The 55,926-nt window shown below is 68.7% G+C and carries 51 protein-coding genes (2 of these 51 cut by a window edge); 22 read left to right on the top strand and 29 right to left on the bottom strand.

Features of this window, described 5'->3' with window-relative positions; translation table 11 throughout:
• The 6 genes from ABNQ39_RS29875 to cyoA form a co-directional block, all read right to left on the bottom strand.
• Positions 1-195, bottom strand: partial view of an ATP-binding protein gene (locus ABNQ39_RS29875; RefSeq protein ID WP_376965078.1) — the 5' end (the start) only. The gene continues 1,113 nt to the left of window position 1, outside the view; 195 of the gene's 1,308 nt are visible here — the first part of the coding sequence; it begins with the start codon at positions 193-195; the stop codon falls past the left edge of the window.
• Between the two features lie 85 nt (positions 196-280).
• Entirely contained in the window at positions 281-1,012 is a 732-nt protein-coding gene (locus ABNQ39_RS29870) for an SURF1 family protein (RefSeq protein WP_376965076.1), read from the bottom strand.
• A 38-nt stretch (positions 1,013-1,050) separates the two neighbouring features.
• Positions 1,051-1,467: a cytochrome o ubiquinol oxidase subunit IV gene (cyoD, locus tag ABNQ39_RS29865; protein ID WP_376965074.1), complete on the bottom strand. Its 417-nt coding sequence runs from the start codon at positions 1,465-1,467 to the stop codon at positions 1,051-1,053.
• Positions 1,464-2,123, bottom strand: coding sequence for a cytochrome o ubiquinol oxidase subunit III (gene cyoC, locus ABNQ39_RS29860; protein WP_376965072.1), 660 nt, complete (start codon positions 2,121-2,123; stop codon positions 1,464-1,466). Before cyoC ends, cyoD begins: the two co-directional genes overlap by 4 nt.
• Positions 2,124-2,126: 3 nt before the next feature.
• Positions 2,127-4,124, bottom strand: a complete 1,998-nt coding sequence (gene cyoB, locus ABNQ39_RS29855; protein ID WP_376965718.1) for a cytochrome o ubiquinol oxidase subunit I — start codon at positions 4,122-4,124, stop codon at positions 2,127-2,129.
• A 14-nt stretch (positions 4,125-4,138) separates the two neighbouring features.
• Positions 4,139-5,248 carry a ubiquinol oxidase subunit II gene (gene cyoA / locus ABNQ39_RS29850; protein WP_376965716.1) on the bottom strand — a complete coding sequence of 370 codons (1,110 nt, stop codon included), beginning with the start codon at positions 5,246-5,248 and terminating at the stop codon, positions 4,139-4,141.
• Positions 5,249-5,428: 180 nt separating this feature from the next.
• Between cyoA and ABNQ39_RS29845 the strand changes: the two genes are divergently transcribed.
• Complete coding sequence (locus tag ABNQ39_RS29845) at positions 5,429-6,739, top strand: MFS transporter (protein ID WP_376965714.1); 1,311 nt, start codon at positions 5,429-5,431, stop codon at positions 6,737-6,739.
• Between the two features lie 88 nt (positions 6,740-6,827).
• Here ABNQ39_RS29845 and ABNQ39_RS29840 read toward each other — a convergent pair whose 3' ends face one another.
• The 4 genes from ABNQ39_RS29840 to ABNQ39_RS29825 all read right to left on the bottom strand — a co-directional run bounded on the left by ABNQ39_RS29840 (position 6,828) and on the right by ABNQ39_RS29825 (position 10,868).
• Complete coding sequence (locus ABNQ39_RS29840; protein ID WP_376965712.1) at positions 6,828-7,379, bottom strand: cyclase dehydrase; 552 nt, start codon at positions 7,377-7,379, stop codon at positions 6,828-6,830.
• Positions 7,380-7,388: 9 nt separating this feature from the next.
• Positions 7,389-8,561 (bottom strand): zinc-dependent alcohol dehydrogenase, encoded by a 1,173-nt coding sequence (locus tag ABNQ39_RS29835; protein ID WP_376965710.1) that lies wholly within the window; start codon positions 8,559-8,561, stop codon positions 7,389-7,391.
• A gap of 100 nt (positions 8,562-8,661) precedes the next feature.
• Complete coding sequence (locus ABNQ39_RS29830) at positions 8,662-9,267, bottom strand: hemerythrin domain-containing protein (RefSeq protein ID WP_376965708.1); 606 nt, start codon at positions 9,265-9,267, stop codon at positions 8,662-8,664.
• Between the two features lie 92 nt (positions 9,268-9,359).
• On the bottom strand, positions 9,360-10,868 hold the full coding sequence (locus ABNQ39_RS29825) for a glycosyltransferase family 87 protein (RefSeq protein WP_376965706.1): 1,509 nt from the start codon (positions 10,866-10,868) through the stop codon (positions 9,360-9,362).
• 420 nt (positions 10,869-11,288) lie between these two features.
• Between ABNQ39_RS29825 and ABNQ39_RS29820 the strand changes: the two genes are divergently transcribed.
• From ABNQ39_RS29820 to putA, 3 genes are all read left to right on the top strand, one after another.
• Positions 11,289-11,906 (top strand): metal-dependent hydrolase, encoded by a 618-nt coding sequence (locus ABNQ39_RS29820; protein WP_376965704.1) that lies wholly within the window; start codon positions 11,289-11,291, stop codon positions 11,904-11,906.
• A 91-nt stretch (positions 11,907-11,997) separates the two neighbouring features.
• Positions 11,998-12,183 carry a hypothetical protein gene (locus tag ABNQ39_RS29815; RefSeq protein ID WP_376965702.1) on the top strand — a complete coding sequence of 62 codons (186 nt, stop codon included), beginning with the start codon at positions 11,998-12,000 and terminating at the stop codon, positions 12,181-12,183.
• Positions 12,184-12,266: 83 nt separating this feature from the next.
• Positions 12,267-16,013, top strand: a complete 3,747-nt coding sequence (gene putA / locus ABNQ39_RS29810; RefSeq protein ID WP_376965700.1) for a trifunctional transcriptional regulator/proline dehydrogenase/L-glutamate gamma-semialdehyde dehydrogenase — start codon at positions 12,267-12,269, stop codon at positions 16,011-16,013.
• A gap of 128 nt (positions 16,014-16,141) precedes the next feature.
• On the opposite strand, the gene ABNQ39_RS29805 is transcribed toward putA, so the two are convergent.
• Together ABNQ39_RS29805 and ABNQ39_RS29800 are read right to left on the bottom strand one after the other, a co-directional pair.
• A complete protein-coding gene (locus ABNQ39_RS29805) occupies positions 16,142-17,041 on the bottom strand; it encodes a helix-turn-helix domain-containing protein (RefSeq protein WP_376965698.1) in 900 nt (299 codons plus the stop codon).
• An 8-nt stretch (positions 17,042-17,049) separates the two neighbouring features.
• Positions 17,050-17,904 carry an alpha/beta fold hydrolase gene (locus ABNQ39_RS29800; protein ID WP_376965696.1) on the bottom strand — a complete coding sequence of 285 codons (855 nt, stop codon included), beginning with the start codon at positions 17,902-17,904 and terminating at the stop codon, positions 17,050-17,052.
• 183 nt (positions 17,905-18,087) lie between these two features.
• Between ABNQ39_RS29800 and ABNQ39_RS29795 the strand changes: the two genes are divergently transcribed.
• Positions 18,088-19,233 carry an MFS transporter gene (locus ABNQ39_RS29795; protein WP_376965694.1) on the top strand — a complete coding sequence of 382 codons (1,146 nt, stop codon included), beginning with the start codon at positions 18,088-18,090 and terminating at the stop codon, positions 19,231-19,233.
• A gap of 148 nt (positions 19,234-19,381) precedes the next feature.
• Here ABNQ39_RS29795 and ABNQ39_RS29790 read toward each other — a convergent pair whose 3' ends face one another.
• Positions 19,382-20,293 carry a cell envelope integrity protein TolA gene (locus ABNQ39_RS29790; RefSeq protein WP_376965692.1) on the bottom strand — a complete coding sequence of 304 codons (912 nt, stop codon included), beginning with the start codon at positions 20,291-20,293 and terminating at the stop codon, positions 19,382-19,384.
• A gap of 209 nt (positions 20,294-20,502) precedes the next feature.
• Between ABNQ39_RS29790 and ABNQ39_RS29785 the strand changes: the two genes are divergently transcribed.
• The 3 genes from ABNQ39_RS29785 (at position 20,503) to ABNQ39_RS29775 (ending at position 24,760) form a co-directional block, all read left to right on the top strand.
• A complete protein-coding gene (locus tag ABNQ39_RS29785; protein ID WP_376965690.1) occupies positions 20,503-21,867 on the top strand; it encodes a GH1 family beta-glucosidase in 1,365 nt (454 codons plus the stop codon).
• A gap of 102 nt (positions 21,868-21,969) precedes the next feature.
• Positions 21,970-23,853 carry an ABC transporter ATP-binding protein/permease gene (locus ABNQ39_RS29780; RefSeq protein ID WP_376965688.1) on the top strand — a complete coding sequence of 628 codons (1,884 nt, stop codon included), beginning with the start codon at positions 21,970-21,972 and terminating at the stop codon, positions 23,851-23,853.
• A 199-nt stretch (positions 23,854-24,052) separates the two neighbouring features.
• Positions 24,053-24,760, top strand: coding sequence for a Crp/Fnr family transcriptional regulator (locus ABNQ39_RS29775; protein ID WP_376965686.1), 708 nt, complete (start codon positions 24,053-24,055; stop codon positions 24,758-24,760).
• Here the strand turns inward: ABNQ39_RS29775 and ABNQ39_RS29770 are convergent.
• Positions 24,757-27,402 carry a methyl-accepting chemotaxis protein gene (locus ABNQ39_RS29770; RefSeq protein WP_376965684.1) on the bottom strand — a complete coding sequence of 882 codons (2,646 nt, stop codon included), beginning with the start codon at positions 27,400-27,402 and terminating at the stop codon, positions 24,757-24,759. The genes ABNQ39_RS29775 and ABNQ39_RS29770 overlap by 4 nt on opposite strands.
• A gap of 725 nt (positions 27,403-28,127) precedes the next feature.
• On the opposite strand from ABNQ39_RS29770, the gene ABNQ39_RS29765 reads away from it, so the two are divergent.
• The 7 genes from ABNQ39_RS29765 to ABNQ39_RS29735 all read left to right on the top strand — a co-directional run bounded on the left by ABNQ39_RS29765 (position 28,128) and on the right by ABNQ39_RS29735 (position 36,416).
• A complete protein-coding gene (locus ABNQ39_RS29765) occupies positions 28,128-28,373 on the top strand; it encodes an acyl carrier protein (protein WP_109491035.1) in 246 nt (81 codons plus the stop codon).
• Positions 28,370-29,593, top strand: a complete 1,224-nt coding sequence (locus ABNQ39_RS29760) for an acyl-CoA dehydrogenase family protein (RefSeq protein ID WP_376965682.1) — start codon at positions 28,370-28,372, stop codon at positions 29,591-29,593. The genes ABNQ39_RS29765 and ABNQ39_RS29760 overlap by 4 nt, the downstream gene beginning before the upstream one ends.
• Positions 29,590-30,516, top strand: coding sequence for an amino acid--[acyl-carrier-protein] ligase (locus ABNQ39_RS29755; RefSeq protein ID WP_376965680.1), 927 nt, complete (start codon positions 29,590-29,592; stop codon positions 30,514-30,516). Before ABNQ39_RS29760 ends, ABNQ39_RS29755 begins: the two co-directional genes overlap by 4 nt.
• A gap of 8 nt (positions 30,517-30,524) precedes the next feature.
• Complete coding sequence (locus ABNQ39_RS29750) at positions 30,525-31,472, top strand: DUF1839 family protein (protein WP_376965678.1); 948 nt, start codon at positions 30,525-30,527, stop codon at positions 31,470-31,472.
• A gap of 6 nt (positions 31,473-31,478) precedes the next feature.
• A complete protein-coding gene (locus ABNQ39_RS29745) occupies positions 31,479-33,998 on the top strand; it encodes a glycoside hydrolase family 2 protein (RefSeq protein ID WP_376965676.1) in 2,520 nt (839 codons plus the stop codon).
• Positions 33,995-35,791 carry an alpha/beta hydrolase gene (locus tag ABNQ39_RS29740; RefSeq protein ID WP_376965674.1) on the top strand — a complete coding sequence of 599 codons (1,797 nt, stop codon included), beginning with the start codon at positions 33,995-33,997 and terminating at the stop codon, positions 35,789-35,791. Before ABNQ39_RS29745 ends, ABNQ39_RS29740 begins: the two co-directional genes overlap by 4 nt.
• 97 nt (positions 35,792-35,888) lie before the next feature.
• Complete coding sequence (locus ABNQ39_RS29735; protein ID WP_376965672.1) at positions 35,889-36,416, top strand: DUF2867 domain-containing protein; 528 nt, start codon at positions 35,889-35,891, stop codon at positions 36,414-36,416.
• A 44-nt stretch (positions 36,417-36,460) separates the two neighbouring features.
• Here the strand turns inward: ABNQ39_RS29735 and ABNQ39_RS29730 are convergent, their stop codons facing one another.
• Complete coding sequence (locus ABNQ39_RS29730) at positions 36,461-37,699, bottom strand: M20/M25/M40 family metallo-hydrolase (RefSeq protein ID WP_376965670.1); 1,239 nt, start codon at positions 37,697-37,699, stop codon at positions 36,461-36,463.
• 13 nt (positions 37,700-37,712) lie between these two features.
• Positions 37,713-38,975, bottom strand: coding sequence for an allantoate amidohydrolase (locus ABNQ39_RS29725; protein ID WP_376965668.1), 1,263 nt, complete (start codon positions 38,973-38,975; stop codon positions 37,713-37,715).
• A gap of 331 nt (positions 38,976-39,306) precedes the next feature.
• On the opposite strand from ABNQ39_RS29725, the gene ABNQ39_RS29720 reads away from it, so the two are divergent.
• Complete coding sequence (locus tag ABNQ39_RS29720) at positions 39,307-39,606, top strand: hypothetical protein (protein ID WP_376965666.1); 300 nt, start codon at positions 39,307-39,309, stop codon at positions 39,604-39,606.
• A gap of 43 nt (positions 39,607-39,649) precedes the next feature.
• Here the strand turns inward: ABNQ39_RS29720 and ABNQ39_RS29715 are convergent, their stop codons facing one another.
• Both ABNQ39_RS29715 and ABNQ39_RS29710 read right to left on the bottom strand, forming a co-directional pair.
• Entirely contained in the window at positions 39,650-39,859 is a 210-nt protein-coding gene (locus tag ABNQ39_RS29715; RefSeq protein ID WP_098735531.1) for a hypothetical protein, read from the bottom strand.
• Positions 39,860-40,032: 173 nt separating this feature from the next.
• Positions 40,033-40,569: a BON domain-containing protein gene (locus tag ABNQ39_RS29710; protein ID WP_376965664.1), complete on the bottom strand. Its 537-nt coding sequence runs from the start codon at positions 40,567-40,569 to the stop codon at positions 40,033-40,035.
• Between the two features lie 194 nt (positions 40,570-40,763).
• On the opposite strand from ABNQ39_RS29710, the gene ABNQ39_RS29705 reads away from it, so the two are divergent.
• Entirely contained in the window at positions 40,764-43,235 is a 2,472-nt protein-coding gene (locus tag ABNQ39_RS29705; RefSeq protein WP_376965662.1) for a membrane-bound PQQ-dependent dehydrogenase, glucose/quinate/shikimate family, read from the top strand.
• Positions 43,236-43,301: 66 nt separating this feature from the next.
• Positions 43,302-43,919, top strand: coding sequence for a glutathione S-transferase (locus ABNQ39_RS29700; protein ID WP_376965660.1), 618 nt, complete (start codon positions 43,302-43,304; stop codon positions 43,917-43,919).
• Positions 43,920-43,982: 63 nt separating this feature from the next.
• Here the strand turns inward: ABNQ39_RS29700 and ABNQ39_RS29695 are convergent, their stop codons facing one another.
• From ABNQ39_RS29695 to ABNQ39_RS29675, 5 genes are all read right to left on the bottom strand, one after another.
• On the bottom strand, positions 43,983-44,861 hold the full coding sequence (locus tag ABNQ39_RS29695; protein WP_376965658.1) for a 3-hydroxybutyryl-CoA dehydrogenase: 879 nt from the start codon (positions 44,859-44,861) through the stop codon (positions 43,983-43,985).
• An 85-nt stretch (positions 44,862-44,946) separates the two neighbouring features.
• The gene (locus ABNQ39_RS29690) at positions 44,947-45,906 is read right to left on the bottom strand and encodes an electron transfer flavoprotein subunit alpha/FixB family protein (protein ID WP_376965657.1); all 960 of its coding nucleotides are present in this window, start codon (positions 45,904-45,906) and stop codon (positions 44,947-44,949) included.
• Positions 45,907-45,922: 16 nt separating this feature from the next.
• Positions 45,923-46,672 (bottom strand): electron transfer flavoprotein subunit beta/FixA family protein, encoded by a 750-nt coding sequence (locus tag ABNQ39_RS29685; protein ID WP_376965656.1) that lies wholly within the window; start codon positions 46,670-46,672, stop codon positions 45,923-45,925.
• Between the two features lie 187 nt (positions 46,673-46,859).
• Positions 46,860-47,429 (bottom strand): cob(I)yrinic acid a,c-diamide adenosyltransferase, encoded by a 570-nt coding sequence (locus tag ABNQ39_RS29680; RefSeq protein WP_376965655.1) that lies wholly within the window; start codon positions 47,427-47,429, stop codon positions 46,860-46,862.
• Between the two features lie 9 nt (positions 47,430-47,438).
• A complete protein-coding gene (locus ABNQ39_RS29675; protein WP_098735145.1) occupies positions 47,439-47,633 on the bottom strand; it encodes a twin transmembrane helix small protein in 195 nt (64 codons plus the stop codon).
• A gap of 149 nt (positions 47,634-47,782) precedes the next feature.
• Here ABNQ39_RS29675 and ABNQ39_RS29670 point away from each other — a divergent pair, with 149 nt between their 5' ends.
• Entirely contained in the window at positions 47,783-49,282 is a 1,500-nt protein-coding gene (locus ABNQ39_RS29670; RefSeq protein WP_376965654.1) for a GH1 family beta-glucosidase, read from the top strand.
• Between the two features lie 22 nt (positions 49,283-49,304).
• Entirely contained in the window at positions 49,305-49,733 is a 429-nt protein-coding gene (locus ABNQ39_RS29665; RefSeq protein WP_376965653.1) for a hypothetical protein, read from the top strand.
• A 4-nt stretch (positions 49,734-49,737) separates the two neighbouring features.
• On the opposite strand, the gene ABNQ39_RS29660 is transcribed toward ABNQ39_RS29665, so the two are convergent.
• Entirely contained in the window at positions 49,738-50,028 is a 291-nt protein-coding gene (locus ABNQ39_RS29660; RefSeq protein ID WP_376965652.1) for a hypothetical protein, read from the bottom strand.
• A gap of 244 nt (positions 50,029-50,272) precedes the next feature.
• Between ABNQ39_RS29660 and ABNQ39_RS29655 the strand changes: the two genes are divergently transcribed.
• The gene (locus tag ABNQ39_RS29655) at positions 50,273-51,244 is read left to right on the top strand and encodes a peptidoglycan-binding domain-containing protein (RefSeq protein WP_376965651.1); all 972 of its coding nucleotides are present in this window, start codon (positions 50,273-50,275) and stop codon (positions 51,242-51,244) included.
• A gap of 28 nt (positions 51,245-51,272) precedes the next feature.
• Here the strand turns inward: ABNQ39_RS29655 and ABNQ39_RS29650 are convergent, their stop codons facing one another.
• The 4 genes from ABNQ39_RS29650 to ABNQ39_RS29635 form a co-directional block, all read right to left on the bottom strand.
• Positions 51,273-51,503 (bottom strand): DUF1178 family protein, encoded by a 231-nt coding sequence (locus ABNQ39_RS29650; RefSeq protein ID WP_098735150.1) that lies wholly within the window; start codon positions 51,501-51,503, stop codon positions 51,273-51,275.
• Positions 51,504-51,600: 97 nt separating this feature from the next.
• Positions 51,601-52,275, bottom strand: coding sequence for an endonuclease III domain-containing protein (locus ABNQ39_RS29645; protein ID WP_376965743.1), 675 nt, complete (start codon positions 52,273-52,275; stop codon positions 51,601-51,603).
• A 107-nt stretch (positions 52,276-52,382) separates the two neighbouring features.
• Positions 52,383-53,156 (bottom strand): ABC transporter ATP-binding protein, encoded by a 774-nt coding sequence (locus ABNQ39_RS29640; protein WP_376965649.1) that lies wholly within the window; start codon positions 53,154-53,156, stop codon positions 52,383-52,385.
• 10 nt (positions 53,157-53,166) lie between these two features.
• Positions 53,167-53,943: an MlaE family ABC transporter permease gene (locus ABNQ39_RS29635; protein ID WP_109049940.1), complete on the bottom strand. Its 777-nt coding sequence runs from the start codon at positions 53,941-53,943 to the stop codon at positions 53,167-53,169.
• Between the two features lie 228 nt (positions 53,944-54,171).
• On the opposite strand from ABNQ39_RS29635, the gene ABNQ39_RS29630 reads away from it, so the two are divergent.
• Entirely contained in the window at positions 54,172-55,068 is an 897-nt protein-coding gene (locus ABNQ39_RS29630) for a hypothetical protein (RefSeq protein WP_376965647.1), read from the top strand.
• A 108-nt stretch (positions 55,069-55,176) separates the two neighbouring features.
• Here ABNQ39_RS29630 and alr read toward each other — a convergent pair whose 3' ends face one another.
• Positions 55,177-55,926: the 3' portion of an alanine racemase gene (alr, locus tag ABNQ39_RS29625; protein WP_376965645.1), read on the bottom strand. 369 nt of this gene lie beyond the right edge of the window; the window shows 750 of its 1,119 coding nt (coding positions 370-1,119); its start codon lies off the right edge, out of view; the stop codon is at positions 55,177-55,179.

Raw genomic sequence — 55,926 nt, 5'->3', positions numbered from 1 at the left:
GTTCAGCGCGATCAGGACGAAGATCACCGCTGCCATCGGCAGCAGCGGCAGGCGGATGCCCATCTGCCCATGGACGATCAGGATCGTCACGATCTGCCCGACGACGGCAAGCCAACGCAGCTGGACGAGCAGGAACAGGTTTTTGCGGTCGGTGGTGTCGCGCACGAAAGACGTCCTGTTCCTCACCCGTTTCATCAGCCCATCGACTTATATAGAGAGTTACCGGCGGGCGGGGAGTTTTAGGACGCCTGTTTTCCGCTGGGCGTTTTTCCGCTTTCCTTCAGGCCCGCCGGCGCCGTATCTCGCTGCGGATCACGAACAGGACGGCGCCGATCAGCATCAGGTCCAGCGCGAACCAGGTCAGCGCATAGCCGAGATGGCTGTTGGGGAAGCTGACCACCGTCAGCCCGCCGACCGGCCAGCCGCCGGGATTGCGGGTTGAATCGGCGTCGATGAAATAGGGGGCGGCCTGCTCCACCCCGGTCGCGGCGGCGATGGCGGCAACGTCGCGGGAATACCAGCGGCCGGCGGCCGGGTCGTTGCTGCGCAGGAAGCCGCCCTTCGGCTCGGTCAGGCGCAGCAGGCCGGCGACGGTGACCTCTCCCTGCGGCTGTCCCTCGGCACGGGTCGCGGGATCGCGCCTGTCCGGCGGCACGAAGCCGCGGTTGACCAGAACTGTGAAGCCGCGGTCGGTGACCAGCGGCGTCATCACCCAGAAGCCGCCGCCCAGGTCGCTGACCGCCTGCACCAGCGTCTCGCGGTCGTTGAGGAACCGTCCGGTGACGGCGACCCGCCGGTATTCGTCCGAGGCGGCGTTGACCGAAACCCACGCCTCCGGCCCCGGAGCCGAGACGGGCGAGGCATGGATGCGGGCGTCCACCCGCTCGATCAGGTCGAGCTTCCATACCCGGCGTTCGAGCTGCCAGATGCCGAGCGCGGTCAGGCCGGCGATGCCGGCGAGCGCCAGAAGGCCGAAGAGGGCCAGCGCCCAAGCCGGGCGGGCCCTCTTCACCGAAGAACCGCCCGCAGGGGGCGCGGACGGCAGTCCGGTCACGGCATCTTGCTCATGTCGTGGCCGGGCATCATGTTGGCGTTCAGGTGGTACATCACCCAAAGCGAACCGGCGAACATGATGACCACGACGATGATCGTGAAGATCATCGCCAGCATCGACCAGCCGCCTTCGACACGACCGTTCATGTGCAGGAAATACACCATGTGGACGATGATCTGGACGACGGCCAGAGCCAGGATCACGACCGTGGTGGTCGTGTTGTCCAGCGTGCCGTTCATCACCAGCCAGAACGGGATGACCGTCAGGATCACCGACAGGACGAACCCGATCATATAGCTGCCGAAGGTGCCGTGGGCGCCCGCGGGATGGCCGTGATCGTCGTGGCCATGGCCACCATGACCGTGATCGTGTCCGTGATCGGCGTGGTGGTCGCTGTGCGCGTGGGTGCTCATCGCAGCGCTCCCATCAGATAGACGAAGGTGAACACACCGATCCAGATGACGTCCAGGAAGTGCCAGAACATGCTGAGGCACATCAGGCGCCGGCGGTTCGCCGGGATCAGGCCGCGGCGGGCGACCTGGACCATCAGCGTCACCAGCCACACGCTGCCGAAGGTGACGTGCAGGCCGTGGGTGCCGACCAGCGTGAAGAAGGACGACAGGAAGGCGCTGCGCCACGGGCCGGCGCCCTCATGGATCAGGTGGGCGAACTCGTACAGCTCGATGCCCAGGAAGGCGAGGCCGAACAGCAGCGTGATCGCCAGCCAGCCCTGGGTCTGGCCGGTGCGGCCCTTCTCCATCGCCAGCATGGCGAAGCCGTAGGTGATGGAGGACAGCAGCAGCATGGTGGTGTTCAGCGCCACCAGCGGCAGGTCGAACAGCTCCTTCGCCGTCGGACCGGCGGCGTAGCTGGTGCCCAGCACGCCGTAGGTCGCGAACAGCACCGCGAAGATGAGGCAGTCGCTCATCAGATAGATCCAGAAGCCGAGCGCGGTACTGGCGGCTTCGTGGGCGTGCTCGTCCCTCACATAGAAGACGGGCGGGGTGGCGTCGCGCGGGGTGTCGTGCCCCGCGTGGTCGCCGTGCATGGCTTCAACGGTCGTCGTCATGCTTTACACCTGTCCGGAGAGCAGACGGGTCCGCTCGCTCTCGGTCCGCACCACCTCATCCACCGGGATGTGGAAGTCGCGGTTGTAGTTGAAGGTATGGCCGATGGCGACCACCAGCAGGCCGATGAAGCTCACCGCGGCCAGCCACCAGATGTGCCAGACCATGGCGAAGCCGAGCGCCACGCTGATCCCGGCCAGGATGATGCCGGCGCCGGTGTTGCTCGGCATGTGGATCGGGCGGAAGCCCTCCAGCGGACGGGCATAGCCGCGCTTCTTCATGTCCCACCAGGCATCGTTGTCATGGATGACCGGCGTGAAGGCGAAGTTGTAGTCCGGCGGCGGCGAGGAGGTCGCCCATTCCAGGGTGCGGCCATGCCACGGGTCGCCCGACACGTCGACCAGCTGCTTGCGCTTCAGGATGCTGACGGCGATCTGGATCAGGAAGGAGCCGATGCCGAGCGCGATCAGGACGGCGCCGAAGGCGGCGATCTGGAACCAGATCTGCAGCGACGGATCCTCGAACACGCGCAGGCGGCGGGTGACGCCCATCAGGCCCAGGACGTAGAGCGGCATGAAGGCGAAGTAGAAGCCGATCACCCAGAACCAGAAGGACATCTTCCCCCAGAACGGGTCGAGGCGGAAACCGAAGGCCTTCGGCCACCAGTAGTAGATGCCGGCGAACAGGCCGAACAGCACGCCGCCGATGATGACGTTGTGGAAGTGGGCGATCAGGAACAGGCTGTTGTGCAGGACGAAGTCGGCCGGCGGAACCGCCAGCAGCACGCCGGTCATGCCGCCGAGCACGAAGGTCAGCATGAAGGCGATGGTCCACATCATCGGCAGCTCGAACCGGATGCGGCCGCGATACATGGTGAACAGCCAGTTGAAGATCTTCGCACCCGTCGGGATCGAGATGATCATCGTCGTGATGCCGAAGAACGAGTTCACGCTGGCGCCCGAACCCATGGTGAAGAAGTGGTGCAGCCACACCAGGTAGGACAGGATGGTGATGACGACGGTCGCGTAGACCATCGAGGTGTAGCCGAACAGCTTCTTGCCGGTGAAGGTGGAGGTCACTTCCGAGAAGATGCCGAAGCACGGCAGGATCAGGATGTAGACTTCCGGATGGCCCCAGATCCAGATCAGGTTCACGTACATCATGGGGTTGCCGCCCATGTCGTTCGTGAAGAAGTGCGTGCCGACATAGCGGTCCAGCGACAGCAGGACCAGAACGGCGGTCAGAATCGGGAAGGAGGCGACGATCAGGACGTTGGTGCAGAGCGAGGTCCAGGTGAAGACCGGCATCTTCATCATGGTCATGCCGGGGGCGCGCATCTTCACGATCGTGCAGATCAGGTTGATGCCCGACAGCGTCGTTCCGACGCCCGCCACCTGCAAGGCCCAGATGTAATAGTCGACGCCGACGTCCGGGCTGGCCTCCAGCCCCGACAGAGGCGGATAGGCCAGCCAGCCGGTGCGCGCGAACTCACCGATGAACAGCGAGGCCATGATCAGGACGGCGCCGCCGACGGTCATCCAGAAGCTGAAATTGTTCAGGAACGGGAAGGACACGTCGCGGGCGCCGATCTGCAGCGGCACGACATAGTTCATCAGCCCTGTCACGAAGGGCATCGCGACGAAGAAGATCATGATCACACCGTGGGCGGTGAAGACCTGATCGAAGTGGTGCGAGTTGAGGTAGCCCTCGCTGCCGTTGAAGGCCATGGCCTGCTGGGCGCGCATCATGATGGCGTCGGCGAAGCCGCGCAGCAGCATGATCAGGCCCAGGATCATATACATGATGCCGATGCGCTTGTGGTCGACGGTGGTGAACCACTCTTTCCACAGGTAGCCCCACAGCTTGAAATAGCTGAGGGCGGCGACCAGCGCGATGCCGCCCAGCATCACCGCGAAGAAGGTCGCGACGAGGATGGGCTCGTGATAGGGGAAGGACTCCAGGCTGAGGCGCCCGAAGAGGAAGGTCGTCAGTGTCTCAAGCATGCCGGTGTGCCCAATCAGGGATTGGCCAGCCGCTGCGGCCCGGCCGGGGAGGCGGACGCGCTGATCGGCGTGACGGTGGGGCGCTGCACGGCGCCCGAGTTTGCGGCGGCTTCAACGGCCTCGGCGACGGTGCACAGGCCGGTCGCCTGCGTGTCCGGGAAGCCGGCCAGCGTGTTGGCCCGCAGGATGGCGTCGGCCGCGGCCTTGCCGCCGGCGTTCAGCCCGCCCGCGCGGTCGATGGCGGCCATGTCGCTCATGCACATGGTGCCGGGACGCACGCACATGTTCACGACGGCGTTGAACAGCTTCGGATCGACGGTGCCGAAATGCTGGACCGGAACCGCCTCGCTCGGCTTTTCCAGCGCCAGATAGGCGTTGCGGTCGAGCGAGCCGCCGGCCGTCTTCACCTTGGACACCCAGCCGTCGAAATCCTGGTTCGACAGGCCGAGGAAGTTGAAGCGCATGTGCGAGAAGCCCGCACCGCTGTAGTTGGACGAGAAACCCTTGTAGGTCCCCGGCTCGTTGATCACGGCGTGGAGCTTCGTCTCCATGCCCGGCATGGTGTAGATCATGCCGGCCAGCGCCGGAACGTAGAACGAGTTCATCACCGTCGAGGCGGTGAGGCTGAAGCGGATCTGCCGGTCGACCGGGGCCGCCATCTCGTTCACGGACGCAATGCCGTATTCCGGATAGACGAACAGCCATTTCCAGTCGAGCGCCACCACCTGCACGTCCAGCGGCTTGGCGCCGGCCGGAACGGGCTTGTCCGCCGCGATGCGGTCGAGCGGACGGTAGGGGTCGAGCTTGTGGGTGGTCACCCAGGTGATGGCACCCAGGCAGATGATGATCAGCAGCGGGGCGGCCCAGATCACCAGTTCAAGCTGCGTCGAATGGTCCCAGTCCGGTTCGTAGCGGGCTGTGTTATTCGACTGACGGTAACGCCAGGCGAACAGCACGGTAAGCGCCATGACCGGGACGATGATCAGGAGCATCAGCAGGGTTGAGATGACCACAAGGTCACCCTGCTGGCTTGCAACGTCGCCGGCCGGGTTCAGCACGACCAGGTTGCAGCCACTCAACGCCGCCATCAATGGCAGCAGGGCGATTGCGCGATAACGGCTCAAGGCAGGACCTGTATCAAAGGTTTGCTTTGGGGAGAGAGCTAACGGCAATAGCCTAGCTCCGACATTGGACAATTTGTCCAATGCCTCACTCCTGCGCGCTTGACAGATCACCGACTGTTGCGGTGACATATTGTATGATCTGCGGATCATCGCAAGCGAAATTACGCAGCCGGAGCCGACATGATGACTTCATCGATTGCGGCCGTTGAACGGGACGGAAGGCTGGTGAACGCGCGGCATCACGGGATCAATCCCGGAGAGATTGCCATCGGCGTGATCATTGGCCGAACCTCCGAGTTTTTCGACTTTTTCGTTTACGCCATCGCTTCCGTGATCGTTTTTCCGAAGCTGGTGTTCCCCTATGTCGATCCGCTGACCGGGACCCTGTGGTCTTTCGCCATCTTCGCGCTGGCCTTCGTCGCGCGACCGATCGGCACCTTCATCTTCATGGCCATCGACGAGAATTACGGGCGCAGCGCCAAGCTGACCATCGCCCTGTTCCTGCTGGGCATCTCCACCGTGGCGCTGGCCTTCCTGCCGGGCTACGAGTCCATCGGCGTCGCCGCCGCATGGCTGCTGGCCCTGTCCCGCATCGGGCAGGGTGTCGCGCTGGGCGGCACCTGGGACGGTCTGGCCTCGCTTCTGGCGATGAACGCGCCGGAGAACCGGCGCGGCTGGTACGCGATGATCCCGCAGCTGGGCGCGCCCATCGGCCTGATCGTGGCGAGCGGCCTGTTCGCCTACATGGTCAACAGCCTGTCGGCGGAGGATTTCTTCGCCTGGGGCTGGCGCTATCCCTTCTTCGTCGCCTTCGCCATCAATGTGGTGGCCCTGTTCTCCCGCCTGCGGCTGGTGCAGACGCCGGAGTTCGAACGCCTGTTCGTGAACCGTGAACTGCAGCCCGCCCCCGTGGTGGAGACGCTGCAGGTGGAAGGCAAGCGCGTGGTGATCGGCGCCTTTGCCCCGCTGGCGAGCTTCGCCCTGTTCCACATGGTCACCGTCTTCCCGCTGTCCTGGATCTTCCTGAACGCCAATCAGGAGACCGGCGTCTTCCTGCTGATCGAGGTGATCGCCGCCGCCTTCGGCGTCGTGGCCATCGTCGCCTCGGGCTACATCGCCGACCGGGTCGGGCGGCGCACGCTGCTCGGCACCTGCGCCGCGGCGATTGCGGTGTTCAGCGGCTTCGCCCCGATGCTGCTCGACGGCGGCAAAATGGGCGAGCTGGTCTTCATGGTGCTGGGCTTCGTCATCCTCGGCCTGTCCTTCGGCCAATCGTCGGGGTCGGTGGCGTCGGGCTTCACCCAGCAATACCGCTACACCGGCTCGGCGATGACCTCCGATCTGGCTTGGTTGTTCGGCGCCGGCTTCGCGCCCTTCGTCGCCCTGTTCCTGTCCAGCCACTTCGGGCTGATCGCGTCCGGCCTCTATCTGCTGTCCGGTGCGGTCTGCACGCTGGTGGCTTTGAAGATCAACAAGACGCTGTCGTCCTGACCGCGACTCTGTCGTCCTGACGACATGAAGACCGCCCGCCGCAGTCCTGCGGCGGGCGGTCCTCGTTTTGAGAGTCGGAATCTGTCGGTCAGCCCTGGACGGATTGGCTTTGCGCCGGCTTGGCGGCGCTCTGGAACCGCAGGATCTTCGGCGTCCGCATGTCCTCGCCGATGGGGGCGTCGCTGGCCGCACCCCGCATGGCGGAGACCGGACGGGGGAAGCCGCTGCGGTCGCTGTAGTCCGGCACCGGCAGGCTGCGGTAATAGGCCTCCTCCCGGTGCAGCTTCTGGGCGCAGACCGCGTCGAGCGCCGTTACCGCCATCACCGCGCCGAAGGCGATGCGGGCGTTGCCGGCGCGCGGGTTGTCCTCCATCCCGGCCGCCAGCGTCGCCATGTCCACGGCGTCGCCGGCAATGCGGCTCCAGATCCAGGGCTTGGGATCGCCGAGCGCCAGCAGGCCGACACCGGCGGTGATCTCCCGCACGCCATAGGCGCGGATCAGGTTGGTCTTGTCCTCCATCCCCATCCAGCGGGCGATGGTCCGGCCCGCCATCACTTCGGCGACGCCGAGCCCGATGCTGAACCAGCCCAGCCCGCGGGCGAGGGTGTCTCCGGCCGAGGAGCGGTCGTAATAGGCCATGATGTCACCTCAAGGCTTGAGGATCACCTTGATGCAACCGTCCCGCTTGTCGCGGAAGGTCTTGTACATCTCGGGTCCCTGGTCGAGCGGAACGGTGTGGGTGATGACGAAGGACGGGTCGATCTGCCCCTCCTGAATGCGGTTCAGCAGGTCGTCGGTCCAGCGGTTGACGTGGGTCTGGCCCATGCGCCAGGTCAGTCCCTTGTTCATCGCCATGCCGAAGGGCATCTTGTCGACCAGCCCGCCATAGACGCCGGGGATCGACAGCGTGCCGGCCGGGCGGCAGACATAGATCATCTCGCGCAGCACATGGGCGCGGTCCGATTCCAGCATCAGCGCCTGCTTGGCGCGGTCCATCATGCTGTCGAGCGTCGCGGTTGCGTGCGCCTCCATGCCGACGGCGTCGATGCATTTCTCCGGACCCTTGCCGCCGGTCAGCTCGTTCAGCCGCTCGACGACGCTTTCCTCTTCGAAGTTGATCGTGATGGCGCCGCCGGCCTTGGCCATCGCCAGCCGTTCCGGCACGCAATCGATGGCGATGACCTGTTTGGCGCCGAGCAGGATGGCGCTGCGGATCGTCATCTGACCGACCGGGCCGCAGCCCCAGATCGCCACCGTGTCGGTCGGCTGGATGTCGCACTGGGCGGCGGCCTGCCAGCCGGTGGGGAAGATGTCGCCGAGGAACAGCACCTGTTCGTCGGTCAGCCCGTTGGGGATCTTGATGTGGGTGCGGTCGGCCATCGGCACCCGCACATATTCGGCCTGCCCGCCGGCATAGCCGCCGGTCAAATGGGTGTAGCCGAACAGCCCGGCGGTGGTGTGGCCGAAGACCTTGTCGGCCAGCGCCTTGTTGCGGTTGGAGCGCTCGCAGACCGAATAGTTGCCGCGCTTGCACTGGTCGCACTCGCCGCACCAGATAGTGAAGGGAACCACCACCCGCTCGCCGACCTTCAGCGCGCTTTTGGCCTCGGCACCCACCTCCATCACCTCGCCCATGAACTCATGGCCGACGATGTCGCCCTTCTCCATGCCCGGCATGAAATTGTCGTGCAGGTGGAGGTCGGAGCCGCAGATGGCGCAGGTCGTCACCTTGACGATGGCGTCGCGCGGATGCTCGATCTCCGGATCGGGGACCGTGTCGCAGCGGATGTCGTTGGCGCCGTGCCAGACCAGTGCTCTCATCGAAGTCTTCCCTTTTCGGCCACCTCGTTGGTAGCCAGGGCAACAGGGCCGGCCGACGCAGCGTTCCGCCGCCTTCCGGCCCCTTGCCTTCAGGGGAACGTCAAAGGATCAGTGCCTTTTCGCGGGCGACATTGCCGGACATGATGGCGGTCTGGCCGTCGTCCAGGCTGTTGCGCAGGGCGGGGAAGTCGATCTCCTCCTCCTGCCGGATGTGGCCGTCGACGATGCGCTTCAGGTCGAGCGCGACGGCGAGCCAGCTGGGGTCGTCCTTCGGCGTCTGTTCCAGGGTGAAGAGGTGCATCTTCATTTCGGCATGCTCGCCGTAGAGATGCTTGGCGTCCTCCTCCTTCCGGGCCTCCTCGTGCAGCAGCGGATAGACGACGTCCTCCTCCGCCATGGCGTGGGCGGCGAGCCGGCGCTTCAGCCGCAGCAGCAGCTGGGTGCGGCGGCCCGGCGCGTCGATGGGGGTCTGCACCATCTCCACCAGGAGATCCTTGATGTGGCGATGGTCGTCGATCAGCGCGTCGATGCCGTCGCGCCCGGCGGCATGGCGGGCGGTGCCGGCCAGCTGCGCCACCACCGGCGGCAGCAGCCGGCTCGCCACCAGGGCCAGCGCCGCGCCGCCGGCCATCATCGCCAGGCCGCGCGGCGACAGCCAGCCCGTGCCGTCCCGATGCGGGTAATCCGATCCTGAGTAACGTGCCATGAGGGGACTCCTTCCTGCCGGTTGGGTCATCTCGCCCACCAACAGGCACCCGAGCCCCGGCGTTCCGGCGATCCGTCAGGAGGCGATACCCCTCAGGACCGCTGGGCCGCCCCCGATACACTGCCAGACGCATCGCCCGGCGCGTCGGCGGTCGTCACCAGCAGGTGGAGAAGCATCAGTGCGGTGAAGAACAGGTAGGATTGCAGGATGTTGTAGGAGGTGTCGGCAAGCTCGCTCAGGGGATGGAAGAAGTCGTTGCTCAGGATCGCGAAGCCGGCGCCCAGCATCAGCAGCCGGCCCAGGCTCCGGCGCCGGTCGCCGCCGGTCCGTTCCAGCGCCGCCCGGTCGATCAGCACGAACAGCAGATAGGCGCAGACCGGCAGCAGGACACCGTAATGCGGGACCCAGGCGATGGGCGTGCCGATGGTGAAGCAGGTGCCGGCCACCAAGAAGGACGCGACCGGCTGCCGCCCGCCATTCCTTATCCGCCACAGCAGGCCGAACAGGACGAAGGCCACGCCGGAGACCAGCGTCGCGATATGGACCAGCGGGTGGTAGGGGGCGAAGGCGCTGCCCCGCCATTCGGTGTCGCCGTTGGTGGTCGACATCAGGTTGGGGCCGTTGTGCAGCAGCCGGTGCAGCAGCCCGTTGACGGTCTGGTTGGAGTAATAGCTTTCGCCATGCTGGCCCAGGAAGGACAGCACGTCGAGGTAATGCAGCGACGGCCCGAAGCCGTAGAGCGCGCAGGCGGCGGCGAAGCCGGGGGTCACCACGGCGGCCCAGCCGATGGCGAACCCCCATTCCCGCCGCAGCAGCGCCCAGACCAGGAACAGCGACATCTGCGGCTTGATCAGGGTCGAGGCGCCCAGCAGTACGCCGGCCAGCACCCGCCGGTCGCGCAGATAGAACAGGGTGGCGAAGACGAAGGCGGCGTTCAGCCAGACCTGAATCTGGCCGACGGCGAAGGCCTTGACCACCGGATAGAAGCACAGCGCCGCCACCGCCCCCAAGGCGGCCAGGGTCAGCCGGCTGACCCCGCCGCGCATCGCCCGGTCGAAGCCCATGCGCTCCGCCAGTTCCCGCATCAGCAGCGCCATGCCGCCGGCCGTTGCGACGACCATCAGCAGGTTGATCAGGGCATAGATGCGCAGATGCAGCAGCCCGACCGCCGACAGCGCCTCCATCACCAGCAGCGAGGTCAGCGGATACTGGAACTTCACATGCTGGGTGAAGAAGACGGCGTCATAGACATTCTCCTTCCCATGCTCGCGCAGCCAGCTGAAGGCCGTCATCATGGGTTCCCAGCTGTCGAGCGGAAGCCGTTCCGGCGACCGGCCCGCCACCAGCAGCAGGACATCCCACACCGTGGTGTCGCCGGTGCCGCCATCCAGATAGGGCCGGAAGACGACGCCAAGCAACGTGTCGGCACACAGCACGAACAGGAATGCCACCGACACCGTCCAGGCGGCGAAGCGGTCCTTGGCCTGGATATTGGCGGCCTGGACATTGGCGGCCAGGACGTCGACCGCAGCGGTCCTGCTGCTGCCCAGCGGTCCTTCCAGCGTTCCTTCCGCCGCGCGCACGAAATCCTTCGATCTCATCGACGACCACTCCCTGGCATTTGTCCCGGCTTCAACCGCCGGCAAGTCCGCGAAACTATGCCAGAGCAGTGCGTGTGGGGAACGTGCCCCACCCGTGCCGGACCGGAGTAATGCCATTAAGCGCCGGCCACCCGCAGCGGTAGCCGACTACCCCGCCGCGACCGCTGCCGGCGCGTTCGGACGACGGATGGCGGCGTGGAAAATGTCGGAGCTGTGGCTGTCGGCGATTCAAAGTCGGGCCGCCGGCAACCCACCGTTGCCGAACGCATGGAGGTTATGCGTTTTCGGAATCCCTTGTTTTCCCTTGGCTTATTGTTCTTAGGGTGCGGAGTATTCTAATGTCAGGCTACCCCCATTTCGGGTTCGGCCGGATGCCGTCCCGACAGAGACCAGCTTCAGGCCCCCGGTGACCCGACGGTGATGGCGTCCTCTCACATAATCGTCGGTGGCGCCACGTGGTTCTACCTGTCGAGCCGGTACGGGATGGCCTTCGACGCGGTCGCCTTCGGGGCGGCGATTCTGGGAGCGCTCGCCCCGGACATCGACCATCCGAAATCGACGCTCGGCCAGTTGGTCAAGCCGCTCTCCACCGCGATCTCCAACATCTTCGGCCATCGCGGCGTCACCCATTCCGCCCTCGCCATCGTCGGCTGCCTGTGGGTCCTGCACGAACATGCGGCCTATCAGCATGTGCTGATCCCCTTCATCGTCGGCTACCTCACCCATCTGGCCGGCGACATGCTGACGCCGGCCGGGCTGCCGCTGCTGTGGCCGATCAAGCGGCGGCGCAACTTCGCCCTGCCCATTCTGAAGACCGGCGGTTTTTCCGAACAACTGGCGGTGACGCTGATGGCGGGCTGGATGATCTCCGGCCTGTTCTCCGGCGGCTGGCCGGAATTCCCGCTGCAACGGCCCTGGCGCTCGGTCGTCGCCGCGGCGCAGACCTATCTGGGCGAGGGCGGCACGGAGAAGGCCGCTCCCCCGCTGCCTGTGCGCAAGCCGCCGGAAACCAGCCGGACCAAGCCGCTCAAGGGCTGACGTCCGGCCGTTCGGGTGTTCGTCCCGGTGCCCCGTCGAAACTTCCGAAGCGAAGCCGGAAATCCGCGCGGATTGTCGGAGATGGAGCCGCATGTCCGAATTTTATTCCGCAAAAACGGAATTGCCGGAAGCGCACGCCCTGAAACGGGCCGGATGTTCTGATATTTTGCCGCAAAACCCGTCATACATTCCGTGTAAACGCATGAAGTCAGAATTTTATATTGAGAAACGGCGTAAATACCAGATGGAAAGGATCCTGGAAAATCGGTTAGCCTGACAGGCGTTGGACCGGCTTCCCCGACTGCCGGACCCGGGCTTTTCGAAGCCGCCCCGAGCCCCCCGACCAGAGCCAGCCACGCGATGAACCAGATGATCGATCCGAGCGCCGCCCCCGCTTCCGAGCCGTCCCTCTCCAGCGGGGCCCCGACCACCGGGGCCGGCCCCTTCGCCGCCTTCGCTCCCGTCGTTCGTCCGGCGGGGCCGCTGCGTCAGGCGATCACCGCCGCCTACCGCCGGCCGGAGCCGGACTGCGTGGCGTGGCTGGTCGATCAGGCGGCGCTGCCGGCGGAGGTCACGGCGGCGGCGGCCCAGACCGCGCGCACGCTGATCTCGGCATTGCGCGCCAAGCCGCAGGGGCGCGGGGTGGAGGGGCTGATCCACGAATACAGCCTGTCGAGCCAGGAGGGCGTGGCGCTGATGTGTCTGGCGGAGGCGCTGCTGCGCATCCCCGACCGCGCCACCCGCGACGCGCTGATCCGCGACAAGATCGCCGGCGGCGACTGGCGCGCCCATCTCGGCAACAGCCCGTCGCTGTTCGTCAACGCCGCGACCTGGGGGCTGCTGGTCACCGGCAAGGTCACGGGCGTTCTGGGCACCGGCTTCGGCGGCGAGCAGGCGTTGTCCTCGGCGCTGACCAAGCTGATCCTGCGCGGCGGCGAGCCGCTGATCCGCCGCGGCGTCGATTTCGCCATGCGGATGATGGGCGAGCAGTTCGTCACCGGCCAGACCATCGACGAGGCGCTGTCCAACAGCCGCAAGATGGAGGCCGAGGGCTTCCGCTATTCCTACGATATGCTGGGCGAGGCGGCGACCACCGCCGCCGACGCCGACCGCTATTACGCCGATTATGAAAAGGCCATCCACGCCATCGGCAAGGCCTCGGCCGGGCGCGGCATCTATGACGGCCCCGGCATCTCGATCAAGCTGTCGGCCCTGCACCCGCGCTATTCCCGGTCCCAGGCGGGCCGCGTTATGGCGGAACTGCTGCCGCGCGTCACCGAGCTGGCCCGGCTGGCCCGCAGCTACGACATCGGCCTCAACATCGACGCCGAGGAAGCCGACCGGCTGGAACTGTCGCTCGACCTGCTGGAAGCCCTGTGCTTCGACCCGGATCTCAAGGGCTGGAACGGCATCGGCTTCGTCGTCCAGGCCTATGGCAAGCGCTGCCCCTATGTCATCGACTTCGTCGTCGATCTGGCCCGGCGCAGCGGCCACCGGCTGATGGTGCGTCTGGTCAAGGGCGCTTATTGGGACAGCGAGATCAAGCGCGCCCAGGTCGACGGGCTGGAGGATTTCCCGGTCTACACCCGCAAGCTGCACACCGACGTCTCCTATGTCGCCTGCGCCCGCCGGCTGCTGGGCGCCCCCGACGCGGTGTTCCCGCAGTTCGCCACCCACAACGCCCAGACGCTGGCGACCATCTACCAGATGGCCGCCCAGCTGAACGGCGATTTCAAGGTCGGCCAGTACGAGTTCCAGTGCCTGCACGGCATGGGCGAGCCGCTCTACAAGGAGGTGGTCGGCCCGCTGAAGCGGCCCTGCCGCGTCTATGCCCCGGTCGGCACCCATGAGACGCTGCTGGCCTATCTGGTCCGCCGCCTGCTGGAGAACGGCGCCAACAGCTCCTTCGTCAACCGCATCGCCGACAAGAGCGTGTCCATCGACGATCTGGTCGCCGACCCGGTGGCGCTGGCCCGTGCAGCATTGCCGGTGGGTGCCAAGAACCCGCTGATCTCCCTGCCGGCCGATCTCTACGGCGCGGAGCGGGCGAACTCCGCCGGCCTCGACCTGTCGAACGAGACGGTCCTGGCCGACCTGTCCGCCGCATTGCGCGACAGCGCCGCCGTCGCCTGGACCGCCGCCCCGCTGCTGGCGGACGGCGAGCGCCAAGGGAAGGCCCAGCCGGTGCTGAACCCGGCCGACCACCGCGACACCGTCGGGCACTGCGTCGAGGCCGGCCCCACCGACATCGCCGACGCCTTCCTGTTCGCCGAGGCCGCCGCGCCGGTCTGGGCCGCCACCCCGCCGGCCGAGCGCGCCGCCTGCCTGTTCCGCGCCGCCGACGCCATGCAGGCGCGCCTGCCGACCCTGCTGGGCCTGATCATCCGCGAGGCCGGCAAGTCCGCCGCCAACGCCATCGCCGAGGTGCGCGAGGCCATCGACTTCCTGCGCTATTACGGCGCGCGGGTGCGCGACGGCTTCGCCAACGACACCCATCTGCCGCTGGGGCCGGTGGTCTGCATCAGCCCGTGGAATTTCCCGCTCGCCATCTTCTCCGGTCAGGTCGCCGCGGCGCTCGCCGCCGGCAACCCGGTGCTGGCCAAGCCGGCGGAGGAAACCCCGCTGGTCGCGGCGGAGGCCGTGCGCCTCCTGCACGCCGCCGGGGTTCCGGCCGGCGCGGTCCAGCTTCTGCCCGGTGCGGGCGAGGTCGGCGCCGCCCTGGTCGGCCATGCCGGCACCCGGGCGGTGATGTTCACCGGCTCCACCGAGGTGGCCCGCCTGATCCAGCGCCAACTGGCCGGACGCCTGTCGCCGCAGGGGACGCCGATCCCGCTGATCGCCGAAACCGGCGGACAGAACGCCATGATCGTCGACAGCTCCGCCCTGGCGGAGCAGGTGGTCGGCGACGTGATCGCCTCGGCCTTCGACAGCGCCGGCCAGCGCTGCTCGGCCCTGCGCATCCTCTGCCTGCAGGAGGATGTCGCCGACCGCACGCTGACCATGCTGAAGGGCGCGATGCGCGAGCTGCGCATCGGCAGCCCCGACCGGCTGGCCGTCGATGTCGGCCCGGTCATCACGGCGGAGGCGCGCGACGGCATCGCCCGCCACATCGAGGCGATGCGGGCCAAGGGCCGCCGGGTCGAATCGCTGCCGCTGCCGGCGGAGACCGCCGATGGCACCTTCGTCGCGCCGACCATCGTCGAGATCGACGGCATCGCCGATCTGGAGCGCGAGGTGTTCGGCCCGGTCCTGCACGTCCTGCGCTTCCACCGCGACGATCTGGACCGGCTGGTCGATGCCATCAACGGCACCGGCTACGGCCTGACCTTCGGCCTGCACACCCGCATCGACGCCACCATCGACCGGGTGACGAGCCGGATCGAGGCCGGCAACCTGTACGTCAACCGCAACACCATCGGCGCGGTGGTCGGCGTACAGCCCTTCGGCGGCCATGGCCTGTCCGGCACCGGCCCGAAGGCGGGCGGCCCGCTGTACCTGTCGCGCCTGCTGTCCGTACGTCCTGTCCTGGATCTCGGCATGCGTGGCGACGATGCCGTACGTGCGCCGGCCCATGCGCTGGCCGACTGGCTGGCCGACCAGGGCAGGGCGGAGATCGCCACCGGCGTCCGGTCGCTGACCAAGCGCTCCCCCGTCGGCGGCAGCGTCGAACTGGCCGGTCCGGTGGGTGAGAGCAACGTCTACAGCCTGATCCCGCGCGGCCGCATCCTGCTGCTGCCGCAGACCGAAGACGGGCTCTACCGTCTGCTCGGGGCCGCGCTCGCCGCCGGCAACGAGGTGGTGGTGGATGGCGACGCCGCCGTCACCGCCGGCCTGACGGGTCTGCCGGCGGAGCTTGCTGCCCTTATCCGGGTGAGCGCGAACTGGACCGGCTTCGGCCCGCTGGCCGGTGCGCTGGTGGAGGGCGACTCCGCCCGCCTGCTGGCCGCCAGCCGCCGCATCGCCGAGCTGCCCGGCCCCCTCGTCCTGACCCAGGGCGTTCCGGCCGGCGGCGCAGGGGTGGAGATCGCCTGGCTGATGAACGAGCGCTCGCTCAGCATCAACACCACCGCGGCCGGCGGCAATGCCAGCCTCGTGGCTATGAGCTGAGAGCGGGATCTGAAATCCCCCTCTCCCCCTGGGGAGAGGGTCGGGGTGAGGGGGATGCATAGCGTGGATTTCGTAGGGAACGGAGAGTTGCCGATTCTTGAAGATCCTCGCCGCGCGACCCCCTCACCCTAACTCTCTCCCCGGGGGAGAGAGGGGATGTCTGCAAGTGCCCGGCGCAGCCTCTCCGCCGTTTCGGCATCCGCCGGGAAAAACGCCTCGATGGCCAGTTCCGACAGCGTCACGTCCACCGCCGTGCCGAACACCGTGGTCGTGCTGAACAGGGTCAGCAGCCCGAAGGACGTGTGCAGCCGCAGCGGCACGACCACGTCGGGATGATGCCCGGCCTCGCTGCCGCCCTCCGAACCGGATGCCGGCGCCGGGTAACCCTGCAACTCGCTGCGCAGGGCGACCAGAACAGGATCGGCCCCCGCCTCGATCTGGCGGGTCAGGCGGGACAGCACATGCTCGCGCCACTGCGCCCAGTTGCCGATGCGCGCGGCCAGCCCGTCGGGATGCAGGCTGAGGCGCAGGACATTGACCGGCCCGGCCAGCAGCTCCGCCGACACCCCCTCCAGCAGCGGCGCCACCGCCCGGTTCGCCGCCAGCAGCTGCCAATGCCGGTCCACCGCCAGCGCCGGGAAAGGCTCGTGCCCGGTCAGCACCAGATCGACCGCCTTGCGTGCCGCCTGCATCGCCGGGCTGTCCAGCCCGTGCTCGCTGTAGACCGGGGCGTAGCCGGCGGCGACCAGCAGGGCGTTGCGCTCGCGCAAGGGTACGTCCAGCCGTTCGGCCAGATGGATCAGCATGCCGCGGCTGGGCTGCGACCGGCCGGTTTCCAGAAAGCTGACATGCCGGGTCGAGATGTCCGCCTCGCAGGCGAGGTCGAGCTGGCTGAGGCCGCGGCGCTGGCGCCAGGACCGCAGCAGGGCGCCGACCGGTGGCGGGGCCGGAGCCCGGCCGTTGCGCGCGGCGGTCTGGGGAGTGTTCTGGGGCACGGGATTTGGCTCCGGACCGGTGGTGCCGCCCATGGTTGCCGTCATCCGCGGGCGAAGGCCAGCAGTTCCGCATTGAAGCGGTCGCGGTGGGTGATGAACAGGCCGTGCGGGGCCCCGTCGTAGAAGGACAGTCTGGCGTTCGGCATCAGCGCCACCGTGCGCTCGGCCAGTGCCAATGGCGTCGTCACGTCGCGGTCGCCATGGACGACCAGCGTCGGCACGGCGATGGCCGGCAGCTCCGCCCGGAAATCGGCCGCGGTGATGGCGCGGTTGCACTCCAGCAGGGCCATCAGCGAGGATTGCAGGGCCATGCCGACGATCCAGCCCTTCATCTCGGCCGAGGTCTCCGCGGTCACGAAGGGGTCGATGTTGTCGCCAAGCCATTTCGGGAAGTCGCGCAGAAGCTGTTCCGTCCGGAAGGCCTCGAACAGCGCCGGATCGACGCCGTCGGGGTTGTCTTCGGTCCGCGCCATCAGCGGCGTGATCGTCCCGACCATCACCACGCCCTTCACCCGCCCGGCACCGTGCCGGGTCAGGTAGCGCACGATCTCCCCCGTCGCCATCGAATGGCCGACCAGGGTCACGTCGCGCAAATCTAGCCCGTCCAGCAGTGCCGCGATGTCGTCCGCCAGCCGGTCGAAGCCGTAGCCGGACGGCGATTCGTCCGACCGGCCGTGGCCGCGGCGGTCGAAGGCGATGCAGCGGCATCCCTGTTCGGACAGCGGCGCCATCTGATAGGCCCAGGCGTCGGAGGTCAGCGACCAGCTCGACACGAAGACGATGGGCCGTCCTCCCTTCGGATCGCCGTCCTGCTTGCCCCAGTCGCGATAGAACAGACGCACGCCGTCGTCGGTGTGGATGAAGCCCATGATGTCCACCGTCCTCTTGCTGTACACCGGATCGTCCCGGCGACCCCAGGATCGCCCAGTGGAGGGAGCGGAATCGATTACCTGCCGGGTAATGACGCACACGAACGATCCTGCGGCAGGCGCATGCCTGCCATCACCGCCGCACTGCGGTACGCGGGTGCGCGATCCGGTTAAGGTCCTGCACCGTCACCGCTGCCGTTCGGAACCTCGATGCGTCTGATCTTCCTGCTCGGCCTTGCCGGCTTCGCCAGCGCCTTCTCTCTCCGCACCACCGATCCGATGCTGACGCTGATCGCCGACGATCTCGAGGTGACGGTGCGGCAGGCGGCGCTGCTGGCCTCGGCCTACACGCTGCCCTATGCGCTGATGCAGATCGTGCTGGGGCCGGTGGGCGACGCCATCGGCAAGTCGCGGCTGGTCCGGCTGGCCCTGTCGGTGCTGACGGTCGGTCTGGTGCTGTCCACCATCGCCCCGACCTACGGCACGGTGATGGCCGGGCGCATCCTGGCCGGTGCCTTTGCCGGCGGCATCATCCCGGCCTCCATGGCGCTGATCGGCGACCGGGTCCCCTATGAGGAGCGGCAGATCGCCATCAGCCGTTTCCTGCTGGCGGTGATCCTCGGGCAGATGTCGGGCTCCGCCGTGTCGGGCGCGTTGGCCGAGGCTTTCGGCTGGCGCGCGGTGTTCGGCCTGTCCGCCGGCCTGACCGCGCTGATCTGCGCCTCCGCCCTCATCGGGCTGGCGCGCGAGGTCGAGACGCGCTCTCCCCTGTCGGTGGCGGAGGCGCAGCGGCGCTATGCCACCGTGCTGACCAACCCGGCCTCGCTGTTCGTCTTCGCCACCGTGGCGGCGGAAGGGCTGCTGATCTTCGGCGTCTTCCCCTTCGTGGCGCCGGTGCTGATCGAACATGGCGCGGCCGGCGCCTTCCAGGCCGGGCTGACCATCGCCGCCTTCGCCATCGGCGGCGTCGTCTACAGCGCCGTGGTGCGGCGGCTGATCGCCTCGCTCGGCCAATGGGGCATGATGAAGGCTGGCGGGCTGGCGGCTGGTCTGGCCTATCTGGTCATCGCCTTCCCGGTGCCCTGGCCGGTGGTCAGCCTCGCCTTCCTGGTCGCTGGCTTCGGCTTCTACATGCTGCACAACACCATGCAGACCCAGGCAACCGAGCTGGCGCCGACCGCCCGCGGCTCGGCGCTGGCCCTGTTCGCGTCGAGCTTCTTCATCGGCCAGGGCATCGGCCCGGTGCTGTACGGCTATATCTCCACCCACACCGGCTTCGGGCCGCTGTTCCTCGGCGTCGGCGCCCTGACCGCCGGGCTGGGCTTCGCCTCGGCCCGGCTGATCCGGCGGCAATGACGCGTTCCGCAACGGCGTGCCGGCGATCCCGGCCTGTGCGGACAGACCGCTCGACATCGGGGACTGACTCCAGGCGCATGTCGTCACCGCCATTGCCAGTGACGCCGGATTATGCCGGCCAGAGCCATTGTCCTGCGCCGCTCCCGCCCTAGAAATACATGTCCACCGTCATGTCGATCCATCGGCTTTTGACGGTCTCGGGGATCGGCGGAAACGGGGCGGCGCGCAGGATCGCCTCCCGGGCGGCGCGGTCGAGAAGACCATCGCCGGAGCTGCTGACGAGCACCAGATTCCGGATGCTGCCGTCGGCCAGGATGTTGAAGCGTACCACCACGGGACGCGACGGACGCGGCGGTTCGTCCTCGCGCGGGTGGATCATGTTGCGGGCAACCTGGGCCTTGACCAGCCCGGCATAGGCGCTCTGCAAGCGGTCTGGCGGCGCTTTGGAGGTTGAACCGGACGGCGGGCGCCAGGAGCGCGCGGCCTCGGCCGCGACGCTGGTTCCGGTAAGCGGTATCCTGGCCGGCGCCGCTTGGGCCGGCGCCGGTCTCGGCGGTGCCGGTTGCGGCGCTACCGGTTTTGGAGGTGGCGGCCGGTGTGCCGGAACGGGCGGCGGGGCGGTGGCAGGCTGCGGTGCGGGCTCGGCGGCAGGCTCGACAGCCTCCTCGGTCGGCCGCGGCGGCGTTTCGGTGGGCGTCGCTTCGGACGGTTTGGCGGGTGCCTCGGCGGCAGGCGGCGGCTTCGTCTCCGCGGCCGTGTCCTCCTCCACCGGAACCGCAGTGGGCGGTGTGGCAGGCGGTGTGGCGGGTGATGCAGCGGGTGACGGGGCGGGGGCCGCCGACGCGGCGGGCTGCGGGTCGGACGGCGTCTCGCCATCGACGAAGGTGACGTCGAACGGGGATGCGGGCTCGTGGTGGACCGGCGGCTCGGCGCCCCCCACCAGCAGCGCCACGATCCCTGCATGTAGGGCGACCGAGAGCAGCAGGCCCCAGCGGACCGCTCTGTCGGGCCCGTCCGGCAGGCCGGGCGGTCCGCTCCGGTGCAGTTCGATGTCGCCCATCGGCGGGGCCCCTTTCCAGCGCAATGCCCAGACGGCGAAATCCAGTCACGGAAGAACCTGCCACGCGGGAGGCCGTTCCATCCAGTTCGCCGTGCGGGACGCCGGCCGGGGCTGCTGCGCGTGCATGTCCCATGGCGGAGCGGCGCCGGCTGGGGCATGCTGGGGAAAACGGCCCGTTCCCCTTGGCCCGTCCCCGTGGGAGGATAACGATGGACAGCTTCAGCCAGCCCGTATCCCAGGCCGCCGACGCCAGGCCGCTGAGTTTCCCGCCGGATTTCCGCTGGGGGGCCTCGACCGCCGCCTACCAGATCGAAGGGGCGGCCGATGCCGACGGGCGCGGGCCCTGCGTGTGGGACACATTCACCGCTGAGGGCCGCATCATGGACGGCAGCAGCGCCGCCGTCGCCTGCGACCATTACCACCGCTATCCGGAAGACATTGCGTTGATGAAGGCGGCGGGCTTCGACAGCTACCGCTTCTCCATCGCCTGGCCACGCATCCTGCCGGCGGGAACCGGGGCGGTGGAGACGCGCGGCCTCGATTTCTACGACCGGCTGGTCGACGGGCTGCTGGAGGCCGGCATCACGCCGATGGCCTGCCTCTATCACTGGGACCTGCCGCAGCCGCTGGAGGATGCCGGCGGCTGGCAGGGGCGGGAGATCGTCGGCCCCTTCGCCGACTATGCCCGCATCGTCACCGCCCGGCTGGCCGACCGGGTCAAGACCTGGATGATGCTGAACGAGCCGAACGTCGTCGCCATCTTCGGCTATGGCGTCGGCGAGCACGCCCCCGGCCACCGGCTGGGCGAACAGGGCATCCTGCGCGCCCTGCACCACCAGAATCTGGCGCAGGGCGCCGCCTTGCGCGCCATCGCGGCGGAGCGGTCCGGCCTGACGCTGGGCACCGTCCTCAACCTTCAGCCGAGCGTGCCCGACAGCGACCGGCCGGAGGATGTCGCCGCCGCCGCCCGCTGGGACGCGGTGTGGAACCGGGTGACGCTGGACGGGCTGATGCGCGGGCGGATCCCGGCGCTGCTGGCCGACAAAATGGCGGAGTTCGTGCTGCCCGGCGACGAGGAGGCGATCCGCTACCCCATCGACCTGCTGGGCATCAACTACTACTCCCGCATGACGATGAAGCATGAGGAGGGGCGGCCCTTCGCTGTCGGCTGGGGCGAGGCCAAGTGCCGGCGCTGGACCGGCATGGCCTGGCCGGTGCAGCCGGAGGGGCTCTACGACCTGCTGAGCGAACTCCGCACCGATTACGGCAACCCCGCCGTCTTCATCGCGGAGAATGGCTGCGCCTATGACGACGTGGTGACGCCGGACGGCCAGATCCACGATGCAGAGCGGGTGCTCTACTACCGCGAGCATCTGGAATCGGTGGCGCAGGCGCTGGCCGACGGCTGCAACGTCAAGGGCTATCTGTGCTGGAGCCTGCTGGACAATTTCGAGTGGGCCTATGGCCTGTCGAAGCGCTTCGGCATCGTGCGGGTCGATTACGACACGCTGGAGCGCACGCCCAAGGACAGCTACCGCTTCCTCGCGGAGGTTGTGAGAACTGGCCGGCTTTAACCCTTCTTTCGCCGCTGCCCCTGTACTTTCGGCCTGTCACATCCTATTCGTCAGTTATACGGATGGTGAGGGATTGAGGGCGCAAGCCCCGGGATGGGCGGCATGACCGGCAAGACAGGCGGCGGCGGGAAGGGCAGTGAGGCCGGCGACAGGGCTGGCGACAGGGATAGCGGCACGTCGGGCGGCAAGGCTCCCGGCTTCGCCCGCCGCTTCCTGAGCCTTGCCGGCGGCTACTGGCACGGACGCTCGCGGGTGACCGTGTGGGCGCTGACCGTGGCGCTGGTCGTGCTGACGGTGGGGCAGGTCTCGGTCCCCGTCCTGATCAATTTGTGGAGCGAGCGGCTGTTCGACGCGCTCGAACAGCGCTCCATGGACCGTTTCCTGACCATGATCGGTCTGGTCGGGCTGATCATCCTCTACAACATCGTCATCGTCGTCCTGCATCTGCGGGTGAAGCGCCGGTTGCAGATGGGCTGGCGCGACTGGCTGACCCGCAAGCTGCTGGAGGACTGGCTGCGCCGCGGCCGTCACCACCAGATCGCCTATATGCCGGGCGAGCACGACAACCCAGACGGCCGCATCGCCGAGGACATCCGCATCACGGCGGAGATGGCCATCGACCTCGGCCATTCGCTGACCTACTGCGCGCTGCTGCTGGTCAGCTTCACCAACATCCTGTGGATGCTGTCCGGCACCCTGTCGGTCACGCTCTTGGGGATGGAGCTGGCGGTGCCGGGCCATCTGCTGTTCGTGGCGCTGCTCTATGCCGCGGTCGGCACCACCATCGCCATGCTGATCGGCCAGCCGCTGGTCAACGCCGTCAACCGGCGCCAGGGCTACGAGGCCGATTTCCGCTTCGCGCTGGCCCGCATCCGCGAGAACGGCCAGACCATCGCCCTGCTGCATGGCGAATCGGCGGAGCGCGGGCATCTCTCCGGCCTGTTCGGCGGGGTGGTGCGGGGCTGGAACGGCCAGACCCGCGCGCTCAGCCACATGATGGTGTTCAGCGCCAGCTATTCCGTGCTGTCCACCGCCTTTCCGGTTCTGGTCGCCGCCCCGCGCTACATCGCCGGCACCATCACGCTCGGCGTGCTGATGCAGACGGCGCAGGCCTTCCAGCAGACGGTCGGCGCCCTGTCCTGGCCCATCGACAATCTGCCGCGCGTCGCCGAATGGCGGGCGTCGGTGGAGCGCGTGCTGAACCTGCACGACGCGCTGGTGCGGCTGGACCGCAATGTCTGCGACGTGCCCGACGCGCACATCCAGGTGGTGCGCTCCGACGAGCACGACAGCCTGACCTTCCGCGGCGTCGCCATCGACGAGCCGAATGGCACGGCGGTCGTCCATCCCTTCGACCTGGAGGTGCAGCCGGGCGACCGCGTGCTGATCGGCGGCGACGCCACGGCGACCATCCGGCTATTCCGCGCCGTGGCCGGCGTCTGGCCCTGGGGGCGCGGGCTGATCACCCTGCCGGCCCACACCCGCGTCTTCTTCATGCCGGAGCGCCCCTATCTGCCCCATGCCAGCCTGCGCGCGGTGCTGGCCTATCCCGGGACCGCGTCGTCGGTCGGCGACGACAAGGCGGCCGGTGCGCTGGTCAGCGTCGGGCTGCCCGACCTCGTCGGCCGGCTGGACAGCATCGACCATTGGGACGAGGCGCTGTCGGTGCCCGAGCGCCAGCGGCTGGGCTTCGCCCGGCTGCTGATCCGCCGCCCCGACTGGATCTTCCTGGAGGACGCGACCGACAGCCTCGATCCGCCGGCGGAGGAGGAGCTTCTGTCGCTGATGGAGCGCGAACTGCCGCACGCCACCCTGCTGACCATCGGCCACCATGCCGGGCTGGCCGCCCACCATGGCCGCAAGCTGGTGCTGGAGCGCACCAACGGCGCCGTCACCCTGCGCGAGGAGGCGCGGCCGGAGGTCCCTCTCCCGCCCCGGGAGAGGGAAGGGGCCCGCCGCGAAGCGGTGGGAAGGGTGAGGGGTTAGGCACGAAGCCATGGGGTTCGGGGCCATGCGGTTCGGGATTCTTGGGTTCCCCCTCACCCTCCCCACTTTGTGGGTCCCCTCCCTCTCCCGGGGCGGGAGAGGGCATCGCCGCGTCCTTGGAACGCGTCCGAAAAGCTGCCACACTGCGCGCCGGACACCGTTCGTACCCACAGCATCGCCGCCCCGCACCACCATGGACATGAGCGTGAAGAAGACCAGCATCAACGCGGCATGGCGGGGGCTGGCGAACTGCCGGGGGTGCGGCATCCGGGATACGGCGCTGTTCGCCGACCTGACGGAACCGGATTTCAACCTGATCCATCTGCCCATCGACGAGATGACGGTGGCGCCGGGGGCGGCGCTCTACCATGTCGGCGACGAGCCGGCGGCGCTCTACACCGTGCGCGCCGGGCTGGTGAAGCTGGTGCAGTATCTTCCCAACGGCGGCCAGCGCATCGTCCGACTCTTACGCACCGGCGACACCGCCGGGCTGGAGGCGGCGCTGGGCGAGCCCTACCGCCACACCGCCATCGCCATCCACCCGGTCCTGACCTGCCGCATCCCGCGCGCGGTGATCCACCGCCTGTCGGAGGAGACGCAGCACCTGCACCGGCAGCTGATGCGCCGCTGGCATCAGGCGGTGGAGCGGGCCGACGCCTTCCTGGTCGAACTCGGCACCGGCAGCGCCAGGGCGCGGGTCGCCCGGCTGTTCCTGACCCTGGTCGACGACCGGGGCGAGTGCGACTTCTTCGGTCGGGAGGATGTCGGCGCCGTGCTGGGCATCACCACCGAGACCGCCAGCCGCGTCGTCGCCGAGCTGAAGCGGCAGGGCCTGCTGGACGAACTGCGGCCCAACCGCTTCCGCTGCGACACCGCCGCCCTGCGCGAGCTGGCGGACGGGCCTTAAGCCGCCCGCATCTCGCCGACCAGCCCGTCGACCTGACCGGCCAGCGTCCGCAGCTGCTCCTGCACGGTGGAGGAGGCGGACAGCACGCGGTTGGCCGACTCCCCCGACTCCCGCGCCGCATCGGCGACGCTGTCGATGTTGCCGCGGACATGCTGGGTGCTGTCCGCCGCCTCGCCGACATTGCGGGCGATCTCGCGGGTGGCGGCACTCTGCTGCTCCACCGCGGCGGCGATGGTGGCGGCGATCTCGTTCACCTCGCGGATGGTGCCGGCGATGGAGCGGATGGCGTCCACCGCCTCCTGGGTCACCGACTGCATGGCGGCGATCTGGGCGGAGATGTCCTCCGTCGCCTTCGCCGTCTGGGTGGCGAGGCCCTTCACCTCCGACGCCACCACCGCGAAGCCCTTGCCCGCTTCGCCGGCGCGGGCGGCCTCGATGGTCGCGTTGAGCGCCAGCAGGTTGGTCTGGCCGGCGATGGACTGGATCAGCCCGACCACCTCGCCGATGCGGCCGGCGGTCTGGGCCAGCCCCTCCACCGTGCGGTCGGTGCGCTCCGCCTCGTCGGCGGCCTTGCGGGCGATCTGGCTGGAGGCGTGGACCTGGGTGCCGATCTCTTGGATCGAGGCCGACAGCTCCTCTGTCGCCGCCGCCACCGCCTTGACGTTGCCCTCGGCCTGCTGGGAGCTGCCGGCGGCGGTCGTCGCCTCTCCGGCGGTCAGGTCGGCGCTGTGGCTCATGCGTTCGGCCATGCTCTGCATCTCGCCGGCCGCCTGGGCGACGCGGTCCAGCACGCCGCGCACGCTGCTTTCGAAATTCTCGGCCATCTCGACCATGGCGCGGCGGCGTTCGCCGGCGGCACGGCCGCGTTCGGCCTCGGCCCGCGCGTTGGCGGCCTTCGCCTCGTTGGCGGTGTCGCGGAAGATCGTCAGGGCGCGGGTCATGTCGCCGATCTCATCCGAACCGGCGGCCGGGATCGCCGCGTCGAGCCGGCCGGCGGCAATCGCCCGCATCGCCTCGGACAGCGCGCTGAGGCGCGCGACGATGTGGCGGCCCACCACCAGCCAGGCCAGGGCGGCTGCACCGATCAGGCTGCCGACCGCGAACAGGATCAGCATCTTGCGGCCGGCGGCGATGGTGTCGTCGGTGCCGGCGACGGCGGCCTTGGCCTCCTCCCGCATCGCGGCGATCTTGCGGTCCACCGTGGCGGCGAAGCGCTGGGCCAGCTGCCGGTTCTCGACGAGCATCCGCTCGGTGTCCGCCATCGCCGCCAGTTCGCCGCGGCGCAGCGCGATCACCCCCTCCTCGCCGCGGCCGAAGCCGATCAGCGCCTTCACCAGGGCGGCCAGCACCTCGGTGCCGGCGGCATTGTCGCCGGCCTGGGCGCGCAGCGTGCCGATCCGCTCGAACAGGGAGGAGGAGGCGGAGGAAAAGCGCTTTTCCAGCAGGTCGAGCCGGGCGGCGTCGGGGGCCTGCGACGCCTCGTTCAGGGCGCCGGTCAGGGCGGTGCCGTAGGTCGACAGCTCGAGGTTCGTGCGGAACTGCTCCAGCCCGCGGCCGAGCAGATCCTGCACCGCGTCCTGCACCTGGGACCGGATGTCGAAATTGGCGCGCTTGATGTCGCTCTGCACCTTGCGCAGCGGCGCCGACAGGCCGTCGATCAGCTGGGCGGCCTGGGTCCGGGCGTCGGCCAGCCGGTCCGCCAGCTGGCGGTCCGCCGCCGGACCGCCGGTGCCGTCCAGTGCCGCGCGGCGCAGGTCGAACACATTGTCCTTGCCATAGCCGAACAGGAACAGCGCATCGATCTTGCCGGAGGCGTCGGCCGGCAGCCGGTCGCCCAGCGTGCCGAGCGTGGCCGTCACCTGGGACGACGCTTCCAGATAGGTCTGTTGCAGATCGCTGACGGCCTTGGCGTCCTGCGCCGTGCCGGAGCGGTTCATGGCCTCGATCGAGCGGGCGATCCCGCCGCGCAGGTCGTAGAGCGCGATCATCGACCGCACGGCGTCCGACAGAGCCCCCATCTCGCGGTCGGTGCCGCCGTCGAGCGCCATGCCCTTTTCCTGCAAGGCCTGGCCCGACCCGTCGACCAGCGGCGCCAGCGTCTTCAGGAAGCCGTCATAGGTCTGGGCCAGCCGGGTTGAGGCCGCCTCGCGCCGGTCGTGCAGGGACAGGCGCCGGGCCACCCCGTCGTTGATGCGGTCGAGCGTGCCGATCAGGGCATTGCCGGTTTCGCGCACTTCCGTCAGCAGCGGGTCCTGCGGCCGGCGCCCGGCCAGCTCGTCCACCAGGGAGAGGAAACCGCGGGCGCGCTCCTGCGCCTCCGTCCGGAGACGCTCCCGTTCCTCCTGGCTGGCGGCGCCGTCCAGCATCGGGGCGGCCGAGGCGATGGCGCCGCTTTCGCCGGCCAGCCGGGTCGCCAGCTCCATCTCCGGCAGGTTTATATCGGCGATCTGCGCCATCGGCCGCTCGACCGCCGAGAAGGACATCAGCCCGACGCCGCTGGCCGCCACCGTCATCGCTGCCATGCCGGCGAAGGCCAGCATCAGCTTCGCCCGCACGCCCAGTTGCAGGCCCGGACGGCGTCCGGCCCCCGCAGCGGACAGGCCGGGACCGGAGGGCTGGGCGGAGGGGTCGGCGATGGTCATGGCGTCGGTGTCCCTTGAGAGCGGCTGTGGTCGCTGGTCGATCTGCACGAAACGAGGCTGGCACGAACGAGGCCTGCACAAACTCTGGCCGGGCGCCGGCAGCCTCCCTGAGGGCTGCGCGTCCGCATTGTGCGCAATCATGGCAATGCAAGCGCCGAGAGGTGCTTGCGACCATCGGCCACACCGGCCCTTGCATGCTTTTCGACAGCCCGAGCAGCCGTCAACTTCTTTTTCCGTGACCGCGAAAAGATAGTCGCCCTCCTTCCGCTATACGGAAGAGGTAGGCAAAATGGATGGGAAAATTTCGCTCGCAGGAAACTCCATTGCCCGCCGCCGGTGGGGTCCGGCCTGTGGTGCCGCAGGGCAGGCGCCGCCTGCCGTCAAACGGCCAAGCCCAAGCCCCGGCCTGAGCCTATGCGCAAGGATCATGGCCATAGCGGGCAGCACCAAAGCGATCCGGGCTATCGACCGACCCTATCCCTGTGCTTACCCCCACCGGTGAAAAAGCGATCACTTGGATAGCGGTGCGGCCATACCGATGCCGAGTGGAAGCACCGGGGTGGCGTGGCTAGCTTCAGACCAGCAAGTTTGCCCGAGGGAATTCGAGAATGCCGCAGGATGCCAGCCCGCCTTACGCCAATTCTTCCCATGAGGGCTTTCAGGCCGCCGGGGCCGCCGGGGGCCTCGGACGTCCGCCCTCCGCCGGCGGTGCCGACGACGAGACGATCGCCGGCATCCGCTCCGTCCTGGCGGAGTGCGGCGGGCTGGCGGTCGATGCCGGAACGCTCGCCATCGACGACGACCTCTACGCCGCCGGCCTCACCTCGCACGGCTGTGTCGGCCTGATGCTGGGGCTGGAGGAGCAGTTCGACGTCGAGTTTCCGGAAAAGCTGCTGAACCGCCGCACCTTCGAGAGCATCGCCGCCATCCGCGACGCGGTGCGCGGCCTGGTCGACGGGGGCGAGGCGTGACCGCGGCCCTGGCCGGCTTGGCCGAGCTGACTCCAGCCTCGGTCCCAGCCCAAGCCAACATCGTGGCCCGCGCGCGCACCATCGGCGCCGAGATCGCCGCGCGCCACGCCGCCGCCGTCGACCGCGACGGCCGCTTCCCCAGCGAAGCCTTCGACGCCCTGCGCGAGCAGAAGCTGTTGGGCGTCATGATCCCGGCGGAACTCGGCGGCGGCGGTGCGCCGCTGTTCGATGTGGCCGCGGCCTGCCATGCTTTGGCCCGTGGCTGTGCCGCCACCGGCATGATCTACGCCATGCACCAGATCCAGATCGCCTGTCTGGTCAACCATGGCGACAACGGCTGGCACCGCGGCCTGATGGAGCGCATCGCCGCCGGCCAGCTCCTGCTTGGCTCCGCCACGACCGAGAAGGAGACCGGCGGCGACATCCGCAACAGCGTCTGCGCCGTGCAGGCGGAACCGGCGGCCGGGGGCGACCGCTTCACCCTGGCGAAGAACGCGTCGGTCATCTCCTACGGCGACCAGTCGGACGTGATCCTGGTCACCGCGCGGCGCAACCCCGACGCCCCGTCGTCGGATCAGGTGCTGGTGGTGGTGACCAAGGATGATTACCGGCTGGAGAAGACCAGCCTCTGGGACGCGATGGGCATGCGCGGCACCTGCTCCGACGGCTACCGGCTGGAGGCGGCGGGCGTCATCGACCAGATCCTGCCCCTGTCCTACGCCGACCTGTCGGCCCAGACCATGCTGCCGGTCACCCACATCCTGTGGAGCAGCACCTGGCTCGGCATCGCCGCCGACGCCGTCAGCCGCGCCCGCGCCTATGTCCGTTCGGAGGCCAAGCGCAAGCCCGGCACCACCCCGGCGTCCGCCGTGCGGCTGGCCGAGGCGACCGCCAAGCTCCAGCAGATGAAGGCCGTCATCCTGGCCGCCATCCGCCAGTACGAACTGGCCTGCGGCTCGCCCGAGCGGCTGACCAGCCTGTCCTTCGCCACCGCCATGGGCACGCTGAAGGTGACCACGTCGGAGCTGGTGCGCGAGGTGGTGGAGGCGGCGATCCGCACCTGCGGCCTCGCCGGCTACCGCAACGACACCCCCTACAGCCTGGGCCGCCACCTGCGCGATGCCCATTCCGCCGCCCTCATGATCGGCAACGACCGCATCATGTCGCACATCTCCACTCAGCTTCTCGTCCAGCGTGACGGGTCGGGGGCCTTCGAATGAACATGGTCGACATCACGGCCGCCCAGGCCGCCTATCGCGACGAGCTGGTGGAAGCGGGCCTGCTGATCCCCACCGGGGTGGACGGTCTCTATGGCCGCAGCGGCGTCTTCGAGGATGTGGTGGAGCGCTTCGACGCGCTGGTCACCCGTTGGGGCGGCCAGGACGGGGCGGAGGTCATGCGCTTCCCGCCGGCCCTGAACCGCCAGTATTTCGAGGAAAGCGAGTATCTGAAGAGCTTCCCCCATCTGGCCGGCACCATCCACAGCTTCGGCGGCGACGAGAAGGCGCACCGCAGCCTGCTGCGCCGGCTGGAGGAGGGGCAGGACTGGACCGAGGATCAGGTCGCGACCGACGTGGTGATGACGCCGGCCGCCTGCTACCCGGTCTATCCGACCATCGCGCGGCGCGGCCCGCTGCCCGGCGAGGGCAAGCTGATCGACGTCTTCTCCTACTGCTTCCGGCATGAGCCATCCATCGACCCCGCCCGCATGCAGCTGTTCCGCATGCGCGAATACATCCGCATCGGCACCCCCGATCAGGTCGTCGAGTTCCGCGAGCTGTGGCTGGAGCGCGGGCGCGCGATGATGGGCTCGCTGGAGGTGCCGCTCGACGTCGATGTCGCCAACGATCCCTTCTTCGGCCGGGCCGGCACCATGCTGTCGAACAGCCAGCGCGAGCAGAAGCTGAAGTTCGAGCTGCTGATCCCGATCACCAGCCATGAGAAGCCGACCGCCTGCCTCAGCTTCAACTACCACCAGGACCATTTCGGCCATCTGTGGGACATCCACACCGCCGATAACGACGTCGCCCACACCGCCTGCGTCGGCTTCGGCATGGAGCGCGTGGCGCTGGCTCTGTTCCGCCACCATGGCTTCGACACGGCGCAGTGGCCGGCGTCGGTGCGCAAGGTCCTGTGGGGGTAACCGGCACCATGTGGACGCAGCGCCACCCCGACGGTTACGACCGCCATCCCCTGCACCAGGGGGAACGGATCTGGCCGGAGACCAACTGCTACGTCGATCTGTGGATCGAGGCGCTGCACGCCCGCGGACTGGAACCGCGGGCGATGCTGGGTTTTACCGTCACCCAGGACTTCGAAGGCGACCAGTTCACCTTCTTCAAGGTGCCGCTGGAGGATCTGGAGACGCTGTACGGCCTGCGCGTGCAGGAGCTGGCGATCTACGACAGCGTCGAGGCCCATGTCGCCGAGCAGCTGCGGCGCAGTTCTGATGGCGGTCTGGTGCTGGTGGAGGTCGACGGCTTCCACCTGCCGGACACCCGCGGCACCTCCTATGGCACCACCCATGTGAAGACCACAGTCGGCATCGTCCGCATCGACCCGGCCGCCGGCACGATGGACTATTTCCACAATGCCGGCTTCTACCGGCTCGACGGTGCCGACTACCAGGGCGTCGCCGCCGCGGCGGCCGGGCCGCTCTTCCCCTATGTCGAGTTCGTGAAGCCCGGCGGGAAAGCCCTGGAGGGCGGGGCGCTGGTCACCGCGTCGCTCGACCTGCTGCGCCGCCATCTCGCCCGCCGTCCGGCCGGCAACCCAGTGACGGCCTACCGAGCCGCCTTCCCGGAGCATCTCGACCGGCTGCTCGCCCGGCCGATGGAGTATTTCCACCTCTACGCCTTCAACCTGCTGCGCCAGCTCGGCGCCAACTTCGAACTGCTGGGCGCCCATCTCCGCTGGCTCGACGGCCCTGCGGACGCGGTGGAGGCCTGCCAGTCGATTGCCGAGGGCGCCAAGGCCATGCAGTTCCAGCTCGCCCGCACGGTGGCCCGGCGCAAGGCCCCCGACCTGACCGACAGCTTCGACCGGCTGGAGCGCGGCCACGACACCGTCATGGGCAGTCTGGCCCGCCGGTACGGGTGAGCGGCGATGGCCCTAATCCGAGCGGTCACGGGACAGCGGCGGACCCTTCTGGATCGGGGATGGACGCTGACCGTCTCGGCGCCCGGCGGACCGGACGGCGGAGAGGGCATCCCCGCCCCGGTTCCCGGCACCGCCGCCCAGGCCCTCCAGGCCGCCGGCCTGTGGTCGGCGGAGGACCCCGCCCCGCTGCACGACAAGGATTTCGTCTACCGCACCCGCCTCACCGGCCATGGCCCCCACACCCTGCGCTTCCACGGCCTCGCCACCATCGCGGAGGTGCGGCTGGACGGCGAGCGCATCCTGACCTCCGACAGCATGTATCTGGCCCATGAGGTGCCGGTGACGCTGACCGGCGAGGCCGAGCTGTCCATCCGCTTCCACGCCCTGCACCCGGTGCTGGCGGCGAAGAAGGGCCGCGCCCGCTGGCGCCCCAAGCTGGCCGAGCCGGCGGGGCTGCGCTTCATCCGCACCACCCTGCTGGGCCACATGCCGGGCTGGTGCCCGCCGATCCATGCCGTCGGCCCCTTCCGCCCGGTGGAGCTGGTGGAGGACACCGGCCCGTGCCGTGTCGTCGCCGCCGACCTGCGCACCGCTTATGACGGACGCGACGGCCATCTGTCGCTGCGCCTGACGGTGGAGGGGGCTGCTCCCGGCACCAATGGTTCGGTCGAGGTCGCCGGCCGCACGGCGCCGCTCGTCTTCGACGGGGTGGATGGCTTCACCGCCGATCTGACCCTGCCCGGTGTCGAGCCCTGGTGGCCGCACACCCATGGCGAGCCGGTCCTGCACGGCATCGCCGCCCGGATTGGATCGGCCGAAGTCGATCTCGGCCGTGTCGGCTTCCGCTCTCTGGCGGTCGACCGCGGGGCGGACGGCACCGGCTTCGCGCTGCTGGTGAACGGCGAGCGCGTGTTCTGCCGGGGCGGCTGCTGGGTGCCGGTCGATCTGGTCGGGCTGTCGTCCGACCGTGCGGTCTACGAGCCGGAACTGCGCCGGATGCGCGAGGCCGGGGCCAACATGGTCCGCGTCGGCGGCACCATGCTGTATGAGGGCGACGCCTTCTTCGAGCTGTGCGACGAGCTGGGCCTGCTGGTCTGGCAGGATGCCATGTTCGCCAATTTCGACTATCCCACCGACGCCGCCTTCCTGAACAACGTGCGGGCGGAGATCGCCCAGCTGCTCGACCGCACCCAAACCTCGCCGTCGCTGGCGGTGCTCTGCGGCGGCAGCGAGATGGAACAGCAGGCGGCCATGCTGGGACTGCCCCGCGCCTCCTGGACGCAAGCCGCGCTGACGGCGGTGATCGCGGAAGCTGCGACGACCCGGCGGCCCGACCTGATCCAGGTGCCGAACTCCCCGAGCGGCGGGCCGTTGCCCTTCATCGCCAATGCCGGGGTGACCCATTACTACGGCGTTGGCGCCTACATGAAGCCGCTGGAGGATGCCCGCAGGGCCGGCGTGCGCTTCGCCAGCGAATGCCTTGCCTTCGCCAACTTGCCCGAGGACGATCCGCTCGGCGTCCCGGCGCTCCACCATCCGCGCTGGAAGCAGCGGGTGCCGCGCGATCCCGGCGCCTCCTGGGACTTCGAGGATGTGCGGGAGCATTATCTGGAAAGCCTCTACGCCGTCGATCCGCGCCGCCTGCGCTACGAGGACCCCGACCGCTACCGCCGCCTGTCGCGCGCGGTGACCGGCGAGGTGATGCAGGCGGTGTTCGACGAGTGGCGGCGCGTCGGCTCCAGTTGCGCGGGCGGGCTGGTCTGGCAGTGGCGCGACCCCTGGGCCGGTGCAGGCTGGGGCGTGGTCGCCGCCGACGGCATGCCCAAGCCGGCCTGGTACGCCCTGAAGCGTGCCTTCCGCCCGCTGCGGGTGATCCTGACCGACGAGGGCGTCAACGGGCTGGCGGTGCATCTGGTCAACGACACCGCCCGCCCGGTGGAGGCTCTGCTGCGGCTGACCGCTTGGCGGGAGGGGGCGGTCCCGGTCCTGAAGGCGGAGCGTCCGGTGACGATTCCGGCGAGGGGGGCGGTGGCGCTGGCCGCCGCCGAGATGTCCGACCGCTTTTTTGACACGACCTACGCCTACAGGTTTGGGCCTATCTCGCACGATGTGGTGACGGCTCAGTTGCTGCTGGCCGAAAGGGGCGCGGAACCAATTGACGAGTCTCATTATTTTCCAAAGGGACGCGCGCTGCCGCGCGCCGACCTGGGGTTGACGGCGGTGGTCGAGCGCCAAGAGAGTTCAGGCGGCGACGAGTGGGCGTTGCGGCTGGCGACAGGACGGTTCGCCTGTTCGGTGCATGTCGAGGACGAGCGGTTCCAGGCGGATGACGGCTGGTTCCATCTCGCCCCCGGCGTCGAGCGGGTTGTCCGCCTGCGGCCGAAGGCCGGTTCGCAGACTGGGAATGGTTCTGGGTCTGGGGTTGGGGTTACGGACGGGACGGCATCGGCCGGACGGATGGTGCCAGACGGCGAGGTCCACGCGCTGAACGCGCTGGCGCCCGTCCGCTACAGGGGGAACGCATGAAGCCGACACCGGTGGTGTTCGAGGGTTGTTTCGGATGGCTGCACCCGGCCGAGGGGCTGCGCGGGGTGGTCCTCTGCGGTCCCTACGGGTACGAGGAGCTGTGCGCCCACCGGGCTTGGAAGAGCTTCGCCGAAAGCCTGGCGTCCGCCGGGCTGCCGACGCTGCGGTTCGACTATCCCGGCTCCGGCGATTCGGCCGGCGACGACGGCGAGCCGGACCGGGTGCGCGCTTGGCTCGACGGCGTCAAGGCGGCGGTTCGCCGCCTGCGCGAGGACACCGGCGTCACCGACGTGACCCTGGTCGGCTTCCGCATGGGCGCGCTGCTCGCCACCGCCGCCGCGCTGGAGATGGCGGCGGACGGGCAGGGCATCGACAGGCTGGTGTTGATGGCGCCGATCACCTCGGGCCGCAAGGCGGTCCGTGAAATGCAGACGCTGTCCTCCATCGTGCTGCGTCCGGTCTGCAACCCGGAACCGCCGGAGCGCTCGTCCTGGCTGAACGTCATCGGCATGCCGCTGACGCCGGAAACCGCGCTGACGCTGGGCGGCCTCAACCCCTGCGACGCGCCGGCCCTGCCGGCGCCGCGCATCCTGATCGCCGACCGGCCGGAGGGGAAGACCCCGGTGAAGCTGGCCGCCCGCTGGCGCACGCTGGGTGCGATGGCGGAGCCGATGGGCGTCAGCGGCATGATGGAGCTGACCCAGCAGCCGCAGCGCGCCCAGGCCGCCGCCGCCTTCGAGCCGGTGCTGCGCTGGATCGTCGCCGCCGCTCCGGTCGCCACCGGCGCCACCCCGCCGCCGGACCGCCCGGCCGGGCTGATGATGCCGACCGCGGTCGAACGCCCGATCTTCTTCGGCAGCGCGCCGGAGCTGTTCGGCATCTACTGCACGCCGGTCCTGGCCGATCCGGCCGGCAACCGTCCGGCCATCCTGTTCCTGAACAGCGGGGCCACCCACCATGTCGGCTCCGGCCGCGCCACGGTGGTGCAGGCGCGGCGGCTGGCGGCGCGCGGCTACACCTCGCTGCGCATCGACGCCGCCGGCATCGGCGACAGCCCCGACCGCCCCGGCTTCCCAGACAATCTGCTCTACAACAAGGGGGTGATGGGCGACGTTCGCGCCGCGCTGAACTGGTTGGAGGAGCAGGGGCACGAGCGCGTCGTCGTCATCGGCCTGTGCGCCGGCGGCACGCCCGCCCTGCATGCCGGCCTTGGCGACGACCGCGTCGTCGGCCAGATCGTGCTGAACCCCGGCCGGTTCGAGATGGGCGGCGGCATCGCCGTGTCGGAGCTGATGCGGACGGTCGCCTTCCGCTCCACCAAGGAATATCTGATCGAGGCGCTGAAGCCGGCCCGGCTGCGCGCCAGCTTCCGCAAGCCCGCCCGCCTGACCGGGCTGGCCAAGCGTCTGGCCGGGCGCTTCCTCCGCAAGGTGCTTCTCCGCACCGGCCTGACCCGCCACGCGCTCCGCATGTTCCGCCGCCTGTCGGCGGAGGGCCGGCGGGTGCTGGTGGTCTACAGCAGCGGCGACATGACGCTGGCCGAGTTCTACCTGCATCTGGGCGAGGGCGGCCGGGCGCTCGACGGGCTGTCCGGCATCGAGGTGGCCTATCTCGACCGCTCCGACCACAGCCTGACGGTCTGGGAGGCGCGCGACCGGCTGGACCGCATGATCGACCGTCATCTGGCCAATCTGGACAGCGCGGCCCAGGCGGATCCCGCCGCCTCAGACCTGACCGGCTGGGGCCTGGACCTATCATCCGGAGGGCTGCCATCCGGCGAGCGGGTGGGGTAGAGGACCCCTCCGGGACGGGCACGGGAGACGTATTGACAGGGCCCCCGGTTGCGGCGGACCGTCTGCGGGATCGCCATCTCCCGCGGAGACCGTTCCAATGTACCGGATCGAGCTTTCGGACGTTCCGGCCGACTGTGCGCTGTATCGGCAGCTCCCGGCGGCGGACTTCCACGATTCCTACCGCTTTCCCGTGCCCGATCCGGGGCTGTCGGCGCTCGAACTCCTGATCCAGGTGCTGGCCGCCAGCCCGCCCTGGATCGAGCGGATGATGTGGCTGCGCAACAAGGCGGTCCGTCTGCTCGGCCTGAAGGATCTGGGCGCGCTCGGCGCCGTCGATCCCGCCAAGCCGGCCGGCTCCTACCGGCCCGGCGACCGGATCGGCATCTTCACGCTGGTCGAAAACCGGGAGGACGAGGTGGTGGTCTGCGACCGCGATAGGCATCTCGACGTCTGGCTGTCGGTGCGCAAGCTCCCCTCCGACGGCGACCGCCAGCGGGCGGCGGTCACCACGGTGGTGAGAACGAAGAACCGGCTCGGCAAGGCCTACATGCTGGTGGTCAAGCCAATGCACAGGATGATCGTCCCGGCCTCGCTGCGCAGCTATCTCTCCCGCAAGGCCGGGTGAAATGGCCCTCTCCCCGGAGGGGAGAGGGCTTATCGGCGGTCGCCTTACCCCAGCAGTTCCGCCAGCGACCGCGCCACTACCTGGGTCGCCTTGCGCAGATCCTCCAGCACCAGCTTCTCGTCGGCGCGGTGGCCGTTGGCCTCCAGCAGGTCGCGCGGGCCGGCGCCGTAGAGGATGGTCGGGATGCCGGCCTCCGAATAATGGCGGGCGTCGGTGTAGAGCGGGATGCCGGTCTGGCCGACCGGCACGCCGAGAACCTCCTGCGCATGGGCGGCGAACAGGGCTGCCAGCCGCGGCGCGTCGCCGACCGAGCGGAAGGGGCGGGCCAGCAGGATGCGGCGGATGGACACGCGGATGCCCTCCCGCCCCGCGATGGCGCCCTCGATCAGGCCGCGCAGCTCGGCCTCGACCTCCGCCGGGTTCTCTTCCGGGATCATGCGGCGGTCGAGGCGGAAGGTGACACGGTCGGGCACCACGTTGGTGTTGATGCCGCCCTGGATCAACCCGACCGTCAGCGACGGGTGGGTGATGCCGGCGACGCTCGACCGGCGCGTCGCCAGCTCCGGCCGGTGGGCATAGAGCGCGGTCAGGATGCCGGTCGCCGCCTCCAGCGCGTCATGGCCGGTGTCGGGACGGGCGGCGTGGGCGGACTTGCCGTCGACCTGCACCTCCAGATGCAGGCAACCGTTGTGCCCGGTCACCACCGAATAGGCGAAGCTGGCCGACACCGCGTAGTCCGGCTTGGAAATCCCCTGGTCGAGCAGCCATTTCGGCCCGATCTCGCCGCCGGCCTCCTCGTCGTAGGTCAGGTGCAGCTCGACCGTGCCCTTCAGCGGCGTCTGCGCGGCCATCAGCGCCCGAAGCGCGAAGGCGTAGCTGGCGAAGTCCGACTTCGACACCGCCACGCCGCGGCCATACATCACGCCGTCGCGGATCTCGGCGCCGTAGGGGTCGCTCGACCAGCCTTCGCCCGGCGGCACCACGTCGCCATGGGCGTTCAGCGCCACCGTGGGCCCGTCCCCGAAGCGGTGGCGGATCACCAGATTGGTGGCGCTGATCATGCCGTTGGCCCGCACCAGCTCGGCCGGCACCGGGTGGCGCTCCACCGTGAAGCCCATCGCCTCCAGCAGCTCGGCGGCGCGGACGGCGTGGGGGGCGCAGTCGCCCGCCGGGTTGTCGGACGGCACCTTCACCAGCTCCGCCAGGAAACGGACTTCCTCGTCGAAGCGGGCATTCACCGCCTCGTCAAGCGTGGCGGCGAGGGAGGGGGACAGGTCGGTCATGGCAGGCGGTCCGTCACGGGATGGATGTTGCGGGCTGGAAATTCTCGACGAAGCGGGCGAGCACGCGGGCGCCGGCCTCGGCGTCGGCAGCGGTGATGCGTTCGGCCGGGTTGTGCGAGATGCCGCGCTCGCAGCGCACGAACAGCATGGCGATGTCGGTCAGCGCCGCCACCGCCATCGCGTCATGGCCGGCGCCGCTCGGCAGTTCCGGCGCATCCAGCCCCTCCGCCTCGGCGGCGGCGGCGACCTGCGCCATCAGCGCCGGGTGGCAGGCCACGGCCGGGCTTTCATGCAGCGTCTCGAAGCCGATGGCGACGCCGCGGGCGTCGGCGATGGCCTCCAGCCGGGCGCGCACCGCGCCAACCCGCTCCAGCCGCAGGGGATCGCGGTCGGCGCGCAGGTCGATGGTGAAGCGGACCTTGCCGGCGATGACGTTGGTGGCGCCGGGCGACGCCTCGATCCGGCCGACGGTGCCGACCAGCCGCTCCTGTCCGGAGCAGAGCTGTTCCACCGCCAGGATCATCTCGGCCGAGGCCGCCAGCGCGTCGCGGCGCAGGGTCATCGGCACGGTGCCGGCATGGCCGGCCATCCCCTCCACCGTCACCGCGAGCCGGGCGGCGCCGGCGATGGCGGTAACCACGCCGACCGGCCGGCCCAGCGCCTCCAGCACCGGCCCCTGTTCGATGTGCAGCTCGGCATAGGCCAGCACGTCGTCGGCCTTGTAGGCGGCGGTCGCCCAGGCGGCGGGGTCGAGCCCGAAGGCGGTCATGGCGTCGGCCAGCCGGGTGCCGGCGGCGTCGCGCGTCTCCAGCACCGCCGGGTCGAAGGTGCCGGCGATGGCACGGCTGCCGATCAGGGTCGATTGGAAGCGGGTGCCCTCCTCGTCGCCGAAGCCGATCACCTCGACGGCGAAGGGCAGGCGCCGGCCGCGGGCGTTCAGGTCGGCGACCACGGCGATGCCGCTCAGCACCCCCAGCATGCCGTCATAGCGTCCGGCATCGCGCACGGTGTCGAGGTGCGAGCCGATCAGCAGGGCCGGCAGCCCCGGCCGCTCGCCCTCATAGCGGCCAACGATGTTGCCGACGGCGTCCTCGCGCACGCCCATCCCCGCCTCGCGCATCCAGCCGGCGACGAGGTCGTTGGCGCGGCGGTGTTCCGGCGTCAGGTAGAGGCGCGACAGCCGCCCCTCCTCCGCGCTGATCGCCGCGAGCGCGTCGATGCGGTCGAGAAGGGCCGGTCCTGACAACGGAGAGTCGGGCAGCAGGGAATCGGGCATCGGCGGTTCCGAAATGCGCTGAGGAAGCGGGACGATGGAATCAGGACGATGGAACCGGTTATACGCCGAAGCCGTGCGTCCGCCCTAGCCCCCGGCCGGCGAAGACAGTTTCAAAGAATCCCGGAAAGGTGCGGCCCCAGCACCATCCGCTCGTGCCGCAGCGCAAAAGACAGGCCGGAATTCGTTGGTGGTGCCGAATAATGCCTACCACCCTCTGGAACACTCGGGCAGACTTCATAGATGAGGATGAACAAAAGCGCCCGATCAACCGTCGTATCGGGGCGCATATTTGCTGCGAGTGCGAAAGAAACAGCTGAGGGGAGGTGCGTCCATGACGTCTTTCGATCCCGACATGCCTTTCGAGAACGCAACGCCGATTGGCCGGCCCGGCGCCGCCCTGTGGTTCAACAACCGGACCGAGCTGGTCCAGGCCCGCACGCTGGCGGGGTGGATCACGCTGCTGGCGGAGGACCGCGAGCTGGACGACCGCCAGCTGGCCGTCGCCACCGGGCTGGACATCGAGGATGTGCGCGCCGTGCGCGAGGGGGCTGTGGCGATGCTGCCGCCCCGGCTGCTGAACCGGGCCCTGGCCCGGCTGGAGGGCCGGAACGACGAAGGGCGGCTGCAATAGCTGCAAACCGCCCTTCGCGAAACCGATGCGCCGTGGCGTCGCGTCAGGCGACGGACAGGACATCCACATACATGTTGGCCGGGGCCGACAGGTGGATGCGGTACAGCATGCCGGACTGGTCGACGATGATGTCGGCGACCGGGTTCTTGGTCGACAGGTCGGTGACCGCGGCGCGCACGTTGCGCGGCAGCTGGTCCAGTTCGACGTCGCGGTAGCCGGACTTGTCGGAAAGCTTGATGGTCTTGTTGCCCATGATGGCAGATGCTCTGTTCCAGAAGGCTTGAGAGGGGATACTCGATTGGCCGCGGGACAATGGTCCCCGGCGGTTAACCAACGGTTAAGCAGTCTCTCCGGCTCTCCGCCCCTGGCGCAGGGCAGCAGCGCATGCGGTGCAGGGGGGCGAACGCCCCCCAGCAAGCTCTTGATTCAGCGCCGGTCGCGCCCGCCGCTGCCGGCCCCCTCATTTTCGGCCATTGCGTCCCCGTGCCGCAGGGTGTCGTCTTCCGGCAGCGGCTGCTTGCCCAGCACCATGGAGCTGTTGTCGAGCGCCGCCACCATCGCGTCCCGGGCCGGGGCGCCGGGGCCGGTCACGCTGCCCTCGCCCTGCGGGGCCGCCGGCTCGACCCGTTCGCCGATGCCGGCGGAGGTTGCCCCACCCGGCGCGGTCCGGCCGGCGACGCGCAGGTCGTTCTGGACATGGCCGACGCCCGACACGCTTTCGGCGATGTCCTCCGCCCGGCGGCGCGCGGCGCGGTCGCCGACGGTGCCGGACAGCGTCACCTCGCCACCCTCCACCCGTACGCCGATGTCGGAGGCGTCGATGTGGTGGTCCTCGGTCAGGCGCTCGTTGATGTCCTCCAGAATGCGCTCGTCGGAGCGGCGGTAGTTGCGCGGGCCGACGCCGCGATAGTTGGCCTGCGGGCTCATCTTGACGAACTCTTCGCTCCAGGGATGGCGGTGCATGGCGGCCTCCGTCTCGTTGATGTCAGACTCCTTTGCCCTTCAACAAAAGTTGCGCCCGCGGCGTTCCGGCGCGTGAGCCCGGCGCGCCCGGAAGGTCAGCCCTGCGGGGTGAAAGGAGATGGGGAGCGAATCCGCCGCAACCTTGGCCGCGCCTGGCTGTTCGGTCCGAAAAGCTTTCGGTCGAGGTGCGTGCCATGAAACAGTCCGAACCAAGCGTCGCTCTCCGGGCGAGGGGCGGTTTCGCCCTCTGGGCGATGGTCATCCTGCTGGCGGTTCTGGGGCTGGGGGCGCTGGGCGGCGGCCTCTGGCTGATCCTGCTGGGCGGCTCCTGGTACTACGCCGTCGCCGGCCTGCTGTTCCTCGCCACCGCCGCCTTGCTGGCGAAGCGGTCGCCTATGGCCCTGTCGGTCTATGCGCTGCTGGTGATCGGCACGCTGATCTGGGCCTTGTGGGAGGTCGGGCTGGACTGGTGGCCGCTGTCGGCACGCGGCGACGTGATCGCGGTGGTGGGATTCCTGCTGCTGCTGCCCTGGGTCACCCGCCGCCTGGGCGAGCGCCAGCCGATGGCCGGCGCACCGGCGCCCGGGGTCTATCCCGTCGGCGTCTTCCGCGGCACCGGCCTGCCGCTGACCGCCGCGCTGGCCGTCGTGCTGCTGGTCGCCGTCGCCTCCTGGTTCACCGACCCGCACCGCATCGACGGCACGGTTCCGGCGCGCCAGCAGACCGCATCCGCCGCGGCTCCGGCTGGCGGCACCGGTCCGGTGGTCCCGGATGGGGAATGGCAGGCCTATGGCCGCACCGGCTTCGGCCAGCGCTACTCGCCGCTGTCCGGCATCACGCCGGACAATGCGGACAAGCTCCAGGTCGCCTGGAGCTATGAGACCGGCGACCTGCGCGACCAGCCCGGCGACCCGAAGGAAACCACCTTCGAGGTGACGCCGCTGAAGATCGGCAACCGGCTGTTCCTGTGCTCGCCGCACCAGCATGTCATCGCGCTCGACGCCACCACCGGCAAGGAGGTCTGGCGCCGCGACCTGCAGATCGACCCGAAGCAGCTGGCCTTGCAGCACCTGACCTGCCGCGGCCTGTCCTACCGCCCGGCACCGCAGGCCGCGACGGCCACGGCATCCACCCCGGCGGCCGGCGGTGCCTGCGCTGCCAAGCTGTTCATGCCGACCGCCGACGGCCGTCTGGTGGCGCTGAATTCGGAGGACGGGTCGATCTGCACCGGCTTTGGCGAGAACGGGCAGGTCAATCTGTGGGCCAACATGCCCAACGTCCAACCCGGTGCCTATTATTCGACCTCGCCGCCGGTGGTGACCGCCAAGCTGATCGTCGTCGGCGGCACGGTGCTGGACAATGTCTCGACCAAGGAGCAGTCGGGCGTCGTCCGCGCCTTCGACGCCGACAGCGGCCGGCTGGTGTGGAACTGGGATTCGGCCAAGCCGGACCAGACCGCGCCGATTGCCGACGGTCAGACCTACACCGCCAACTCGCCCAACAGCTGGTCGATCGCCAGCGTCGACGAGGCGCTGGGCATGGTCTATCTGCCGCTGGGCAACCAGCCGCCCGACCAGTTCGGCGGCAACCGCAGCCCGGAGGTGGAGCGCTTCTCCTCCTCCGTCGTCGCGCTCGATCTGGCGACGGGGCAGGTGCGCTGGGTCTTCCAGACCGTGCATCACGACCTGTGGGACTATGACGTGCCGGCGCAGCCCAGCCTGATCGATTTGACCGTCAACGGCCAGACCGTCCCGGCCCTGGTCCAGCCGACCAAGCAGGGCGAGCTGTTCGTGCTCGACCGCCGCACCGGCCAGCCGGTCCTGCCGGTGACCGAGAAGCCGGCGCCGCAGGGGGCCGCCGAGGGCGACCGTGCCGCCCCGACCCAGCCGGTCTCGGCCCTGTCCTACGACCCGCCGCCGCTGAGCGGGGCGGACATGTGGGGGGCGACGATGTTCGACCAGCTCGCCTGCCGCATCGCGCTGAAGCGCCTGCGCTACGACGGCCGCTTCACCCCGCCGTCGCTTCAGGGCTCGCTGATCTATCCCGGCAATTTCGGCGTCTTCAACTGGGGCAGCGTCGCCGTCGATCCCCAGCGTCAGGTTGCCTTCACCACCCCGACCTACCTCGCCTTCGTCTCGCAGCTGGTGCCGCGCAAGAACGACAGCGACCTCTATGTCCAGGGCGGCGAGCGGCCCAAATTCAGCCTGCCGGCGCTGAACGAGAATTTCGGCGCGCCCTATGCGATCAAGCTCGGCCCCTTCGTCTCGGTGCTCGGCCTGCCCTGCCAGTCGCCGCCCTGGGGCTATGTCGCCGCCGCCGACCTGACGACCGGCAAGGTGGTCTGGAAGCACAAGAACGGCACCACGCGCGACGCCTCGCCGGTGCCGCTGCCGTTGCGCATGGGCGTGCCCAACCTGGGCGGCCCGATGATGACCGCGGGTGGCGTCGCCTTCCTGTCCGGCACCATTGACTATTATGTCCGGGCCTACGACGTCTCCACCGGCAGGCAGCTGTGGGAGAGCCGCCTGCCGGCCGGCGGTCAGGCGACGCCGATGACCTACCAGGGCGAGGACGGCCGGCAATATGTGCTGGTGGTGGCCGGCGGGCACGGCTCGCTGGGGACCAAGGGGGGCGATTCGGTGATCGCCTACGCGCTGCCGAAGTGACCTGTCCTCGACCACCGGGCCCGACCGCCGGACCCTGCAACTCAACCGATCTCGGGAGGGCCTTCCTTGACCATCGTCGTCCATCATCTCAACAACAGCCGGTCGCAGCGGATCCTGTGGCTGCTGGAGGAGCTGGAGCTTCCCTATGAACTCCGCTTCTACCAGCGCGACAAGACGACCAATCTGGCGCCGCCGGAACTGAAGGCGGTGCATCCGCTGGGGAAATCCCCGCTGCTGGACATCGACGGACGGATCGTCATGGAGTCCGGCGCCATCGTCCAGCATCTGTGCGAGCGTGCCGGCCGTTTCCTGCCGCCAGCCGGCTCGGACGACGCGTTGCGCCATCTCCAGCTGATGCATTTCGCCGAAGGCTCTGTGATGACCCCGGTGCTGCTCGACCTTTATGTCGGGCGGCTGGGCGAGGCGGGCGCGCCCCTGCATCCCCGTATCCAGGAGCAGCTGGCCAGCCATTTCGACTATCTGGAGTCCGAGCTTCGCCCGTCCGGCCATTTCGTCGGCGACAGCTTGACCGGTGCCGACATCATGCTCAGCTTCCCGATCGAGATTGCGATGATGAAGGGCAACCGCAGCCGCTGGCCGAAACTCGCTGCCTTCGTCGACGCCATGCACGCCCGTCCGGCATGGCAGCGCGCTCTCGCCAAGGGCGGTGCCTACTTCAAGTAACCGCCAATGAAAAAGGCCCGCCCCGGTTTCCCAGGGCGGGCCTTTTCACAAAACCGGCAATCCTCAGCGCGTCGGCACCGGCGGCGTCTGCGAGTAGTCGTAGAAGCCGCGGCCGTACTTCTTGCCGATCCAGCCGGCCTCGACATACTTCACCAGCAGCGGGCAGGGGCGGTACTTGCTGTCGGCAAGGCCCTCGTACAGCACCTGCATCACCGCCAGACAGGTGTCCAGCCCGATGAAGTCGGCCAGCTCCAGCGGGCCCATCGGGTGGTTGGCGCCCAGCTTCAGCGCGGTGTCGATGGCGTCGACGCCGCCGACGCCCTCATACAGCGTGTAGACGGCCTCGTTGATCATCGGCAGCAGGATGCGGTTGACGATGAAGGCCGGGAAATCCTCGGCCACCGCGGCGGTCTTGCCGATGGCGAGCGTCAGTTCCTTGATGGCCTCGAAGGTCGGCTCGTCGGTGGCGATGCCGCGGATCAGCTCGACCAGCTGCATCACCGGCACCGGGTTCATGAAGTGCATGCCCATGAACTTGGCCGGACGGTCGGTCGCCGCCGCCAGACGGGTGATCGAGATCGACGAGGTGTTCGTCGCGATCAGCGCTTCCGGCTTCAGGTGCGGGACCAGCTTCTTCAGGAGGTCGCGCTTCAGCGCCTCGTTCTCGGTCGCGGCCTCGACCACCAGATCGCAGTCGCCGAAGATCGACAGGTCGGTGCCGGTGACGATGCGGCTGAGAGCCGCCGTCTTGTCCGCCTCGCTCAGCTTGCCCTTCTGGATCTGCCGGTCGAAGTTCCGGGAGATGCCGGCGAGCGACTTTTCCAGCGCCGCTTCGCTGATGTCGGACAGGACGACGGCGTAGCCGGCCTGGGCGCAGACCTGGGTGATGCCGCTGCCCATCTGGCCGGCGCCGATGATGCCAATCTTCTTGATCGTGGTCATGGAGGCTGTCCCGCGAAGGATGTGGGGTGGTTGGTCCGCCATGGCGGTCACCGGTTCAATCCGGCGACCGCCGCGGCGGCCTGGATCAGCGCGCCTTATCAAGCTTTTCCGTCAGCTCCGGCACGGCCTTGAACAGGTCCGCGACGAGGCCGTAATCGGCGACCTGGAAGATGGGCGCTTCCTCATCCTTGTTGATCGCGACGATGACCTTGCTGTCCTTCATGCCGGCCAGATGCTGGATCGCACCCGAGATGCCGACGGCGATGTACAGCTCCGGCGCCACGATCTTGCCGGTTTGCCCGACCTGATAATCGTTCGGCACGAAACCCGCGTCCACGGCGGCGCGCGACGCACCCACCGCGGCACCCAGCTTGTCGGCCAGGGCCTCCAGCAGCGGGAAGTTCTCGCCCGACTGCATGCCGCGCCCGCCCGACACCACCACGCGGGCGGCGGTCAGTTCCGGACGCTCCGACTTGGTCAGCTCGGCCGAGACGAAGCTCGACAGCCCGGCGGCACCGGCGCCCGACACCGCCTCGACGGCGGCCGAACCGCCTTCGGACGCGGCGGTCTCGAATGCGGTGGTGCGGACGGTGATCACCTTGACCGCATCGGCCGACTGCACGGTGGCAATCGCGTTGCCGGCGTAGATCGGCCGTTCGAACGTGTCCGCCGACAGCACGGCGGTGATGTCGGAGATGGCGGCGACGTCCAGCAGCGCCGCGACGCGCGGCAGGAGGTTCTTGCCGACCGAGGTGGCGCCGGCCAGGACATGGCCGTAGCCAGTCTTGGTAACCGACACCACCAGCGGGGCAACGTCTTCCGGCAGCTGATGCTCATAAGCGGCATCGTCGGCCAGCAGCACCTTGGCGACGCCGGCCACCTTCGAGGCGGCATCGGCGGCGGCCTGCGCGCCCTTGCCGGCGACCAGGATATGGACATCGCCCCCAATTCCGCTGGCGATCTTGCCGGCGGCGGTGACGGCGTTCAGTGTGGCGGGCTTCAGCGAGACGCCGTCGTGGTCGGCGATGACGAGAATGTTGGCCATGGTCAGTTCATTCCCCTCAGATCACGCGGGCTTCGGTCTTGAGCTTGTCCACCAGGGTGGCGACGTCCGGCACCTTGATGCCGGCCTGACGCTTCGGCGGCTCGGCGACCTTCACCGTCTTCAGACGCGGCGTGACGTCGACGCCCAGGCTGTCCGGCGCGATGGTCTCCAGCGGCTTCTTCTTCGCCTTCATGATGTTGGGCAGCGAAGCATAGCGCGGCTCGTTCAGGCGCAGGTCGGCGGTGACGACCGCCGGCAGCTTCAGCTCCACCGTCTCCAGCCCGCCGTCGATCTCGCGGGTCACGGCGACCGTGCCGTCACCGGCGGCGATCTTCGAGGCGAAGGTGCCCTGGCCCCAGCCGAGCAGCGCCGCCAGCATCTGGCCGGTCTGGTTGCAGTCGTCGTCGATGGCCTGCTTGCCGAGGATGACGAGGCCGGGAGCCTCCTTCTCGACCAGGGCCTTGAGGACCTTGGCGACGGCCAGCGGTTCGGTCGTCACGTCGGTCTGCACCAGGATGGCGCGGTCGGCACCCATGGCCAGCGCCGTGCGCAGCGTTTCCTGGGCCTGGGTCGGGCCGACGGACACCACCACGATCTCGGTCGCCTTGCCGGCTTCTTTCAGGCGCACGGCTTCTTCGACGGCGATCTCGTCGAAGGGGTTCATGCTCATCTTCACGTTGGCGGTCTCGACGCCGCTGCCATCCGCCTTGACGCGGATCTTCACGTTGTAGTCGACCACTCGCTTAACGGGGACGAGGACTTTCATAACTCACCCTGGCTGCTGAGCGCGCGCCTGTTACGGCGAACACCGCGAAAATTGCTGTGGTTGCGAACGGACCATAGGATCTGGAAATACCACTGTCAATGACGCGCCGGACGCGCGGGCGGCCTCATGTGCCGGCCCGGTTGCCGCGGCAGGCGAGACTGCACGGCGCCAATCGGAATGCGCCTGCTCAGCGGTTGGCGCCGGGCACCCACAGCACGTCGTCCGCCCCGTTGCGGTTCACCACCCGGCTCAGCACGAACAGATGGTCCGACAGCCGGTTGACGTATTTCAGCGCCGCCGCGGTCACCGGTTCGTGCCGCGCCAGATCGGTCATCAGCCGCTCCGCCCGGCGCACCACGGTGCGGGCCAGATGCAGATGCGCCGCGGCCGGCGAGCCGCCGGGCAGGATGAAGGAGGTCAGCGGCGCCAGACCGGCGTTCATCGCGTCGATCTCCGCCTCCAGCCGGTCGACCTGGGCCTGCACGATGCGCAGCGGCGGGTATTTCGGCTCCTCCTCCTCCGGCGTGCAAAGGTCGGCGCCCAGATCGAACAGATCGTTCTGGATGCGGCCCAGCATGGCGTCGGCGTCCGGCCAATCATGGGTATGCAGCCGCGCCATGCCGATGACGGCGTTCGCCTCGTCCACCGTGCCGTAGGCGGCGACGCGGCGGTCGCCCTTCGGCACCCGGCTGCCGTCGCCGAGCGAGGTTTCGCCGGCGTCGCCGCCGCGCGTGTAGATCTTGGTCAGCTTTACCATGGGGAAGCGTCAGCCTTGGGTCAGGATGGCGAGGACGAACAGCAGCAGGGCGGCGCCCTGGAGCATCACACGCAGCCGCATCGCCTTGTTGGAGCGGCGCGGGTCGCCCCTCCCGCCGCGGGCCATGAAGAAGAGGCCGACGAACAGCGAGCCGACCACCGCCAGCATCGCCATGACCATCAGGATGGGGAAGAGAGTCTGCATGGGGCTCACTATATCCCAGCATCCGGCCCGCGCCTACGGCGACGGAATCGGGACCTGGGGTAATCACCCGGTTGCCAAAGCCGTTGGACTGCATACAGTGCGCGGCGTCGGGACCGGGGAAGCCGGCGGAACAGGCTGGCGGAACTGACATGACTTTGGAGAAGCAGGCGATGCAGCGGCGGACTTTCCTGAAGACGGCCCTGAAGGCGACCGCGGTCACCGCGGCCGGCACCGGCGCCCTGGCGGCGCTGAGCCGTCCGGCCGTCCTGGCTGCTCCTGGGGCTGCCCCCGGGGCCGCTTCCGCCGCCGTCCCGTCGGTGTCCTTCCCGATGGACTTCCTGTGGGGCGTCTCGACCTCCAGCTACCAGATCGAGGGCGCCGTCGCCGAGGATGGGCGCGGCCCCAGCGTCTGGGACACCTACAGCCATTCCTTCGGGCGGATCGCCAACGGCGACACCGGCGACGTCGCCTGCGACCATTACCACCGCTATGCCGAGGATGTGGATTTGATGGCGAAGGCCGGGATGAAGGCCTACCGCTTCTCCATCGCCTGGCCGCGGGTGATGCCGCAGGGCACCGGGGCGGTGAACGCCAAGGGGCTGGACTTCTACGACCGGCTGACCGACACGCTGCTGGCCAAGGGCATCCAGCCCTGGCCCTGCCTGTTCCATTGGGACCTGCCGCAGGCGTTGCAGGACAAGGGCGGCTGGACCAACCGCGACATCGCCGGCTGGTTCACCGACTACGCCCTGGCGGTGACCGCCCGGCTGGGCGACCGCGCCCGCAACTGGGCGATGCTGAACGAGCCGTCGGTGGTCGCCATCTTCGGCCACGGCACCGGCGGGCATGCGCCGGGGATGACCGGCCGCCAGAACTGCCTGAAGGCGATCCACCACCAGAACCTCGCCCAGGGCACGGCCATCGCGGCGCTGCGTCAGGCCGGCGGCAAGAACTGGCGGCTCGGCACCGTGCTGTCGCTCCAGCCGTCCTGGCCGGTCGGCGGGCTCGACTCGAACTATCCCGCCTCGCTGATGTGGGACGCGCTGTGGAACCGCTCCTGCCTGGACCCGCTGTTCAAGGGCCGCTTCCCAGAGCAGCTGGAGGCCGAGTTCTCCCGCATCGCCAAGCCCGACGATCTGGCCCGCATCAAGCAGCCGGTCGATTTCCTCGGCGTCAACTACTACAGCCGCATGCACCAGCAGCCGGACGGGCAGGGGCTGTTCGGCACCGGCTACGGCTCGGCGCCCGAGGGCACGCGCAAGACCGGCATGGAATGGCCGGTCGAGCCGGACGGCCTCAGCGAGATCCTGGCCGAGTTGCAGGAGAAATACGGCAACCCGCCGGTCTATGTGACGGAGAATGGCGCCGATTACCCCGACAGCGTCGGCCCCAGCGGCCGGGTCGAGGACCGCGACCGCATCGCCTACCTGCGCGACCATCTGCTGGCCGCCGCCAAGTCGATCGACGAGGGCTGCAACCTCAAGGGTTACATGGCCTGGACCCTGCTGGACAATTTCGAATGGTCGGAGGGCTACCGCCGCCATTTCGGCCTCGTCCAGGTCGACCGCAAGACGATGGCCCGCACGCCCAAGGCCAGCTACGACTGGTACGCCTCGGTCATCCGCAACAACGCCGTTCCGCTGGTCTGAGCAACCGCGCTAGACTGCGGCCATGCCCTCCCCCCGCCCGACCCAGCCCACCCGATTCGCCATCCAGAAGGCGCGCGGCAAGGGCTGGAAGACGCTGGAGGTCGGGGAGGAGCTGGCCCATGCCAAGGCGCGCTTCGACCGGATGGTCGGCGTCAACCCGCGGGCCTATTTCCGGCTGATCCAGCTCGATTACAACGCCGACTCCGGCTATGAGGGCATGGAGTTCAACTGGACGCTGATCGAGCTGTACGACCCGACCCAAGGCGGCCCCACTCAAGGCGGCCGGGTCAGGCCGGCGCCGAAGTCGGCCGCGGCGCCTGGGCGAAAGCCGGGTAGCAAGCGCAAGGCCGTGGAGCCCGTCGCCTTGCCGCTGCGCATCTATCTGGCGGTGATCCTGATCGGCACACTGGCGGGCGGCCTCGCCTATCTGCACTTCGCCGGTGGACGGTAGAGCCTCACTCCGTCGTGTAGCCCTTGCGGCGCATGCACTGGGCGAAGATTTCCTTGCGATAGCCGAACTGCGGCGTTTCCGGCAGGGGGCGCAGCGGATAGCCGCGCAGGCGCATGGCGGTGTCCACCTGCTCGGTGCATTCGTCATAGGCGACGGTCGGCACGTCCGGGCTGGCGGTCCATTCGCGGTAGGCCGGCGGGCTGCTGCATCCGGTCAGCAAGGCCATTGCCGATAGGACGGCCAGCCCCGGCAAGGCCGGCAGGAGTCGCGGGCTTGCGGTATCGGTCCCGGTCATGGCGTTCGTCCTGTTCCTTTTTCGCCCCCGATTTGACGCTACCACGTCCGGCCCTTTCCGATCCATTTTCGCGCACCATTTCCGGGAGCGCGCCTTTTCGGCAACGCTGCGCGGCTGACAAAGCAGACGCCGAAAAATCGCCGCCGGAAATGCGACGCAATCTGGTAACACGATCCTAGTCCCCGAATCGGGGGAGTGTCGTGGCTCTGAAGTCGGTCTGATGTCACGGACGGAGGGAGAGGCAATGTCTGGGATTTCGCGGCGGGTGCATGGTGGCGCCGCGGTGGCGGCTGTCGCGCTGGTGGTGTCGGCCCTGACGGTGGGGGCCCCGGGCCCGGCCTGGGCCGAGGCGTCGGTCGCCGACATCCAGTGGGCGCAGACCATCCTGAAAGACAAGGGCTACAACATCGGCGGCCGGGCCAAGGGCCAGATGACGCCGGAAACCCGGTCCGCGCTCAGCGCCTATCAAAAGTCGGCCGGCCTTCCCGCCACCGGCAACCTGGATCAGGCCACCATCGCCAAGATGATGGGCGAGCGCGAGAGCAAGGCCGCGCCGACCATGGGCAGCCTGTCCAAGAGCCAGGTCGGCCAGACCCGCCGCGACAAGGAGGTGGCGCCGCGCGCCGCCCCGACCGGCCGGGTCGAATCCGGCAACGAGAGCGTCGGCGGCATGGCCCAGTTCGGCGGCGCCCCGGTGTCGTCCTCCTCCTCGTCTTCTTCCTCCTCCGCGTCCTCCTCGGCCAGCCACAGCGCGCCCGCCGCGGCACCGGCCGCCCGTCCGTCGCCGTCTATCGCTGCGACCGGCGCGGCGCCTCAGAGCGCACCGCGCCTGTCAACCAATGCCCCGGCGGCCAACGCATCGGCCAGCGCGTCCGAAGGGCCTGTTCCGCAGGCGGCACCCCGCGGAGCGGTGGCGGCGACCACGCCCGACGGCAAGCCGGCCCCGGTCGAGGAACCGGCGGCGGTCGGTGCTGCCCCCTCGATCTGGCAGTCCAACACCGCGCGGGCCGGTGTCGCCGGCTTGATCGCCGCGACGCTGGGCGGCATCGGCTTCGCCTGGTGGCGCAGCGGCCGCGGCGTCGATCCGCTCAGCCGGGCGCCGGCCGGCGACGACCGGCCGCGTGAAAACCGTGTCGAGCCGAGCTTCGGGACCCCCCGCCGCCGCGAGGAGCTGACCACCGGCCCGCGGCTGACGGCGGAGGCCCGGCGGCGCTGAGTGCCGCCGCCCCCCGGTCACATCATCGCTACATCATCATCGGGCAGCCGCCTCCGCCGCAGCCGCCAGGGCCGCAGGCGGGGGCGGGCGCCGGCTGGGACTTTCCGACGCGCGGCGCCATGATGGCCTTGGCGACCTCGGTGCCGCCGCAGGACGGGCAGGGGATGCCGGCGGCCTTCTTGGTGTCGTAATCGGCCATATTGTCGAACCACTGGTCGAAATCATGGCCGCAGGCGCAATGCAGGGCGTAGACGATCATCGCGGGAGCCTCGAAAAGCGGAAGTCCGGGCGGTTTCTAGCCAGCCCTCCGCTGTCCCGCCAGGATCTGCATCAATCGGAAGCGTCAGCCCGAATCGTCAGCGTGAGTCGGTGACCCCCACCCGCGCGCACATCGACAGCAGCGGGCAGGTGGAGCAGCGCGGCCGCTCGCCGGTGCACACCCATTTGCCGAAGGGCACCAGCCGCTCGTTGATCTCCACCCAATAGCGTTTCGGCAGCACCGCCAGCAACGCCGCCATCGTCTTTTCCGGCGTGCGCGCCTGCACATAGCCCCAGCGGTTGGCGATGCGGTGGACATGGATGTCGACGGCCAGCGCCGGGATGCCGAAGCCGACCGCCAGCGTCAGCGCCGCGATCTTCGGCCCCACCCCATGGAAGCGCATCAGCCCGTCCGGCGTGTCGGGCACCTCGCCGCCCAGCTCCTCGACGATGCGGCGGGACAGCGCGCGGATGTCGCGCGCCTTCGGTTCCGGGAAGGTGGCGCCGTGCAGCAGCTCCACCAACCGCTCCTCCGGCAGGGCGGCCATGGCGGCCGGCGTGCCGGCGACGGCGAACAGCCGCTCGGCGACCTCCAGGCTCGTCTCGTCCCGCGTGCGGGCGGAAATCAGGCTGGCGACCAACTGCTGGAACGGGGTGGCATAGCCGCGGTCGCGCAGCTCGAACATCGCCGCCTTGGGATAGGGCGCGACCGCGACCCGCAGGCGGCGGAAGACCTCGTCGATGTCGAAGTCCTGGGACGTCGCGGGCTGCATGCTCACGGGAGGCCACCTCCGGGGAACGGGGCCGGGGAACGGGACGCTGAAGAGCCCCGTCCGGTAACCGGAAAATCCCCTCGATTGTTCCCGCCCGATTGTTCCGCTTACAGCGCCTTGATCTGCATCTTGATCGGCCCGTCCGCCCGGCCATGGACGAACTGGTCGACATAGGCGTTGCCCGAATTGTCGATGTCGCGGGCATGGCCGGTCCAGATGATTTTGCCCTGGTAGATCATGGCGATGCGGTCGGCGATCTTGCGGGCCGAGGCCATGTCGTGGGTGATGGTGACCGCGGTGGCGCCGAGATCCTTCACGCACTGCACGATCAGCTCGTTGATGACGTCGGCCATGATCGGGTCGAGGCCGGTCGTCGGCTCGTCGAAGAAGATGATCTCCGGCTCGTCGGCGATGGCGCGGGCGAGGCCGACGCGCTTTTGCATGCCGCCCGACAGCTCCGAGGGCGACAGTTCGGCCACGTCGGGGGTGAGGCCGACGGCGCCCAGCTTGGCGACGGCGATCTCCTTGGCCTGGGCGCGGGGCATATGGGCGCCCTGGATCAGGCCGAAGGCGACATTCTCCCACACTTTCAGGCTGTCGAACAGGGCGGCGCCCTGGAACAGCATGCCGAACTTGTGCAGCAGCTTCTCGCGCTCGCGCGAGCGCAGCCGGGTCGTCTCGACGCCGTCGACCTGGATCGAGCCGGAATCGGGGGTCAGCAGCCCGAGGATGCTCTTCAGCATCACCGACTTGCCGGTGCCCGACCCGCCGATGACGACCAGCGACTCGCCCTTCGCCACCTCCAGATCGATGCCGTTCAGCACCTTCTTCGGGCCGAAATGCTTGGTGACGTTCTTGAGCGCGATCTTGGGAACGGTCATGCGGTGGCGCTCACTTGGTCGAGAAGAAGAGGCCGGTGATCAGGTAGTTCCACACCAGGATCATGATCGACGCCGACACCACCGCGTTGGTGGTCGCCGCCCCGACGCCCTGGGCACCGCCCTTGGAGTGGTAGCCGTGGTAGCAGCCCATCAGCGCGATCAGGAAGCCGAAGATCGCCGCCTTGACCAGGCCGGAGATGACGTCGACCGGCTGGAGGAATTCCCAGGTGCGGTTGATGTAGCTGGCGGCGTTGAAGTCCAGCCGGTAGACGCCGACCAGGAAGCCGCCGAAGACGCCGATGATGTCGGCGACGATGACCAGCAGCGGCACCATGGTCAGCCCGGCGATCAGCCGCGGTGCCACCAGATACTTGTAGGGGTTGGTCGACAGGGTGGACAGGGCGTCGATCTGCTCGGTCACCCGCATGGTGCCGATCTCCGCCGCCATGGCGGCGCCGATGCGGCCCGCGACCATCAGGCCGGCCAGCACCGGCCCCAGTTCGCGGGTGATCGACAGCACGACGACGGTGGCGATGGCGCCCTCCGCCTGGAAGCGGGAGAAGCCGCTGTAGCTTTGCAACGCCAGCACCATGCCGGTGAACAGCGCGGTCAGCCCGACCACCGGCAGCGAGTAATAGCCGATGTCGATCATCTGCCGCAGGATCTGGCGCGGATAGAGCGGCGGCCGCACGCAGTGCGACAGGGCGGACCCGGTGAACAGGGCAAGGCGTCCGGTCGCTTCCAGGAAGATCAGGAAGGCCCGGCCGGTGGCGGCAAGGAAACCCATCAGTCGGACCGCATCCTTGGTTTGAGACTCATTTGGGCGATGCGGTCATAGCACCGATGAACGGCCGGGTCATCCTTGGACTTTGCAGGGGTGGGAAACTGCACCGTCCGGCTTGACGGCCTGCTCGGAGACGTTGGGATAGGGGCTGGCGGGCGGTTGGTAATTTCAGGTTGATTTTCATGGGCAGATAAATATCTTTGCATGCAATATCGATTTGGTGATCGTTCGATGAGCATTCCTAGCTTCGATTCCCGCAGCTATTTGGCGGCAAATCCAGATTTGTTGCGTGCTGGCATGACCCCTGCCGAAGCCGGGTCACATTACACGACTTTTGGCATCCAAGAAGGCCGCAAGACGACCTTCGATGCTGCGGCTTATTTGGTTTCCAATGGTGATCTGCGAAATGCATTTGGTCAGGATTCCAACGCAGCTTTGCAGCATTATATCGAGCATGGGTGGCATGAAGGCCGGACAATCACCTTCAATTCTGAAGAATATTTGGCATCCAACCCTGATCTGTTGAGTGCAAATATTACAGTAAGCGATGCGGCCCAGCATTATCTGAATTTCGGAGCTGCTGAAAGAAGAAACATAGACTCTTTCGATGCGTCTAAATATTTATTGGCTAATAAAGATATTCAAACAAATACAAGCAATGCTTCCGATGCTCTTCAGCATTATATTGCTTTTGGCTGGAAAGAAAACCGTCCCATCGAGCCGCCTGTGAGCGTTCCGCCGACGACCGTGGTTTCTCCTCCAACCGTGGTCTCACCGCCGGTGACACCTTTCGTCGAACTGCATACTCATGCCAGCGGGTCCGCAAACTCTCAGGCATGGTCCGGAACCAGCCTTCCATTGCAAAAAGGTCAAACTTATCGAGCGGATGTCCTGGTTACCGGCAGTGGGCCAAGTCGTCCGTTCAATCCACTTCTGGAGGTGGGCTATTGGCATCAGACAGGCGCCTCCACCGGATATCTTGAGACGTTGGCGTCCGATGACGACAGTGGTGGCGCATTGCAGCCGAAGCTTATCTTCACGGCGCCGGCGACAGCGGCGTTCACGTTCAAAATCAGTTCTTCCGATGGTTCGGAAGGCGTTTATACGATGACCGTCAATTCGATCTGAAAGCCGGGCGCCCTCCCTGTCTGGCTGCCTGCTCGTCATGTGACCGCAGTCACCGGAAACAAGTTTGGAGCTTCGTGCAATCCATATGAAATTGCACGAAGCCTCTGTTCACCCACCCACATAAACCCGGTGATAGCGCCGCCCGAGCGAGGTCAGGACCTCGTAGCCGATGGTGCCGCCCTCCGCCGCCACCGTGTCGACCGGGCGGCTGGGGCCGATCAGCTCGACCATGCGGCCGGCCTGCGCCACCGACTCCGGCAGGCCGGTGACGTCGATGGTGATCAGGTCCATCGAGATGCGGCCGACGATTGGGGCGGCGACGCCGTCGACGAAGACGTGCCCCTTGCCGCTTAGCGAGCGCAGATAGCCGTCGGCATAGCCGACGCCGATGGTGGCGATCCGCGCCGGGCCGGTGACCTTGTGGGCGGCGCCATAGCCGACCGTCATCGGCGCCGCGCAGTTGCGCACCTGCAAGAGCCGCGCGTCCAGCCGCACCGTGCCGCGCATCGGGTTGGGCAGGTGCGGCGTCGGGTTCACGCCATAGAGCGCGCAGCCCGGCCGGGCGAGGTCGAAGTGATGGTCCGGCCCATGGAAGATGCCGGACGAGTTGGCGAAGCTGGCCTTCGCCTTGGGCAGCCGGGCCAGCGCGCCGCGGAACCGCTCCAGCTGCTCGCCGGTCATCGGGTTGTCGAACTCGTCGGCGCAGGCGAGGTGGGTCATCCAATAGCGGACGTCGATGCCCTCCAGCCACTCCGGATGGGCTGCCAGCTCGTCCAGCTCGTCGGGGCCGAGCCCCAGCCGGTTCATCCCGGTGTCGATGTGGATCACCGCCGGCAGCACCTCGCCGCGCGCGACGGC

The organism is Azospirillum sp. A26 (genome assembly GCF_042604635.1).
Lineage (GTDB): Bacteria > Pseudomonadota > Alphaproteobacteria > Azospirillales > Azospirillaceae > Azospirillum > Azospirillum palustre.
This window is presented reverse-complemented; position numbering and strand designations above follow the sequence as displayed.

Excerpts from the sequence above, each read along its gene's own strand:
- cyoC (WP_376965072.1), bottom strand. The coding sequence starts at position 2,123 with ATGACGACGACCGTTGAAGCCATGCACGGCGACCACGCGGGGCACGAC.
- ABNQ39_RS29685 (WP_376965656.1), bottom strand. The coding sequence starts at position 46,672 with ATGAAAGTCCTCGTCCCCGTTAAGCGAGTGGTCGACTACAACGTGAAG.
- ABNQ39_RS29715 (WP_098735531.1), bottom strand. The coding sequence starts at position 39,859 with ATGGGCAACAAGACCATCAAGCTTTCCGACAAGTCCGGCTACCGCGAC.
- ABNQ39_RS29705 (WP_376965662.1), top strand. The coding sequence starts at position 40,764 with ATGAAACAGTCCGAACCAAGCGTCGCTCTCCGGGCGAGGGGCGGTTTC.
- putA (WP_376965700.1), top strand. The coding sequence starts at position 12,267 with ATGAACCAGATGATCGATCCGAGCGCCGCCCCCGCTTCCGAGCCGTCC.
- ABNQ39_RS29750 (WP_376965678.1), top strand. The coding sequence starts at position 30,525 with ATGTGGACGCAGCGCCACCCCGACGGTTACGACCGCCATCCCCTGCAC.
- ABNQ39_RS29675 (WP_098735145.1), bottom strand. The coding sequence starts at position 47,633 with ATGCAGACTCTCTTCCCCATCCTGATGGTCATGGCGATGCTGGCGGTG.
- cyoD (WP_376965074.1), bottom strand. The coding sequence starts at position 1,467 with ATGAGCACCCACGCGCACAGCGACCACCACGCCGATCACGGACACGAT.
- ABNQ39_RS29845 (WP_376965714.1), top strand. The coding sequence starts at position 5,429 with ATGATGACTTCATCGATTGCGGCCGTTGAACGGGACGGAAGGCTGGTG.
- ABNQ39_RS29790 (WP_376965692.1), bottom strand. The coding sequence starts at position 20,293 with ATGGGCGACATCGAACTGCACCGGAGCGGACCGCCCGGCCTGCCGGAC.
- ABNQ39_RS29720 (WP_376965666.1), top strand. The coding sequence starts at position 39,307 with ATGACGTCTTTCGATCCCGACATGCCTTTCGAGAACGCAACGCCGATT.
- ABNQ39_RS29805 (WP_376965698.1), bottom strand. The coding sequence starts at position 17,041 with ATGGGCGGCACCACCGGTCCGGAGCCAAATCCCGTGCCCCAGAACACT.
- ABNQ39_RS29785 (WP_376965690.1), top strand. The coding sequence starts at position 20,503 with ATGGACAGCTTCAGCCAGCCCGTATCCCAGGCCGCCGACGCCAGGCCG.
- ABNQ39_RS29645 (WP_376965743.1), bottom strand. The coding sequence starts at position 52,275 with ATGCAGCCCGCGACGTCCCAGGACTTCGACATCGACGAGGTCTTCCGC.
- ABNQ39_RS29725 (WP_376965668.1), bottom strand. The coding sequence starts at position 38,975 with ATGCCCGATTCCCTGCTGCCCGACTCTCCGTTGTCAGGACCGGCCCTT.
- ABNQ39_RS29670 (WP_376965654.1), top strand. The coding sequence starts at position 47,783 with ATGACTTTGGAGAAGCAGGCGATGCAGCGGCGGACTTTCCTGAAGACG.
- ABNQ39_RS29635 (WP_109049940.1), bottom strand. The coding sequence starts at position 53,943 with ATGGGTTTCCTTGCCGCCACCGGCCGGGCCTTCCTGATCTTCCTGGAA.
- ABNQ39_RS29680 (WP_376965655.1), bottom strand. The coding sequence starts at position 47,429 with ATGGTAAAGCTGACCAAGATCTACACGCGCGGCGGCGACGCCGGCGAA.
- ABNQ39_RS29695 (WP_376965658.1), bottom strand. The coding sequence starts at position 44,861 with ATGACCACGATCAAGAAGATTGGCATCATCGGCGCCGGCCAGATGGGC.
- ABNQ39_RS29780 (WP_376965688.1), top strand. The coding sequence starts at position 21,970 with ATGACCGGCAAGACAGGCGGCGGCGGGAAGGGCAGTGAGGCCGGCGAC.
- ABNQ39_RS29740 (WP_376965674.1), top strand. The coding sequence starts at position 33,995 with ATGAAGCCGACACCGGTGGTGTTCGAGGGTTGTTTCGGATGGCTGCAC.
- ABNQ39_RS29755 (WP_376965680.1), top strand. The coding sequence starts at position 29,590 with ATGAACATGGTCGACATCACGGCCGCCCAGGCCGCCTATCGCGACGAG.
- ABNQ39_RS29840 (WP_376965712.1), bottom strand. The coding sequence starts at position 7,379 with ATGGCCTATTACGACCGCTCCTCGGCCGGAGACACCCTCGCCCGCGGG.
- ABNQ39_RS29665 (WP_376965653.1), top strand. The coding sequence starts at position 49,305 with ATGCCCTCCCCCCGCCCGACCCAGCCCACCCGATTCGCCATCCAGAAG.
- ABNQ39_RS29730 (WP_376965670.1), bottom strand. The coding sequence starts at position 37,699 with ATGACCGACCTGTCCCCCTCCCTCGCCGCCACGCTTGACGAGGCGGTG.
- ABNQ39_RS29795 (WP_376965694.1), top strand. The coding sequence starts at position 18,088 with ATGCGTCTGATCTTCCTGCTCGGCCTTGCCGGCTTCGCCAGCGCCTTC.
- ABNQ39_RS29830 (WP_376965708.1), bottom strand. The coding sequence starts at position 9,267 with ATGGCACGTTACTCAGGATCGGATTACCCGCATCGGGACGGCACGGGC.
- ABNQ39_RS29655 (WP_376965651.1), top strand. The coding sequence starts at position 50,273 with ATGTCTGGGATTTCGCGGCGGGTGCATGGTGGCGCCGCGGTGGCGGCT.
- ABNQ39_RS29820 (WP_376965704.1), top strand. The coding sequence starts at position 11,289 with ATGGCGTCCTCTCACATAATCGTCGGTGGCGCCACGTGGTTCTACCTG.
- ABNQ39_RS29660 (WP_376965652.1), bottom strand. The coding sequence starts at position 50,028 with ATGACCGGGACCGATACCGCAAGCCCGCGACTCCTGCCGGCCTTGCCG.
- ABNQ39_RS29710 (WP_376965664.1), bottom strand. The coding sequence starts at position 40,569 with ATGCACCGCCATCCCTGGAGCGAAGAGTTCGTCAAGATGAGCCCGCAG.
- ABNQ39_RS29745 (WP_376965676.1), top strand. The coding sequence starts at position 31,479 with ATGGCCCTAATCCGAGCGGTCACGGGACAGCGGCGGACCCTTCTGGAT.
- ABNQ39_RS29775 (WP_376965686.1), top strand. The coding sequence starts at position 24,053 with ATGAGCGTGAAGAAGACCAGCATCAACGCGGCATGGCGGGGGCTGGCG.
- ABNQ39_RS29690 (WP_376965657.1), bottom strand. The coding sequence starts at position 45,906 with ATGGCCAACATTCTCGTCATCGCCGACCACGACGGCGTCTCGCTGAAG.
- cyoB (WP_376965718.1), bottom strand. The coding sequence starts at position 4,124 with ATGCTTGAGACACTGACGACCTTCCTCTTCGGGCGCCTCAGCCTGGAG.
- ABNQ39_RS29735 (WP_376965672.1), top strand. The coding sequence starts at position 35,889 with ATGTACCGGATCGAGCTTTCGGACGTTCCGGCCGACTGTGCGCTGTAT.
- ABNQ39_RS29825 (WP_376965706.1), bottom strand. The coding sequence starts at position 10,868 with ATGAGATCGAAGGATTTCGTGCGCGCGGCGGAAGGAACGCTGGAAGGA.
- ABNQ39_RS29640 (WP_376965649.1), bottom strand. The coding sequence starts at position 53,156 with ATGACCGTTCCCAAGATCGCGCTCAAGAACGTCACCAAGCATTTCGGC.
- ABNQ39_RS29835 (WP_376965710.1), bottom strand. The coding sequence starts at position 8,561 with ATGAGAGCACTGGTCTGGCACGGCGCCAACGACATCCGCTGCGACACG.
- ABNQ39_RS29815 (WP_376965702.1), top strand. The coding sequence starts at position 11,998 with ATGTCCGAATTTTATTCCGCAAAAACGGAATTGCCGGAAGCGCACGCC.
- ABNQ39_RS29650 (WP_098735150.1), bottom strand. The coding sequence starts at position 51,503 with ATGATCGTCTACGCCCTGCATTGCGCCTGCGGCCATGATTTCGACCAG.
- ABNQ39_RS29770 (WP_376965684.1), bottom strand. The coding sequence starts at position 27,402 with ATGACCATCGCCGACCCCTCCGCCCAGCCCTCCGGTCCCGGCCTGTCC.
- ABNQ39_RS29630 (WP_376965647.1), top strand. The coding sequence starts at position 54,172 with ATGAGCATTCCTAGCTTCGATTCCCGCAGCTATTTGGCGGCAAATCCA.